The following is a 57,671-nucleotide window of genomic DNA, read 5'->3' as shown; positions in this document are numbered from 1 at the left end:
TATGAGGAATTATTATTAAATCGAAATCCGAATCCAAATGAAGACAATTCTATCTTATTAGTGTTCATCGACTATCAGTTAAAAGGTAAAGAAATTAAAGGTTATATATTTTTTATTCTAAATTTTGACAGCATTAAAAATTTATCCAGAGTATTAATTGAAAAGTTAAAGTAGTGAGTTCTTTAACCGAAAAACACTTATTAACAATTGTAAAAAAATCAGGAATAGGAATTCTGATTTTAAATCAAAACTATGAAATCGTAATTGCCAATCAATGGTTTCTAAAAGGTTCCAATCTTTTAGAACAAGACCTTCAAAATAAATTAATATACGACGTCTTCCCTGAGTTAGTTGGAACAAGGACACTTAAATCAATTGAACAATGCATTCAATTTTCACAGTATTCTATACTTACTCACACTTTAAATCCATACCCATTTCCATTATACGAAAATGAACAAAAGATGTTGAAAAATGATAGAATTTATCAATACTTACACATCATACCAATATCAATCGAGGATGAAACAAATTCATTTTGTATGATCCAAATCTCGGATGTTTCTCAACAAGTAACTAGGGAGAAATTATTACGCGAACAAATGGTAGTTGCAAAAGAAAGGGAAGTTGATGCAAAAAAAGCATCTCAAGCTAAGACAGATTTTTTAGCGTCCATGAGTCATGAAATTAGGACTCCACTCAATGCTATTTTAGGAATGGCTGATACCTTAGCCGAAACAAATCTTTCTGAAGAACAAGTTGAGTATTTGACAGTCCTACGTAATTCAGGAAAAGCATTATACAATATCATCAATGACATCCTTGATTTATCTAGAATTGAGTCAGGTAAATTAGAAATCGAATCCATAGAATTTTCAATTCGAGATTTATTAAAAGAAACTATATCCCTTTTCTTAATGAAAGCAAAAGCGAAAGGTATCAAAATCAATTATAGTGTGAGTGAAACTATTTCTGAAACTATAAAAGGTGATTCCACTCGCATCCAACAAATTTTGATTAATTTAATTGGAAATGCCATGAAATTTACTGAAACAGGAAGTATCAGCGTAAATGCTTCATTAGACAACAGTAATAAAGTATTAATCCTAGATGTAGAAGATACTGGAATCGGTATACCAAGCGAAAAATTACATTCTATATTTGAAAGTTTCACCCAAGTGGATAGTTCTACTACAAGAAAATATGGTGGAACAGGTCTTGGTCTCACAATTACAAAGAAATTAATCTTAATGATGAAAGGTGATATTTTTGTAGAAAGTAAACTTGGTAAGGGATCAAAATTTTCCATTCATATCCCGTATGAAGGTTTAGTAAATAGAGATTCGAATATCCATCAACATTGGTTAGACTTAGAACTGCCAGATCCAGACCATTTTCCTAAGTGTAAGATTCTTTTAGCAGAGGACTCTGAAGAGAATGTCTTCATCATTAAAACTTTCTTACGAAAATATCCAATTGAACTTGTGATTGCAAAAAATGGTATCGATGCATTACAAAAATTTCAAAATGAAAAGTTTGATATTGTATTAATGGATATGCAAATGCCTGAAATGGATGGGTTAGAAGCGACAAAAGAAATTAGAAATTATGAACAAAATCAAAATGTAGATCCACTTCTTATGGTTCCTATCATTGCAATTTCAGCAAACGTACAAAAAGAAGATATCAGCAAAAGTTTTTTAGCTGGAATTACTTCTTACTTATCCAAACCAGTTCGTAAATTAGAAATACTAAAACTCATATATTTTTATTTAGCACTTTGAGAATTTAAAATTCCAAATTTACTTTCTATTTTAAGACTTTTTCGACAGCAGTTTCAGGGTATGCTTCCGAAACAATCCCTTCATTTAACAATTCATTTGCGATTTCGACGGATGGATAACCTGGTTCCGTTTGGAAACTCACAATCCGAGGAGAAAATTGTTGTAAGAACACAATCTTATATTTTTGAGCTATTCTGGAAAGGGAATCGTTAGATTGGTCATTTTTGAATGTAACAATAATAATACCTGGCAAAACAATATTGGGGCCATAACCTGCTCCTGTATTGTAAACTTCAGTAACTTTAGCTGGAATATTTGATTTGCGTTGTTGTTGGCTGAGTAATGGTTTACCAACTTGCCTTAAATTCCAACCACCTTTTATTTTAAGGTTTCCCAAACCTTTGTTTTGCGAAGAATTTACATGGTTTGGTTCAATGAATTCTGCTTCCAAATTGGAATTTCTATAAAATGTTTTTTGAACTCCACCTTCCGTAAACGTAATTTGGTTTGGTGGTTCTTTCGCGTTTAAAGGTTCCCATAAAAAAAATGTAATGTAACCAAAACAAATCAATGTTAACGCCAATGAATTTTGGAATCGATTGAAGGAATTAAGATGTCTGGTTTTCATTGTTTACCTGCCATAAATTTTCAATCGTACAGACTGGATGGTTCCAGTATCACCGACCGATCCATCATAAACTCTAATTGTCCAACTTCCATTTGGATTTTCACCAAGCAAACGAGTTAAGCCAAAACGATAGGTGGAGGAACCAGTCATATTGGCTATGGATGTACTACCAGAAGTACAAAGGCTGTTATTAGATGGATTACGACATGCATGTACTTCCGAAAGAACACTCACAGTTCCGCTGGGTGAAGTAATTGTAATTTTTAATTCCGGAAAATATGTATGATTCGTTGTAAATTCAACATCAACAAACTCAATATAGGAAATGGATGAGGAAACTGAATATGATGCATTGGCACCTGTTACCAAGTCATTGTCTGGAATCGATGTACCTGGTGTAATTGAACTCATTGTTTCCGTTTTAAGTGCCGCACCGATCGGAGACCAAGAATTTGAACGGACTAGCAACTGTTGGGCATCAATGGCACCAAATCCATATTTATGGTTGATATTTAGACCAGCTGCATTGGTAGTCCAATCTGTATCTGATGCATCATTTTTTCTGGCCGAATAAGCAACTAACTCGCGTACGTCTCTCCATGTTAGATTGGGATTTTTGCTTAGGAGTAAGGCAACCACTCCTGCAGCTAACGGAGTCGCAGAAGATGTTCCATTGAATTTTTTCGTATAACTTGAATTGGTATAATCACCGGATGTGCCACCTGCATTTAATCCATTCACCCCAGTGGCATCCGTTGTTGAAATTGCTGTTGTATAAGCAGTTGTATTGTTCCCTTGAGTATGGGCAACGACCCAAAGATTGGCACCTGACTCAGAATAGGCTGCCTTTTTTCCATTCTCCCCAATTCCACCTATGGCCATAACTCCATAATAATTTGCCTGCCCATCATAATTCGCATTATCAACTAATACAGGTGATGCGACAGTTCCACCATTGGCACCATTCCCTGCTGCCCAAAGGTAAACGGTTCCTTTTCCCCCACGTCCGAGAGTTACACCTTCATTAATTCCTTGTTGCCATAAACTGCTAGATGGCCATAACCAACCATAGACGTCTGGGGATCCCCAACTATTGTTTGAGATATACACTCTCCCTGATTCATTGACCATTGCGCGGTATTCATCGGAAGTATAGATGGTTGATTTTTCTAAGATATTGACACCAACCAATTTCGAACATGGAGCGGCACCACGAAGACCAATTGCATTGCCACCTCTTGCACCAATCACTCCTCCAACTGCAGATCCATGAAAACTATTGGAGTAAGAATGGGAGGGATTGAAGGTATTGTTAAACATATTTAAGCCACGGGCTGTGACAGAGATATTTGCACTTAAATCTTCATGTCGAATGTCCAAACCATCATCGACAACACTAACGATCACTTGGTTTCCAGAATAACCTTGGTCCCAAACAGATTTGACACGTGCATCTTCGCCAACGGTGCCACCGAACTGTCCAAGATTTTGCAGATGCCATTGGTCGGAATAAAAAGGATCAGTATCAGAAGAAGAGAAAGTACAATCCACTTCCCTTGCATTGAGAAGAGAATTGATCAGAAGCAGTAAAATTAAATTATCACTGAAGGGATCATTCTTTTTGACAGGATTACAATTCCCAAAAATCAAACTGAAAATCAGGAATGTAACCAATCCAAACTGTCCAAATTTCATGAAACCATTACCTTACCATTAGGAATAACAACCAAGGCAGATCATTCAATCGAAATCTGTGAGAAAAAAACTTTTTTTATGCCTTGGCTTCCGCTAATCTTTTAGACCGATCTTCTTGGATTAACGCATCGATTAATTCATCCAAATCCCCTTCCATAATGGCAGGGAGATTATGACTCGTAAATCCAATCCTATGGTCTGTACAACGTCCTTGTGGAAAATTATATGTCCGAATGCGTTCAGACCTATCACCCGATCCAACCTGTGCTTTTTTTAAAGCATCTGCACTTTGTTTGGCGGTCTCAGCCATTTGATCGACAATCCTTGCACGTAAAACACGCATTGCTTTATCACGGTTTTTAATTTGAGAACGTTCTTCTTGTGAAGCGACAACAATTCCAGTTGGTATGTGTGTGATCCTAACAGCAGAATCTGTTGTGTTAACGTGCTGACCACCTGCACCTGACGAACGATAAACGTCGATTCGAAGGTCACTTTCTCTAATCTCAACTTCTTTCTCTTCTGCTTCGGGAAGAATGGCAACAGTTACAGCAGAAGTATGGATCCTTCCGCCTGATTCTGTTTCAGGAATTCGTTGCACACGGTGTGTTCCCGATTCAAATTTAAATAAATCATATGCCCTATCATCATCCAATGAAAATACGATTTCTTTATAACCACCAATACCAGTCGGGCTCATATCAATGATTTCTGCACGAAGGCCTTTTTTATCTGCATATTTGTTGTACATACGAAACAAATCTGCACAAAATAATCCTGATTCTTCCCCACCCGTTCCAGCACGGATTTCGACAAGGATACTTTTTCCAGAGTTTGGATCGGGAGGTAATAACATAATTTCGAGTTCTTTTGCAAGTTCCTCTAATTTTTTTTCCCCTTCCTCAATCTCTGATTTTAGCATAGAATGCATATCTGGATCATTTTCGGATTCTAATAATGATTTTGCATCTTGGCAGTCTTTTGTAATTCTTAAATATTCATCTGCTTTTGTATATACAGGCGTTAGGCGAGATCTTTCTTTCGATAGATTCTTCAAAGTATCCGAAGCGGTGGCCTTGGCGAGCTCATCCTCGATACGCAGGTATTTTTCTTGAATTTTTTTCAATCTATCTATCATGTCTATGGAAAGGATACAGAATGCCTGTTTTTGATAAACCAAAATCTAACGAGGATTTAAGAAACCCGTGAACGAACTACCATCTCAGGGCAAATCCAATGGATTTTTAGAAGGCCTCATCGAATTATTCGCAGGTTTTGAGGATTATCGTAGTCCCTATGCTCCCACAATCCAACCTCCCGAGGAATTATTGAATGAGCTTGTTCAGAATGCTTCTTTTAAATCGGGACTCATTAGTGCTACTTGTTCCCTACCCCCAGGCCCTCTTGGAATACTCAGCATTCTACCAGAACTCTTAATGGTCTACCGGATCCAAGGCCATCTCATCATGGACATTGCAGCTCTGTATGGAAAGGAAGTTCAGGTGACAAAAGAACTTCTTCTTTATTGTTTATTCAAACATGGAGGAGCTCACGTTTTTCGCAAAATTATCGAGGAATCAAGTTTTAAAATTTTGATTCGCCCAACAACCGTTAGAGTATTTCAAACAGTACTCGAAAAGTTAGGAATCATGATTTCTAAATCGATCATCCGAAAACAGTTTGCTCGTTGGGTGCCAATCGGTGGAGCCGTAGTCACTGGAACATTTGCCTATTATGATACAAAAAGAGTTGGGAAAACAGCGATGGAACTTTTCTCAAAGGAAATTCACTCGGATGAAATCCGAGAAATGTTGGAGTCTCAGTGAAATTTTATTTCATCATAATTCTTACTTTTTTTAATTTCAGTTATTGCCAATCAAAACACGAATCGTTAGTCTCGGAAATTGAAGACTTAATCTCAAAAGAAAAATACGAAAAAGCTTTAGTGTTATTACAAGATCGTTTGTCAGCCAATCGATCCAACGCAGAAATTCTTTCTAAAAATAAACCAAACCAACCCCGCCTCTTTGCATTATCAGAAGATCGAACCAAAATCGTATGGACCGAAAACAAAACGCTTTATTTCAAAGATTTGGTGAATGATAATCGGAATTCAATTGAACTAAAACTTCGACCAGATTCCATTCAACTATCAGCTAACGGAAATTATGTTGTTGTTCAATATCCATTAAAACAATATGGTGGTTGTGCTTTGTTTGGATATTCAACTTTGGATTCTTCATTAGAACATGAATCAATCGTTCATATTCCATGTAAAACAGGTATGGCAATTTCGAATTCGGGAGATTTAATATTTTATTTTTTTGAAAATCAGCTCTTTGTAGAAAAAACTGGGAAAAATTCAAAACCCGAAAAATTCCTTTCCAGTGATTTGTTTCCTTCTCCTTATCCAAAATTAAAAATACAATATCATATATCTCCTATTGGAAATGAATACTTAGTTTGGTCAGGTGTAGGTGGAGCTTATCATCTTTTCTTTCTAAACATCGAATCAAAAAAAGTTTCTTTACTCTCAAAGGACATCGTCCTACCAAAATTTTATTATAACAATGGTAATTCAGGATATGTAGTTGGTGGGAAAATTGGAGACTTGTATTTAAAGGAAGTGAACTACCAACAAGGTAGATCACCTTCTATCAATCGTGGAATTGCAATTGTAACTAGAGAAGCTTATTCATGGCGACTTACAGGTAAGGATGAATTCATTACTACCAACCAAAATGAACCGAACCAACCGATGAAATGGAAAGTAACTGGTAAAAAGGAACATTTCCCATTTTTTTTAGATCGGTTATGGGGAGTTGCTGGGGATAAAATCGTATACGAAAGTATACGTGGTGAACTTGTGTTAGATGATTTAACGTTTAGCGAAGAAGACTGGAAAGTTTATGAATATTTTAAAAAGGTGAGGAAACTGAACGACGGTTAAGCCGCTTGGTCTTTCTCTTTTTTAGCTGAAAAAATATCACAAGCCTTATATAGATCCTGAACACAATGAGATGTCAAACGACTCAGATCTTCCGATTGTAAACGATCCTTCGAACTTGGACATACAGAAAGGCCTTTCGCATACAATGGGCATTTTACGTAGAATTCGTTTTTCGGAAGGGACTTCTGTGGCATAACTCTGAAAATTTTTTGTGAATTCGGTGCCCTGTCAAACGGATTTTAATGGAAAAGCTAAAATTAAAATCTCAAATTTTATCGATTGTGAATCTATTTTTAAAAGTACAAATTTAAGATTGTAGGGCTTTCTACCGAAATCGCTTGGTCTTCAAAAGTAAAATCTCTCAAATTGAATGTTTTTCCATTCCAGTGATTTTCAAATAAATGCCCAGATAGAAACACTTGGACCAAATCTTGCGCGCGTGTCGATTTGATGTACTTAGGCATCCCCTCTTGTTTCCAAATATTCGAATCTGATAAATCTTTATCTGACCACTTCATATTCGGAAACACAGCTGATGGAGAAATTAATCCATCAATAGCTTTTCCACTTAGCCGACTATACAAACTAGATTCGAAAACATCTTGTCCAATAAAGATAGCCACCTTCCAACCTGGAACAATCCAAATGCGCTCTTGGTTAGTTTCTCCAGCAGAATATACTTTGAGTTCCTCTTCTGTAAGAATGGATTTTTTCACAATCGGTTCCATCAATTTTCCATCTGCCGAAAATGGAATAGCAACATTGTAAAGAGGGCCATTTGGATCTAATACTAAGTTACCTTTTACAATTTTTGGATTTGGAAGGACAATCGTTCCGCCTAGAATAGGGACATTAAATTCTTTTGCTAAGTTCGAAAATGTTCTGACATACACTTCTGACATCAATTCAGCTTTGGATAATAGTAAGTCTTTTATCGTAAAATTTTCACCTTTTGTTTTAAGAGCTTCTTCCAAAGTGTCAGAACTAAGGAACTTAGATTTTTCGTTTAGAAAAACTAGGCCCGATCCCAAATGTTCAGGAAAGATAACGATAGTTTTGCGATCAAAAATCCCAGAAGATTTCCCTTTGATTAACGTTTCTTCGATTCTTTCACGCCACCATTCTTCTTTTACATAGTCTTCTGGTTTTAATACTAACTGTATTCCGACTAAATTACCATACTTTCGATCCGTTCCATTCGTTTGAATGGTTACATCATTCCATGATTTTTCTGGTTTTTGAATTTCTTCATCCACTTCAGGTTTGCTAAAGTTAAAATCAAATTTAAGATCAAAATTAAAACTAAAGTCTGTTTTAGGTGCTTCTAATTTTGGAATTGGAAGATTCGTATCATGTTCTTTTATGAAAGTTGCAGAAGCATATCCGATTCCAAAGAGAACGATAAATAATAATATTTTATAAGGAGGCACATAAAGATTATGCATATTGATTTAAATAAAGTTGGACAGCATCCAACATATACTCCGAAAAAAGTGTTTTGGGATCAAATGAGTGAATGTTTACCCATTCCATATAATCATGTTCGTCTGATAATTGAACGTTCCCTTGTATTAATTTAGCCTCATATGCAATAATGATACAAGGGAAATTTCCTTCATTAACCATATGTTTATGAACAAAAATTGGTCTTGGGTTTACTTCAATTTTTATACTTTCACCCAATTCTTCGTTAATTTCTCGGTATACACTTTCCATCCAGTCTTCGAAAAATTCGTCTTCATTCATCCTTCCGCCAGGGAGGTCACCGTGACCAGATTTCTGATCTCGTAATACTAATAACGAATTTCCGTCTCTTAAAAAGAGCTTTTGGGTAATTTGAAAAAAACCGTGTTTACTCACAATAAATTTCCCCAAATATCAATTTGATGATCAACTGCATATAACTCCGGAGATGGAAGTTTTTTTGTTTTGTATTGGTTAACCATTCCTAAGGATACACTTGCTAATTGCGAAATAATCGGATCCATAGATTCTGTTGGTACACCAAAAAATAAAAAGTTAACAGGACTTCCATCACTGATTAGGTATATTTCTTTTTCTAAGTTCATCTCAGGAATTTTAAAAACAATTTTTGAACCTAAATCCATTTGTGTTTGTGGATCCAATATACGTTGGAATGTAATAGAAAGATCTTTATCTTTTAATTTAGGTTTTTCAATCGTATTTAATTCATTTGTCCATTGAATGAAGTTTGCAAACTCAATTGTTTTTGTCGATCCTGAAGCTAAGAACAACTGTTTGTGTTCACTTTCCAATATCCAAGTTTCAAAGTCTTTAGGTTGTAAAATAGACTCACCAGTTACACCAATGACCAAATCGATTTTAGAAAATTCTGTCTCAGTAATTGCTTGAAATGATTTTTTAACATATGTTGATTCAATTTCAAATTTTCTATCAACTTCCAAAACATTTAAGTTTGATTCATGTAATGAACCACCAATTAGATATTTCTTTAAAAATCCGCCAATATTACCTTTTGCTCCAAGGATGAGTATTTTTCTTTTTGATAATACTTTACCGATTCCATGTAAAGTATTTTCAATTGCGTTAATAATGGAACGTGCTACTTCTTTGGATTCTTCCAAAGTTTTTTCTTTAGAAACTGCAATTGAATAAGCAGGTAAAACAAGTGATTTTCTCTCCTCTTTAATTTTAGTGAGTCTGTCGAAACCATTTCTGGTATGCTCCACTGATCCAATCACATGTTCTTTTAAAATTTCCGAAAATTTTCTATCAAGTAATGATTTGTTTTTTCCTTCGACCCAAAATTCAGAAAGAACTTCTCCTAATGTAACATCATTTAATGCAAATTCATTAAGAACTGGAGCAACATAACCACCATCTTCAATCAAAATGATTTTTTCTTTCTTCTCAACAAGTTGTAATAATTGATTTAGAAACAAATAAGTAGACAATCTTCGCATAGCATCGAAAAAACCTAACTTCGCCTCTTCCAATTTATGCCGAAAATTTGCATGAATCTCAAAATCACTGTAAAGAGGTGAGACACCATAATAAGGTGTATTATTTTTCGTGAGCTTAAATTCTAATCCCGCCATGTAAAACGTTTCAGTCGGAATATCTAATAAAATATCTAAGTAAACTGGAGGAATATTTCCACCATACTTTACAAACGCAACATTTAACGAATTCGCCTTCAATCTTCTGAAGGTTTCAATTAAGGAAATGATTTCAGACGTTATGTGGTGAATGAGAAAAATATGTATGCCTTCAAATGAAAATTTGTGACCTTTGTTATTTGCAATGGTTTCAAGTATAGGCATTCTCTTTAAATAGAAATTAGGATCTACTAATGTCCTTTTTTGATTAAAGCTAAAGTTTAATACTCTATCGAGTCTAGAGAGATCGACATAGATAGATGTTTTGCCGATGATTGCTCTTAAGGTATTTCCTTCTTTTATTTTTTTTGAAGCTGATGAATCTTCTAAAAGTAAAAAGAGTTTTTTCAGGATAGATAATGAAACACTTGGATCAGAACTTAAAATGAAATTACGATATTGTTCTTCCCAATAAAAATTAATATTGGATAATTTTCCAAGAGGTGTTTTTTCGATTTGCGAAAAGACCTTACTAAAATGGCTATTTTCTTCTTCGTAAAAAGTTTCTCCTTTCTGAGCAACATTGATAATTCCATTACTCAGAGATTCACTTATCTTCGATGCACCAGCTATATACGTCCTAGAATGTACGTCACTTACCACTTCGTGAGGGATATTTTTCAAATTTAAACACCCATCTTCTCGTGAATCAATTGTTATGCGAAGAAAGAAATCTCCGATCCTATTTTGACTTTGTACTCTTTCCATCAATATATAGTATCCAGATGGATGAACAAAATCAGTATCAAATGGGAATAATAACGCTATAGTAGAATTTCTATTTGGATCTTCACCGTAAAACTCTGGGTGTATTTTTTTCGCGATCGATTGTTGTTGGAATGACCCAAATACAAATCGTAAATTTTCTTCAAATTCTTCTCTGAATAATACCCAGTCTTTTAAAATTCCAGCTCTTGCAAATACTTGAACATGTTGGATATGCATATCCACTAATTCATGATTGATATTTGGATTAATTTTATAAGTGAATGCTAAATCACCTGGTAACGATTGTAATAAGTTTCCAATTTCCTCGCCAATCGTCCGTGACAGAATGGAAAGTCCAAAAAAAATCCGAAGATTGGTTAAGTCAATTTCCCATAACCCTTCATCGACTTGATGAAGGGTTGGCCCGAGAGATGTTTTTATATTTTTTTCTGAAGTCATATGGTTATTGGAAATCAACAACTACCTTTACACTCGATGGATCTTTTGCTTTGTTATATGCTTCTTCCAATTTGTCAGCTGGGTATCGATGTGAAATTAAGTTTGTCTCTAATGATTTGGTAATTTCTGGATTCTCTCGTAATAATGATATCGCCATATGGAAATCACCACAACGCGAACTATGAATCTCTTTTCCCTCTTTAAAAAATTCACCTACCAAACTTTGATCGGCAGGCCATAGTTTGGTATTGGTAGTATCTACAAGGATCACTCCTCTTGGTCGTACCAAAGAATTTTCATGATTTGGGTTTGGTCGAATGGCAAATCCAATTTCGTTCGGGTTTGATACTACTACCACATCGAATCTTGGCAAATGGCCAGAAAAATCATTAGATGATAAAATTGTTTCAGCCGTTTTTTCATTCCCTATATAGACAGTAAAATCTTGTTTCAGTTTGGTTTTAATTTCTTCCGCAACGTTCTCGAAAACAAAAATATTTTTGTTGGTTCTTGTTTCTTTTTGCCAATGGAATTTTGTATTCTGTTCTGAAAATGGGAGAATGGACAATTCATCTACCACAAGTTCTGTTAAATGATTTATCCCTGCCATTTGTTGCCCATTTGTCGTTTTTAAGTGGACTTCTCTTTTAGCAATTTGGATGGCAGATTCAAATCCAGAAGGTGTAGATGTAGTATCATATACAATGTCAAATTTGTTTTTTAAATTTTCAACATTTGTTATGCGAAGATCAATCACATCATCTGCACCCATTTCTTTTGATAATTTGACCAAATGGTCATGGCGCGTAATTGCCGTTATGCGAAAATCTGATTGATTGGATTTGCGGTAAGATGAAAGTGCTGCAAGGATCAAACTCCCCAAACGTCTAGGGCCTAAAACGGCAACCTGGTCTCCTTTTTTCGGAGGAGAAGCTATGATGGCTTGTAAGGCAGCAGCAAAAGGTTCCATTAGGACAGCCGCTTTTGGAGAAACTCCTTCTAAATTGATGGCTGCATTTACAGGAGCGAGGATATAAGGTCCAAATCCACCAGGCAATCGATCGATTCCTAAAACCCTTCGTTCTGGTGAGTGTGTTGGAATTCCTTCCTTACAAAATAAATCTGGCTCTTTATCACCACGGGCTTCGTAAGTGTCATTGATCTCAACTACGAATTGTTTGCCTTGGTTTTCTTCGAGACCTTCTGCTAAGACCTCGTGACCGATGATTTGTGGGAGAGGAAACGGTAAAAATCTCCGATCGATATCGGTGGAACAAACACCACATGAGATAGTTTTTAATGGAATGTAACCTGGACCTAATTGAAGGTAGGGTTCACCATTTCGTTTGATTTCCCATCCGTCTTTTTGATTGCCTATGTATTCGTATTCAGCTGATTCAAAGGAGTCACTGGAGAGATAATCCTTTGCTCTAAATTTTAGATTCATTACCTATTGTTGATAAAAAATAGAAGAATGATAGTCAATGTAAAAAAGGTAAAGTTGAGAAGAAAGCCTTGTCTGATTTCTTGCCTTTCTTTTTCCCCTAATAAATAACTTGTCACAAATACTGAGAAAAAACCACCTAAGTGTGCCCAATGAGCCACATTATCTCTTGCAAAAACATTGGTCACATCGGAGTAAACCATCATCCAACCAAATAAAAATACTGGAAATGGAATCGACTTGGTTTTGGAAATTGGAAATCGAAATGGCGATAACAATGTTGCCGCAGAAGCAAGCCCAGAAATCGAACCACTTGCACCAACAATCGGTGTTTTATCTCCTAAAATAATCCCTCGCACAAATCCATCGCCTAACACTGAAAGGAGTCCTGCCATAAAATAAAACAATAACCATCTTGTTTTACCAACTCGTTTCTCTACCACCCTTCCCAGTAATAATAAGAAAAATAAATTAGATAATAGATGGGCTCCAGATCCATGAAAAAAAGTGGATAATATCCAATTAATAGGTTCGAATTCACCTGGGGTAGCTATGAAATATTCCGTAACCAAGTTTGGCGTAAAAATGGAAACAATTGGATACAATAAGAATAAAAATAATGCGAAACTAGCGGTTAATGGAAATTCCCAAATGAATGATCGCATAACTATTTGAAGGTTGGAATTTTTGCTTCTTCTGGGTTACGAAAGTAAGCTGGATCAAAATTGGGAATTCCTGATGCTAATTCGTGTAAATCGGGTTGTTTCCAAATTTGTTCGTAATAATTCAGAGATCCATATGAATCAAAATGGCTATCGTACAATAATCGTAGATATTTCTCTTTGTCACTCACAATGATTCGAATTACTTCATTGGCCATTGCTTCGAAAGATCGACTTTCCTTATCAAATTCATCAACAGAGTCATGTAATAATCCAAGCAAAACAATATATTTCTCTGCTTGTTTTAAAGATTTTAAGGAAAAAGCCAACTCCTGTAATTTCATCAAATACAAATAAGGACGTATGTTTTTTCCAATGATTAATTTTTGTTTGGCAACTGCAATTTCACGATAACCTAATCTCAAATACAATTTGGTTTCTGTTTTTTCTTTTCCATTGGCAAGCCGAGCCAGTCTGCCTAACTCAATTTCTAACTCTTCAATTTCATCTTCCAAAACATTGATGTACAATTGGATGAGTAAACCTTGCGTTCTACGTAGTTCTGCGTATGATTTTCCCAAATCCATTTGTAAATGAAGGATTTCAGATTCTATATGGTGTTGTACACATCGTTTGAAGTATTTTTTTTGGTCTTCAGTCCCACGATTACTTATAGTTGAATTTAAAATGCGAAGAAACTCGTAGTTATCCTTAAGTCCGTAGCTAACACGAATTAACTGAGTTGCTTTAGAACTGGATTGGTCCGGCGTCGTCTCTCCCATTGCAGTGAAGAGAAGCAGTAGTATTACCGAAAAACGTTTCATCTATGCAACTAGTTTCGGCCGTACAGAGAAAACATTAGCATGATAAAAAAGAAAAGACATATACGTCTCATATTCTAGAATTATGTCGAGAGGAAACTGTGCAAAAGTTAGGATCATTACCCAATTCTCCCTTAGAAGCCATTGACCAATTAAAAATGGAGATGGACCAACCAATCTGGGAAAATCGCCTCTTAGAATTGATGAAATTGGCAGCAAATAACGATAAAAACGTTTGGGCGATGATTTACCAAATTATCCGTGAAGCGGACTCAGGAAGGCTTACTTGGGGTTACCATAAGGTTTTACTATCTGGTATGGTTTATCTGTTATCTTATGTTGGAGATTCAAAAAGTTACCGTGTCTTATTGAATTATGTCAAATCTTTGGACCGTACCATCCCTATTGGTGCTATGGAATTAATTTCCGATTTACTCCCTACCTTTGCCGAACTTGACATCAGAGAATTGTTTTCCATCGCATCAAACCAAGATGAACTCAAATCTGCATTCGGAGTTTTGGCTCTTTGTAAATTGAATATGGAAAATCGTCTCACTGATGAAGAAAAAACAAATTTAAAACTGTTTTTGTTGGAATATAAGAATTTGAAATATTATTTAAACGATATGATTGAACTTACGTTGGAACAATTGAACGAATCCGATACGAGTGAACTCTTATCTGAACTTGATGGAATTATGTTATGAAAGCAGCTGTTTTACCACAAGGATCTAAATCCTTAGAAATCCGAGAATTAGAATTACCACCATTATTACCAAACCAAGTGAAAGTGAAGGTAAAAGCTTGTGGGATCTGTGGGTCAGACATTCATCTCATCTTACATGGAAAAATGAAGGCAACATATACTCCCTGTGTTCCTGGTCATGAAACTTCAGGTGTGATCACTGAGATTGGTGAACAAATCACAAAATTAAAAGTGGGTGACCGAGTTGTTGTGAGTGCAGGAACCTCTTGTGGAAAATGTAAGCATTGTTTGGCGGGGAGAGAAAATCTTTGTGAACACATTGGAGTGATTGGTTTTAACCAAAGAGGTGGTTTTGCAGAATACATCCAAACAGAAGAAAGATACTTACATATTTTGCCTGATCAAATTCCTTTTGCCGAAGGGGCGATCCTAGCTGATGCTGTCTCCACTCCTTACCATGCAATCAAATACCAAGGAGAACTGAAAGCAGGTGAATCTGTTGCAATTATTGGTTGTGGAGGACTTGGAATCCATGCTGTTGCAATAGCCAAAGCTTTGGGGGCAGGTAAAATTTTTGCGATTGATATTGATAGTGGAAGTTTAGAAAATGCAAAATCATATGGTGCCGACGAACTGATATTAGTCGAAAAAAACATGCAGGTAGGAAAAGTCCTTAAAGAAAAGTCGGGAGGGATTGACCTATTATGTGATTTTACAGGTTTTATGCCAAATATCGAAAGTTCTGTTCGTGCGATGAATCGTGGAGGAAGGATTGTCCTAGTCGGTATTGGTAGAAACAAACTCGAAATTCCTATGCCATTTTTTCTCATTGAAAGACAAATCCGAATCACAGGATCCTATGGATCAGATAGAAGGGCCATCCCTGAACTCATCCAACTTTATAAAGATAAAAAACTTAATTTAACAAAGTCCATCAGCGGAATTCACAAATTGGAAGATACAAATGAGTACCTACATGCTTTGGAAGAAAAAAAAGGAAATCCAATTCGTTTCATCATCAATCCAGAACTATAGTTTGTAAAAAATCTAAGGTATCTGTTATTTAACTTCCACGAGTAAAAAACTTAAATCATCCATTTGGTGTTTCCAACCATTGGAAAAACGAAATAGGCAATCTTGTAGGATACTCGATAAATCCTGGATGTTGTAGTAACGATATTCCCATAACAATGATTTGAGCCTATCTTCTCCAAAACTTTCTCCATGTTCATTTAATAAGTCAAATATCCCATCTGTATAGAGTAATATTTTATCCTTTGGTTGGATCCCAACAGTTTCTTCTGCATATGATTGTTGGGAAAAAAGACCCAATGGTTTTCCCTTTGCAGTCAGTTGTATCACATCTTTCTCAGTGTTTCGAATTAGGTAAAAACAAGGATGTCCTGCATTACTAAATGTAGCTGTATAAGATTCTGTATCGATAAAAAGATAAGAAGCGGTAATGAAGAGATTTTTTGTTTTTCCAACCAAGTGGCGATTCATCAGGTGAAATACCCTTGCTGGAAATTGTAAATAGGGACCTGCACCTACGAATGCCATTTTTGACATGGCAGCTACCATTGCGGAAGAAATTCCATGACCAGACACATCTGCAATTAAAAAAGCCCAATTACCCATACTATCTTTTGTATGGTCAAAATAATCTCCCCCAACAGATTCCAAATTCTGAGAAAATCCAATGATACGAATTTTATCGTCCTCATTGTATTTAGAAGACAATAATGATTTTTGTAAGGCATGTGCTAATGCTAAATCTTTATCAATTTGAATCAATCGTTGGAGTTCTTTATTTTTTGTTCGCAGTTCGGTGTTCATTCGATTGATTGAATGCAACAATTCCCAATAATGTTTGAACACATAATATCCAAAAAATCCCAACATTAGAAAAAAACCATAGTGAATGAATCGAATTTTGTAGTTCAAAATTTCTAAATCCACAAGTGTATCATGGAGTCCTGCAAAGACGATGACAAGGATGCCTAAGATAATTTCTCTAATTTGCCGATTCCCTTTCAAAAATACATAGATAGAAGATAAGATGGCTACGATTGCTTCCAATACAACAATCCAATTATAATCTTCCTCACTATTTAAAAAAGAAATTCCTAAATCATAATTACGAATGATAGACGTTAAAAAAACAAAGATGTGTAAAATCGCGATGAACTTAAAAACTTTCTTAAAGAAAGGAGGAAATACTGAGATCAAAAATAACAAAAAAGCAAAAGGGAAAAAAGTGAAATTGAGAAATGTTATTGGAATGATATACGAAGCATACTGACGTAATGAAAATCCAACAAATCCATTTAACACTTCGATGAGCGAAGCGGACAATAGCAGAATTGAAAAATTTAAAAAAATCAATTCTTTTCTGCGCAAAAAATAAAATCCCATGAATATAAAAGATAACACTAACAATATCGGGGAAAAAAAAGTTTTAGAAAGATTTTCCATAAACAAATCAATCAATGCTTTTGTATGATTTTTAAGAATAATGTCACGATCTAATCCAATGAAATTTTTATATCGAGATTGGAATTGAATGTATATAAATCCTTTTGGTTCAGGACTAAGAGGAATCAAGTGTGGAAATATAAAATCAAAATCCTTTGAAATATAAACATTCTCTTTTCCTTGGAAAACTTTAAATGTTTCCAAGGCAATTTCCGTAAATAGAATTGGGCTTTGAAGTTGTCGTATGAATTGATCACTAAATTTGATATATAAATATTCTTTTTCCTTTTTCTTAAAGCCTAATGATTTATCAGAAATTGGTAACCATTTTGATTCTTGGATCATTTCTGGGTCTAAAATTTCTTCAGAAGACCAATAATAGTACCTGTCAATCAGATAAATAGATTGTTGTAATTGGATTTCTTGTTTGCTTTCGGAATGAAGGTCAAAGCAGTTTTGGATAAAAAAAATCAAAAGGAAAAAAAGAACAAATTGAATTGGAACCAGAAAGGATTTATAAGGTTTGACTTCTTTCAATTTTCAGTTCCTATAGGAAAAGCAGGATTACGTTCAATGAATCGCACACGATTCCAATCATTTTTTTATCTACTCCCTCTACTCTTATTGTCTCTTACTGCTCTATTGGCACAAGAGAACAAAACACCCCAACAACTCTTCATGGAAGACAAAATGGAATGTTATTCGATAGCCACAGAGATTGATGGCTTGGAATACCAGAAATCTCTTAAGTGCATTTCGCAAGATTCAATTTGTTACATCATCCAGGGATTTGCAATGAGTTGCATACCAAGATCTGGTCGGTATCCATCAGATCTTCCCAACCTAACGCCAAAACCAACCCAACCATAATCGTATAACAGGAGATTTATGAAAATCAAAACAAAAATTAGCGAAATGCTAAAAATTGATCTGCCGATCATTGCCGCACCCATGTTCCTTGTCTCCTATCCGGAGTTAGTAGTTGCCGTTTCAGAAGCAGGAGGTATTGGGTGTTTCCCTTCTCTCAATTACAGAACTCCAGAACAGTTACGCGAAGGGATTCTGGAAATTCGTTCAAAAACAAAAAAACCAATTGGAGTGAATCTAATTTTACATAAGGAACATAATCCTAATTGGGCAAAACAATTTGAAGTGGTGATGGATTTAAAAGTAGAATTAATCATCACAAGCTTAGGAACACCAAGGACAATCGCCAAAGAAATCAAAGCAAATGGTTCCGCATTGTTTTGTGATGTGACAACCCTCAAACACGCTAACATTGTCGCAAAATCTGGCGCAGATGCACTCATCGCAGTTTCTCAAGGTGCAGGTGGACACGCAGGTGCAATCACCCCATTTGCTCTCATTCCTTATCTTAAAAAAGAAACAGGACTTCCAGTAATTGCCGCAGGAGCCATTTCCAATGGTTCACAAATGGCTGCAGCACTCTCTCTTGGGGCAGATGCTGTTTATATTGGTACACGATTTATTGCAACTCCAGAATCGAGAGCACAAAATGAATACAAACAAATGTTAATTGATTCAAGTCCAGATGAGATTGTATATACTGAAAAAATATCAGGGATCCCTGCTAATTGGTTGGCCAAATCAGTGGAACGATCACCAGATATTCTGGAAGACGGACCTAAAAAAATTGCAGCGGGACATGCTGGTGGAGAAAAAGCAATCGAACAAGAATACAAACGTTGGAGAGACATTTGGTCTGCTGGACAAGGTGTTGCCCAAATTGAAGAAGTGAAACCGGCTGGTGAGATTGTAAAAGAAATTGCAAATGAATATTTGCAAACTGTTAGCTCACTCCCTCGATAAATTCACAAAACAAATATTATGCGAATCATCCACAAAATGGTTGATTCGCTTTGAATAAATTACTTAGAATTATTGTAGAAATTACGGATCGTAGAAATCATTCCTTTTGTATCCAGATAGTCATTGGATTTATACAAACGTTTTCCATCTGGACTGAGAATCAAAAAGAAAGGTAATCCAATTTTTAATTCGGGATATTCTAGATTTGAGGCAAATGTTTCAAATATAGGATCTGTATCATAAACTTTCCATAATATCACATCCTTCTGAAGGGTTTCGTTCCACTCTTTGTTTGTCAGTGTAAGTTTCTGAAATTCCTTACAGTTAGTACACCAATCGGCATAAAAATCAATAAATATTGGCTTATTCTTTTCTTTTGCTAATGAAAGTACATCACTTTCATTTCGGTACCAAACCAAATTTCCATGTTCTTCCTTTAATTCAAAATTTGAAGTATTTGAATTGGAAACTGCATTTCCAAAGTTTTGTTTCCATAAGGATAGATTCAAAAATAAGAACAAAATGAGTAAAGCAGTGATGGATACAATTTGATAGAGAGATTGTTTCATCTTTTCGGTAGTTGTTCCCTCTTTTTTTTGAAGGTACAAAAACGAAAGAGCCACTGTCCAAAGGAGAAAAACTTTCGAGCTTAAGCCTTTCTCCAGTCCCCATAAATCAAATGCCTTTTCAAGGTATGTATAAGAAAAATAGAAAATGAGAATGGCTAATGCCCATTGAATGTATTTCATCCACTTTCCCGATTTAGGAAGTGACAATCCAAATACACCAATCATCAAAAATGGAATTCCAAGTCCCATTCCAAATAAAAACATTTTAAAAGAAGTAAAAAGGATCGGTAAAATTTTGAATCCTTCTGTTTGGTAATTGATGAGTTGGACTAGTATGGAAACAACAACAGGGCCAACACAAGGTGACGACAACAAACCTGCTCCCATTCCTAAAAAGAATGTATTCGCATAATTTACATTAACCGAATTTTTTAGATCACCTGAAAAAAAAGGAAAATATAAAAATTCAGCAACACTCAGTCCCAATACAAATAACAAAATTGCTAAAACCAATTGAGTTTCTGGAAATCGTAAAAATGAATTAAAAACTCCCCCACTGACTCCTGCAATCAATCCAAAGATTGCATACATCAACGCTAAACCAAAATAATACACGAGTGGATGAGACCATTTGTGTTTGGCGACTCTAGTTTTTAAAATTCCAGCCGTGATTGGATACAATGGATATACACAAGGAAGTAACCCGGCAAATAAACCACCTAAGGCTAAAAATAACGCTGTGGAATAAGAAAAATTGCCAGAAGACAATTGTGACTCAATGAAGGTTTGGATTTCAGAAAACATATATTTTATCTTAGAACGAAGTTGTCGCTTTCAATATAATACTACGATCCAATCTACCATATTCGGAGATTGGAAACGTTGTAGGTTTTGAAAACTGTCCTATATATTCGACACGATTTGATGATTCCCCGGTACTGTCTACATACCATTTATTGGGTTCCCCTTTTGTATCATACGATCGGACTTCCATATACCCAATCGCAAACCGAGTTGTCGGGGAAAACAACCATTCTCCAAAAATCTGTTTTCCTATATAATAGGACTGGTCAGAATACCTTGGTTCTGTGGCACCAGGTTGGAACCTTACCCAAGGTTCCCGTTCTACGGTTTCTGTTGCCCTAAGTCCAGGGTTTGGACCTCCAGTTGCGATCTCACCCCTTGTTACCAACCGAAGGGTACCATTCCCAATCCCTAACCAGAGGTAAGCCCCTTTGCCTGTTGATTCGGGAATGATCGTTCCTTGTTGGTAGGGTGCCATACGATCAACAATCTTTCCACCCAAATGTTTTTTGAACATCCCGCCAAGTCCCAAATTGATGGTATCCTTCCAAAGGAGATGCGATTCTATTGCGATGACTTGTTCTTGGTTTAATGAAACAGGTCCTTGTCGTTTTGTATTTGGATTTCCATCATCTAAAAGGCATTTGGTTCGTCCTTCCCTACATTCATCATTCGCATAACCAAATGCATTCGATGCTCGACCAAGTAGGTGGATACCTGTTTTTAAATTTTCAGTCCAGGAAGGATCCCAACCTATTTTTCCGATTACATCATAACCAGTATTGGTTGTGTTTTGTACATCTCGGTAACCTTCTCCATTGACAATTGCAGTCTGCAAAGAAAATGATCTCCATTTTCCAATATAATTAATTCCTAAATCAACAGGGTCTTTTGCAAATCCAAGAGATTCCAAAGGTGATTTATCAAAATACCGCCAATCATAATTTCCTGACCAAACAGAAAACATATGTGGAAGTTCAAACATTCCAAACTGGATTTGGTGTTTAGTTGTTCCAAGTTCAAATGTTTTTGCAAGATTTGCTCGCCGAACTAAAAATACATACGGATTCGATTTATTTCCGGTTCCGACAGATGTATCATTTGTGAGTGCGTCATTTCTTAAAATTTCGCCCCAAAATTCTGCTTTAATTCCCAAATCTTCCCATTCTTTTGAAATCGAAAACATTGTCCATGGCATGGAAAATCCAGTTTTATCGGAGGGAGAAAGTTCGTTAGCACCTGAAGCTTTGTCACGGATTCGAATCGAGGCAGTGGGAGTGATGATGGCACCTAATTTTAAGCCATAGTAGCCATCGGGTTCTTCTTTTTTGGTTGTAACCACTTCTTCACCTAATATTGGATAGATGAAGAAGGAAAACACAATGATAAACCTAGAAATAAATTTCACTTTTTGCCGTAGGTTTCATCCGGTGTAAAACTTTTATCTTCCCAACCAATAGGTTTGTGGCATGGTAGACAACGATTTAACATTGGCATTTGTTTTCTTTTTTCATTGAGTAAAACGGTTGCTCCGTCTTTTGTGATCATGTCTTTGTACTCATTTTTTTCAAGTTCGGTTGCACCTTCTTTTTTAGCACCACCAGTACCTTTTACAAAATCGATTCCATTGATGTTAACTTGTCCTTCACAAACACAAGTATAACCCTTTTTCTCTTTTTCTTCGAAAAACACTCCAAATGCAGTTCCGCGAACTCCTGCTGTTGTAGTTGGTGTGGACACTTCAAAACTTCCTTTTTTGAAACCGTTCACACGAAACCAGGCAGCGCCGTTTTGGACATAGGCTTTTGCTACTTTTTTATCGGAGTTCCATTCCTTTAAAGTAAAATCTGTGTTAGGTTGGATTCTGATTTCTGTCTCTTGGTACAAAAAGTCCACTTTGGATCCATTTCCAGTTTTGATCCGATCTCCAGGTTTTAACACATCGTTTACTTTGAGAGTTTTCCAGAGTTTAGAAGTGTCAGAGGCTGGTAAAAAACTTACCTTTCCACGTGTAAAAGTTGCGACTGCAAACTCCTCAGCAGAAAGGGAAATCGATGTTAGGAGGAACAAAAGGAGTGTTAGAGAGATTTTGAGGCTCATAATCACTCTAACAAACACAAGGAAATAAATTATCAATCAAATTCTCAAAAATAACGGTTTTAGAACCTGATTACCAAGGGATGGCAAAACCCAATTGTGATAATTTATACTCTAATTCCTCACGTTCACGGCTCTTTTTAGCAGTAGAACCTTGTTCGTCTAACATTCCTAGTTCGATCGCCTTTTGACGGGCTCCTTCTTTTCCTGAACGGTTTAGAGCGGCGATGATCTCGGAATCATATTTTGTCAAATGAAGGGCACTCAATCGATAATCCACAAATGCTTCCCAAGTATGTGGTACCCATTTTTGAACAATCTGTTCACCGATGGTTTTAGCAAATAAACGAATTTCTAGTTGGGCATGGTCATCCATTCGAAGGGCTAAAAAATGGAGTAGATTATGCAGGTCTATTTTCCAATAAGCTTCTGTATATGTTGCGAGTGGGAGGTCTTTTCTTGCTTGTTCACGTGCAACACCCAATTCCAATCTTTCATTGTAAATATCATTTGCAAATTTTTGGAATTCCGTTTCTCGTTTTGTTAGGTGGTCACCTTTGGATAATTCTAAAAATCCATCACTTCCTTGTTTATTCCCTACGGATTGTACTCTCCACTCACCAGGCAAAGTTGTTTGAGCAGAATCGATTGCTACGGAATAACGCGTAGAGTATTCATTGACATTTGCCATTCTATGACGGATCCATTGGCGCCAGGTGTCCATGGGAACTCTCACATGTAGCTTGAGTTCGCACATTTCAAATGGAGTGCTATGGCGATGGCGCATTAAATACCGAATGAGCCCACGGTCTTCATTTACCTTTTTTGTCCCTTTTCCGTACGAAACGCGTGCTGCCTGAACGATGGATTCATCTGAACCCATATAATCAACGAGTCTGACAAACCCATCATCCAAAATTGGGAATGGTTTTCCTAAAATGGAGTCTAAATCGGGAACGGATACTCTTGAAATGGATTCGAAATCAGATTGTTGCATATTAGCTTTATTTTTTAGTTCACAGGCATATGAAAAGTCGAAAATAGAGTTATAGCGTACCGCACAGGCACATAAATAGAAAGGATGCTAAATGGCACTTGAAGAAAATACGTTGGAAGATCGTTTGATCAAAATTTCCTCCAGAGAAAGTAACAAAAATCTCATGGTTAGCCCGGACAAAATTTACATTTTTCCGGTGCCAAAAACAACCTTCCAATTTTTGGAAAATATTTGGCAATCCTTCACCAATAAAATGGTTTCCCTCGTTGATTTTAACGATGATCCGATTTTTAATTTCTCCATTTTTGAAGTCATCGACCAAGACGAGATGAAAATTGTGGCCACAGCCACTCACTTCAAACTGAAAGAAATTGCAGAACGAAGGAAAATTCCTGGCATAGAAGAATACATCAAAAAGTCGAGACCCATTCATTTAGCAGATCCAAGGAACGAATCCGCACGTTTTATCCGAAAAGCAATTATTGATTTCAATAAAGGACTTCGTCCTGAAGTCACTTTTGTAAACCTAAAAGAAGAAGAAATCCATCCTGAAAAAAAGGTACTTCTTTCTGAAACGATGAACCATGCCATTGGGATTCCACTTTTTGTGAATGAAAATCCAATTGGAATTTTGTGGGGGATCACAAAAGATCCAATCGCAGAAGAACAAATTAGACCTCTCACTTTACAACTGTATTCACTATTTGATGTCATCGAATTTGTTGTGGCAAAGGAAATGGAATCCGGAAACGACCATTACATAGCCCAAAAAAATATCGAAAAAGCTGATACAGTTTCTAACTCTAGAAATCTTTTTTATACAACGACTAAAGACCAAAAAGAACCAGTAACCTCCATTATATTCAAATCCCATCAATATAATATTGAATATAGGATGGATGCTTCTTTTATAATACCAACTACTGATGGTTATGCGGTATCATTAAAAAGTTTTACTCCTGAAAAATTAAACAATACAGGAAAAAACCTACTTTTAATTCCAGGTTTTTTTTGTAGGCGATCCGTGATGGATAAACTTGCAAAAGAGTTAGCTTTAAAGTATGGATACCGGGTTTTCCTAATGGATATGAGAGGAAGATCCAGGCAAACCATGCCAAAACATGGGAAAAAAGAAGGATGGACAGTAGACAATTACATCCAAGACGATTTTCCAGAAGTGTTACGATGGATTCGTTGGCATTATCCAAGTGAAAGAACTGTCGTTGTTGGACACAGTATGGGAGGAATGATCCCAAGATTTTATGTTTCTTCCTATGAAAAGATCAAAGAACTCAAAGAGGAGTTCAATTTACCTCAACCAGAAGAATACATTGCAGGAATTGTTTCGATTACTTCGCCCAATTATATTAGTTTAAAATCCAATTTTATTGGATTGGACACTTTGAAACGTGGGTTTAGTATGCTCCCTCATAAAATGATTTCGGATATGATTCTCAGTATGGCAAGTTTTTCCATGCAAGCAACCATCCAAACCATTGATTTGAAAAAATTCTTTAAACTGATATTAAATCTACATTCCAGTTTACGTAGTTTTAGTTATAATATTGGAACAAAAGTATTAACGATTAAAGACTTTGTGGGATATAAAGAAATTACTCCACCTGAATGGTACTTTCTAATGGAAGACGTGTTTTGCGAAGAATCAGTATCTGTGATCATGCAATTTTTCCAAAGCCAAATCTCAAATGAACAAAGTTTTTGGTCTAATGATGGTAGAATCAATTACACAGAAAATTTTCTAAACAACTTTACTATGCCAATTTATAGTGTGGTAGGAACTGTTGATAAAATTGTTCCAGAAGAAAGTTTAACGGAACTAAAAGATCTAAAATCAGAAAATAAGGTGACCACTTATTATGAGCAAGGACACCTTGGAATCATTTTCCATGGGGAAACTGTTAGAAAAATTTGCAAAGGAATGGATGAATGGATCCAAGGATTAAAATAATCTTTGTTTCCCCTAACGTCCGCTAAATCGGTTTCGGATGAGCTCCATTTCTTTTAATAAGGTTGCGTCACGACCAGCTAGCACATAAGCCCCTCTTACAGGAACACTTGTGATTTCAGAATCTTCAATCACAGTCACAAGAGTTCCAGGAGTTTTCGGTTCTAGAATATAAGTCCACGATCCACGCATCTTAAAACTAGCATCCGTTAGCTCAATCTTCCACTTACGATTAGGAATCATCTCTTTTAATTCAAAAATCATGTACCCACCCATATCAGGAGTTTCTAGCCATTTTGTGGGAGTACCGTCTGGTTTTGATTCTAAAATTTTGATCGCTACGACTTCCTTCCTGCGATTAGGAAGGTCTTTTATATCAGTGATATAATTCCAAATGTCTTCTGGTTCTGCTTTCAGCCACTCACTTGTTTCTTTGTGGAATTTTGGTTCTTGGAAATATCCAACAGCAAGGAATAAAACAACAAGCCCAATCAGCAAAAAACTTGTTCCAAAAGCAAAAAGAAGAATCCGTTTCATGACTTTTTTTCTTGCTAAGTGGCAATCAAATCAATCATAATCTTTTCCACAATGAACGCAAATGAAGAGTTAATCCAAAAGTTTTACACAGCCTTCCAAAACAAAGATGGACAGACCATGATCTCCCTATACCATCCAGAGATTCAATTTGAAGACCCTGCCTTTGGAAAATTAACGGGAAAAGAAGCAGGAGCTATGTGGCTCATGTTACTCGAAAGAAGTCAAAATTTAACCATCCGATTCTCAAATATCAAAGCAAATGATAAAGAGGGTTCTGCTAATTGGGAAGCTGATTATAGTTTTAGCAAAACAGGTAGACTCGTTCAAAACAAAATCCAAGCAAAATTTACCTTTCAAGATGGTAAGATCATCCAACACAAAGACCAATTTTCTATGTGGAAGTGGTTAGGAATGGCGATGGGTCCTATTGGTTATTTACTCGGTTGGTGGCCTGCTCTCGGCAACAAAGTAAAAAAAGAAGCCGTCACCGGCTTACAATTGTATATGAAACGAAAACGTATGTAGTTTGGTTCTAAGAATGGGATTGGAAAAAACCAAATCCCATTTATCGACTTGGCATATTGGAGAGTCCACCAGCATTGATGACTTGTTTGTATCCAATCGATTCTAAATAGGATTTAGCACTTCCACTTCTACCACCTGACGCACAATAAACGATAATTGTTTGGTTTTTATCACCGAACTCATCCACTCGTCTGGATACTTCATCGATTGGAATATTTTTGGCTGTAGGGTAATGGCCGGAATTAAATTCTGCGACAGTTCGCACATCAACAACAAGTGCACCCGCATCAATTTTTTCTTTGAGTTGTGATTGGTCCATTCCAGAAGTTTTCTTCAATTGGAAAATGATGAATAGTACGGCGACGGTTACGATAACAATGAGGATCATTCGATTCAAAATTACTCTCCTACTTTATTAGAATAGACGAATGAAACCGAATCATTCTGACCAAGTTCTCTAAAAAAACAAGAATAATAGCCTGTATGACAGGCCGCGCCAACTTGATCGGCTACATACTGCACAAAAAAAGGATTTGTATGTAGGTAAATCTGTTTGAGATTTTGCAAATGGCCTGACTCTTCCCCTTTCACCCATTTTCCATTCCTTGAGCGACTAAAATATGTACCAGAACCTGATTCAATTGCACTAAGCAAACTTTCTTTTTTCCCCCAAGCCAACATCAAATCTTTTCCTGTCAAATCTTGGGCTAAAAAAGGGGAGAGTGGTGGCATTGAATTTACTAATGTTTCCAATTCATTCTGACTGAGTAATAATTTACCATTTTCCCATAACAATTGCTTGGTGGAAGAATTTACAGAAGGATCAATTTCTAAAAAACTATCTTCGTCACAATCGACAAACAATTGATTTTTTTCGAAATCAAAATCATGCATCATAGACACAGTTTGTTTTGAATTCAAAACTTTCACTGATACATCGTGGGATAAAAAATTAGGTTTTGTTAGGATCACAATATCTTTGTCACTTGGAATTTGGATCATGTTTAGACCTCAATTGCTAGGATTTCAGTAGTTTTTGACTTACCACGTAAAGAAAGAGTACCCATTGTTTTAATTTTTAATGTCTGCCTGAATTCTAAAGAAGTATGGTCATACAATTCTCTTGAGATTAAAAAATTACGTTTTAATTCCTTACCCAAAGCTTCAAGTCGACTAGCTGCATTGACTGTGTCACCAATCACTGTATATTCTAGCCGTTTTTCAACCCCTACATTTCCAACAATTACTAAACCATAGTGAATCCCTATTCGTATGGCGATAGATTTTTCTCCATTGGATTCTCTCTTTTGATTCCAGGCAGCTAATGCTTGTATCATGGCGATTCCAGCTTTTATTGAGTTGGTTGCATCTTCTTTGGAAGGTATCGGAGTTCCAAAAGTAACCATCATCCCATCACCAATGAATTTATCTAGTGTTCCATGATTTTGGAATACTATCTCTAACATAAAACTATGGTATTCGGATAAAAGTGACATGGTTTTTTCAGGACCTAAAGTTTCTGAAATTTGTGTAAAATTGGCAATATCACAAAATAAAACTGCAACCGTGGATTCCTTTCCACCAGGTTTGAAAAATTCTTCCCCTGCTTGGTCTAATTCTGCGACAACATTGGGAGAAAAATAACGAGTGAGTTGTGTCATCTTTACTTCATTTGTAACTGCAGAAAGCACAGTTCGCCTAACACGGTAAGTAAGGTAAGCCAAAAAGAATCCCAATACTCCGATAATTCCCATGGACATGATGTAGTTGTTAACATGGGCAGCTGGACCAAGGAATGCTTCCTTAAAACTTTCTGTACTGATAAACCTCGGGTCCTGTTGCGCATAAACTAAAATCCCAGCTTGGCTTATCACCACTCCCAATGCATATAACATTGGATATATGGGTTGTATACTAAATGCATTGATGATTAGTGTTCCTGCAATGATAAAGTGCAGATAAGTTTTAATGAGATAGGTTCTTGGAACTTGGGATTCTCCACCCACAGCATTGTACCAAATAAAAGGTAAAATTGTGATGATCACCAAATCGATCACCACACAAAACAAACCAACAAATGAAACGAATTTACCTTTCTTCAAGAATTTTGAAAGTATATACAAAACTACATTAAGCCCTACAGAAATTAATGTAATCGTAAACAATTCGGAAAGGGATTGAGCAACAAAGAAAGTACCGACAGTAAGGAGACTAAATATAATCATTTTTCCATAGAGACTAAATTTAATCCCTTGGATTTCTTTTTCCCTTAATATTTGTTCTGACTTTGTTGGCATTTTTTTATTTCAAAAGATCACCAGGATTTGCATCTCGATCTGGAACAAATAAAGATAAAGTTTTTTCTTTACCTGATGCAAGTAACATCGCTTCTGATAATCCAAACTTCATTTGGCGTGGTTTTAAATTAGCAACAACGACTACTTTTTTACCAACTAACTCTTCGGCTGTATAACTTGCTTTGATTCCTGCAAATACGTTTTTGATCCCTTTTTCTCCTAGATCTACTTTTACAAACAAAAGTTTGTCGGCACCTTCCACAGGATTTGCTTCTTTGATAAGGCCTACTCGTAGTTCCACTTTGGACAATTCATCGATGGTAATAAATCCATCCTCGGAAACTGTACCTACTTTTGTTTCGTTTGTATTGGACTTATTTGTTTCCTGTTTTGATGGACTAGGATTTGATTTTTCAAAGGCTTCTTTTGTTTCTGAGATCATAAGTGAAATATTTTTTTCCTCAACTCGTTTGGATAACATTTGGTATGGGCCAAGAGTTTTGTTTTCAATGGTTTCCGACAGATTTAAAAAATTTAAATCCGGAACTTGGAATAATTCCTTGATTGCAACTGCAATTTTTGGAGTCACGGGTGCCAAGTAGGTGAACAGGATTTTTGCACAATTGAGAGAAGTTGTGACAACCTCCCTTGCTTTTTCCACATCCGTTTTGATTAAGTTCCATGGTGCATAATCATTTACATATTTGTTAACTTTATCACCTAGACCTGTAATTTCACGCATCACCTTAGAATAGTTACGTGATTCATAGGCATCCCTGATTTCAGTTTCTTTACTGAGCAATTCAGAGACTAAGGTTTTTCCTTCGACTGATAATGTTCCAAGTTTACGATCCATCTTGTCCAAAATTGATGTAGAAACTCTAGATACTAGATTTACTAAATTTCCAATTAGGTCGGAATTCACACGGGAAACAAAATCATCAAAGGAGATGTCAACATCTTCCATACCAGAGCCAAGTCGACATGCCATATAAAAACGGAAATGTTCAATATCCAAATGTTTCGCAAACGTGGAAGCATTGATAAATGTTCCACGAGACTTGGACATCTTTTCACCATTCACAGTTAAGAATCCATGTACATTCAATTGATTCGGAGCTTTGTAACCAGATCCCATAAGCATCGCTGGCCAAAACAAACCATGGAAATACAAAATATCTTTTCCAATGAAGTGGACAATTTCTCCTTTTCCTTCTTTCCAAAACTCATTGAATTTTTTCTCATCTTTCAGGTGATTTAAAGAGGAAGCCATATATCCAATAGGTGCATCTAACCAAACATAAAAGTATTTGTTTTCTTCCTCTGGGATCGCAAAACCAAAGTAAGGACCATCTCGGCTAATGTCCCACTCTTGTAAACCAGAGGTAAACCATTCTTGTAATTTCTTTTGGGCACCTTCGTTCAATCGGTTCCCTTCTTCCATCCAAGTTTTTAATTGGTTTTGGAAGTCTTGTAATTTAAAAAACAAATGTTTTGATTCTTTTAAGACAGGCGTGGTTCCACAAATAGAACAATAGGAATCTTTTAAGTCTTTTGGAGAGTAACTGGTCCCACAAACTTCACAAGAATCCCCGTATTGGTCTTTTGCTCCACATTTTGGACAAGTCCCTTTGATGAAACGGTCAGGCAAAAACATTTTGTCATGTTCGCAGTACGACTGTTCGATGTTCCGAGAAACAATATGTCCATTTTTTTTGAGGGTTAGATAAATCGATTCCGAGAACTTTCGGTTTTCTTCTGAATTAGTTGTGTAATAATTATCATACTCTACTCCAAACGAAGTGAGATCTTTATAATGTTCCTTCTGTACTTCTTCAATCATAGACTCAGGTGTTTTTCCTGCTTTTTTAGCGGCAATCATGATCGGAGTTCCATGTGTATCATCCGCACAGAAAAAATAACATTCATTTCCAATTAACTTTTGGAATCGCACCCAAATGTCAGTTTGGACTGCTTCTAATATATGACCTAGGTGGATAGAGCCGTTTGCATAAGGCAAAGCACTTGTAACTAAAATGTGTTTCGACATAGATTAATTCCAGTTTCCTGACGGGATTTTCCAATTCAGCCTATTTTTGAGAAAAATCAAGAAAAGCGGAAAAAAATGAAGTTGAAGGAAGGGAGATTCACCATAAACTTCCTGTTTGTTATGGCTAAGAAAATCGTTCAAAATTTGAAACAAGTCAAGGGCAATAAAAAGAGTCACCCTGAATCCATTCACAAAACCCTCGATATCGAAAGTGACCTACATATCGAATATGCAAAAGTACTTTTAAGTTTGTGGTCCTACGCCTGTAATGCGGATGGCCAGTTCAAAAAGAAGGAAGGCGAAATCGTTGGTGAACTTGTGAATGTATTGTTTGAACCTGATTGTCTACTCAGTGGATTCCAATCACAGAAAAAACAAGTTTTAGAGATTCTTTCCAAAACATTTGATAACCCCCTACCAATGAAAACCATTTCAAAGGTAGTAGCAGATAGTGATGAATACGCTCTTAATTTTTTCGAAGATGCAGTATGTATTGTGGCATCTGATGGTTCACTGAACCAAGCAGAAATCCAATTCTTAGAAGACTTAGCAAAAGAATTTAAAATTAGTTCTATGGATAAAGTAAGAGTCGAAAAAAAATACCTTGCGTAAGCTGATTACGATACTTTACCTCTCTGTTTTTTGGATTCCATCCTTTGATGCAAGGCCAGGGATGGGAAATTCCTATCGATCCTCAAGTTCGAGTAGTAGTAGTCGATCTTCCTATTCGAGTTATAAACCTTCTTATAACTCCAGTTCTTCCTCATCAAAATCTAACCATTCAAGTACTTCCTATCCTAGTTCCAGTGGGCCAGAACCAACCTCTTATTTTGAATCTTCGAACCACAAAATTTCAATTCACTTCCATGCAGATGGTAGTGCGGATGTAAATGAATCCTTTCGAATCAAAAAAGACCAATCCAAAATTGGGATCAAAAGACCTTCATTTTTAATCAAAAAAGATGCTGAAATAACAAATTTAGAAGTTTTTCCACAAACAGTTTATCCTTCGCATAACGCTGGGATGATTACTATTTTTTGGTCAAACAACGAACAAAATCCAGAAATGGATATTTCCATCCATTACCAAATCGAAGACGCAACCATCACGATGGGAAAATTGTCCCTAGTGAACTGGAAATTCACAAAAACAAATCTCTCTTCTCAACCGATTCAGTTTGATTTAAAATGGGATCCCAATTCCTTTTCTAAAAATTTTAAAATACAAAATGAAGTTTTTAATGAATCACTTTCAGAATACGAACGTTTTGAAGTACCTGTTAGGGTAGAAGAGTTTCATATCAATAGTGACTCATGGAAAAATGTAGAACTAAATACATTTCACGTGATCGACATACCTCAATTGTCTGAAAGAAAGATAGACCCTCAAAAGGAAATCCAAACAAATTCGCATAAGATAAGTTATACATTAGATGAAACAGTAACTTTGAATGAAAACGGATCCCACCATTACCAATCTAGAATTTTAATACCAAAGGACAATCCAATTCAAAATTCCTTACAATTACAGTTGGGATTACATCGATTTCGCGAATATGGCGAAACATTTTGGAATCATTTTTGGACACCTGCCTATCAAATAACCTACGGATTTAAGGGAGTTTCCACTTACTTTTGGCATCTATTTTCCGTAAGTATTGCAGATGGGATTACTACAGCAAACAACCTAGAACAATATGATTTTTCATTTTCTACATTGGGAGAATCTTCCAACCGTCAAAACAAAGGTTTGGATCATTGGATACGAATCACAAATTTAGAAAATCGAGAAAATGTAGAATTAGAGTCTTTTCATATACGGTTGTTAAGCGAATCTAACATCGATCAAAACTCATGTAAAATTGAAATGATCGTATCTGATTGTGAATATTGCTCAGACGTTTTTGACCAAACTTCTTTGATTGTTCCTATCGAACCAAAATGGGAAGCAGATGGATTTTCATTTGATTGGAACAATCCGATTCCAACTAATTACAAAGTTTACTTAAGACTCCAAGAGACAAATAAACAAATCACTTATAATCCAATTCTCATTTTCTATGCAGTATTGAATGCGTTTCTATACTCACCAGGCTCTGGGAATCATATGGGACATTTGGTTATTATAGGAATCTTCTTTTTAGGATTTACCATCCTAGGATTTTTTTATTGCAATCAATGGAAATACAAAGCAGAGAAAAAACAAAAAGAGAAGTTTAACCTTTTACAAATCCAAAAAATTGATCCCAATTTTGACTTGGATCTCTTTGAAAAAAAGGTGATTTTGATTACTGAAAAAACTGTTTTTGCCTGGGACAAAGGAGATATGGAATCTGTAAGGAATTTTCTCTCTGCTTCTGTATTCCAAAGATTTTCCATCCAATTACAATTGATGAATACGATTGATGGTGAAATCAATCGAATGAAAGGATTCAGCGTTGTTTCTGTAAAAATCATCGGAATGTCGATGGAGTCTGATTATTTAACATTACATTTAAGAATAAAATGCAAAACCAAAGATAAAACCTTTCCAAAACAAACTTCCGAGTTAGAAATTCAAAACCAATTGAACAAAGAAAAAGTAAGTGTTTATGAAGAGATACATTCCTATACAAGAAAGATAACAACACAAACAAAACCAAATATTGATTTAATCCATAATTTGTGTCCTAATTGCGGAGCGACTGCTACGTTTTCACATTCTACAAATAAGTGTGAATATTGTGGAGGTATCTACAATTCTGGCGAAGCGGATTGGGTGTTAACTGAAATGACTCAATTGGTGGAATGGGAAGAAACAAAATCAAAACAAGGATTGGATTTACAGGATGGTATCGCAAAACAGTTATTAGAAGATAGAGCCAGTGCAGTTTTTTGGAAATACTTACACTACCAATCATTACCAAATAGCGAGATTTTAAAAAGAGATTCAGTTGAAGAATCAAACAATCGATTGTCAGGTCCAGGAAACGCACCAATTCACTCTCCCGTGATTGGATCTTGCCATTTGGTTCATTTGGATTTAAAGTCCAAACCTCAAAAAATGACATGTGAAATCCGTTGGAGTGGCGCAAGGAAAAAAGGATTCATACCAGAACACCGACGTTCAAAGATCCATTTAGTTTTACTTAATGAAAGGACAAAAACACTGGGATTTTCTGAGGAATCTTGCAATCACTGTGGTGCACCTTTGCCAGAAATTGATTCTAGTATATGTTCCCATTGTAAAGGAACCATTCCCGGAAAAGTAAATGATTGGTTATTTGAGTCAACTGAACTGATTTCCCTTTAATCAGATCATCTTGGTTTTGAATAACAAATCCAATGTCTATCTGAAATCATTTCTACATTTAACTTATGGCTCATTCGTATGGAAACTAACATATCGGTTACTTCTTCAATTCGAAAAGCAGCAAACAAACTATTTAAAAAATCTGTTTTTAAAACTTCAGGTTCATTTTTCGCATAACGTTCTACTAGTTGGTATGCTTCTGATCTTGAGTTGGGACGTAACAAATCGCAAACAAAGATAAAACTATCGTCATCAATCGACCTCTGGATCGCAGACCAAAACTCAAAAGGATTGTGAATGTGATGGAGAAGTGAGTTTGAGAACACTAGTTCAAAACTGGATTCGGGAACAAAGTCTTGAATAAGTTCGTTTTTAAAAAACATTTTATTGTTTCTTTTTTCACCGATTAACGTAAAAAGACGCTTCTGACAATAATTTAACATTAATTTGGAACCATCTAAGTAAGTGAAGTCGGCATTTGGAAATAATGGGAACAGACGAGATGACATATCTCCAGACCCACATCCTAAATCTAACACCGAACGTGGGGAAAATTTAAGAGGAAGTCTGTTTTGAAAATGTTTAATGATCATCGAATGCGCTGTTTCAAATCCAGCATTCGCATACGAATCTACCTGAATTGGTTCGACCATGAGTTCAGGTTCCGGAATGCGAACCATAGTCTGAAGGTTAGTTTGTTCCCATCTTTTCATTTTGGTATGAGGTACCCTTTTCTATGAAACAAATCATTCTTTCCATTCTTTTCTTTGTCTTTTTGACAAATTGTATGTTAACAGAAGGGATTGGTATCCCCACTTATGGAGCCGTAAAAGGATCAGAAGCCAAAAAAAGAATATCTGATGCGATTTTTGAAGCAGAATCAACTGCTTCCTCATTTTGGTTAGCCCAATCAGGGATGAAAGGCGGACAAGGACCAATTTCACCACTCCTCATCGTAAACGGTTTCTTAGCAAAAATTTTGTACTCATACATCTCCAAAATTGAGGATAAAGAATCCTTTATGGAATCGTCGGTTCTACAGTGTGAATCAGACATTCGAACCAAAGGCGCATTAGTTTTGGGAAGTATATATGATGGCCTAACAACTGCTGGGGGAGTGATAAGAGATGCTTACTTACTTCCTGAGTTTGCATCCTGTGATTTGGAAAAAACAGGAAAAATAATCACAATCGAGCCAATTCGATTTTAAAGAGGTATCAATATGAATCACAAAAAATTAATTGGAATCACCTTCGCAAGTTTATCATTGTTTTTGTTTCAATGCCAAAAGCCTGTATCAACTGACAAAGACACACAAGCAACATTAATCGCTGGAATTTTTGGATCTTGTTTTAGTTTGGATTCTTGTTTCGACCAATACGCAAGAACAACAGATGAAGGTGCAAGTTTCCAAGTATTTGATCAAAATGGATCTCGGATTTATGCAAGACAATCTGTGATCGATTATAGTACTTATAAACCGATTGCTTCCGGATCCAAGTGGGTCACCGCAATTACAGCAATGAGAGTTATAGATTGTAACACAAATAGTGGTACTTATGCACAATGCGGGACTGTAACAACTGGAACTTGTAATAATGGAGCTGTTGGAGGGGCAATTTCCTTATCTCGTACAACAGCACAAGTGTTGGGTTGGACAGGAACATATGCAAATGTCACCTTACGCCAATTACTTTCCTTTACTTCAGGATTGAATGCAGGAGGTGGGAATGGATCTGGTCAAGCTACTTGTATCTCTACTTTACCACTCGGTGCAACATCCACCCAAAAAGATACCTGTGTAGGCGAGATTCGAGACCAATCGACTGGAACGCCTGGAGCCTTATACCAATACAACTCCAACCATATGGCTGTCGCACAACGTATGTTAGAAGTTTCTTGCAACAAAACTTGGGACACAATTTACACTCAGTTAATCCTAACTCCTCTTGGATGGGATGCAAGCCAAGCAATTTGGCGAGGGAATTCAAGAGGTGGTACCGATACAGATGGAAGTTTGTCCGGGGCATATGGATTATCCATTTCTCCAGAACATTATGCGCGAATGTTGAATGCACTTTTGACCAATGGTACTGCTAAAAATTCCTCAGGTGGAAATATTACAAATTTTCTATCAACAACATCCGTTACAGAAATTTTGTCTGACCAATACAATGGCGCAAAGATTGGATATTCACAATTTTCTGCATTTGGATACCGATGGCAATATGGTTTGGGAAATTGGAGATTTTGTACGGTTACGGATGTACCCGCAGAATGTGACAAGGACTTGATTTCCCATAGTATCGGGATTAATGGTTTTTACCCTTGGTTGGATCGAAATCGAAATTACATGGCGATCTTAGCAGTAAATAATATCGGTAGAAAAAATGGATTGAGTTTGTTACCAGCTTCTTCAACCTCATTATTCTTTGCTGAAACAGTTAGACCAATCATTCATTCACAAATAGGCAGGTAACCATGATCCAAAAACAAACAGTTTTCAAATTCATACTAGGATGTTTCCTATTCGCTCAATTGATTCCATTATTGGCACAGACACCAGAGTGGTCGGAATCAAAACGTAAAAAAGGTATCCAAGTTCTAACAAGGCAAGTCGCTGGCTCCAATATCGAAGAGTTTTTAGGTAAAACAGAAGTTGATGCTTCGATTTCTCAAGTGATTGCCTTACTTGTGGATCCACAATCTTGTAAAAACTTATACCACCAATGCAAAGAGCTGACAGTTCTTTCTGGATCCGAAAAAAAATCATCTGTATATCTAAGGAATGGAGCACCATGGCCTGTCAATGACCGAGATGTCATTATGGATCGTAGTTTTGATCAAAATGATAAAACGCTCACAACTACAATGAAGATGAAACGATTGGATTCAAATGCAAAATCTGCACCTTCTGGTGTGACACGAATGCCGGCGTTTGAAGGGTATTGGAAACTCACTCCCTTAGCCAATGGGAAACTCAAAATTGAGTACCAAGCACATTTTGAGCCAGGTGGATCTGTACCACAATCAGTCATCAACCTAGTACTGACTGACACTCCCTACGAAACTCTGTTAAACTTAAAATCATTGGTCGAACAGGGAAAACACAAAGAAGCAAAATATGATTGGATTAAGGAACCAACAGTAACAAACCCATCTAATTAGTTTTAGATAAAAACCAATATTGAACCCTATGAATTCATGGATGATGAATGGATTCGTAGGTTAAAAAGCAGTCCGAAGCCCATACGAAACAAAATTAGAACCACAGTTTGGATCGGGTGGACAGTACAATCCAAATACTCCAGAACGATGGTGAATCCTTAAAAATACTTCTGTCTTTCGATCAATGGGTAAGTAAGTACTGATTTCCACCATCATATAATTGAGAAGTGCCCTCGATTCAATCGCATCCTTTTGTAAACCTGATTCCCAATAATATCCCTTAGCCTTATTCTCTAATTTTGGATTTTCAGATGCTAACGATAAACCTTCTCCTAAGGATAAACTGATCGGAGAATCATAGATACGATTGATTTTAACAATGTAGAATGTATTTGTTTCCCAATGGTTCATGCCATTAAAATGTTTAGTTATGTTTGTTTCCCATAAAAAATCAAACCAACGAATTCGATAATCCAAGGGCCGACTCACACCGACTGTACCAATATAAGATTCTTTATAGTCTGTTTTTTGCCGAAAAACAATTGGGATCAGGTCTGTGGTTGTAAAAATCCCACCATACAAAACAATATTCCAATTTTCTTTCGGAATGGATACTGAACCAAGGAATTGAAATGGAAGAAAGAAAATACTAAGCAAAAAAGTTTGGACTGTAATTTTTGAGAGTCTCATTTGTATCAATTGAACTTACATGATTATGGTTGGAACCAATCTTGGTTTCTTTTTTCCCATTCTGTCAGTTGTAAATGAATCACTTCGTAATTCTGTAAAAACAGCCTCCTTAAAAACAATTCATACTCTTTACAATTTTCCGAATGAGTTTGCTCCATAGACTCACGGAGTTTGGAAGGTTTTTCTTGGATACAGTATTTTTGTAAATTGGAAGGATATCGATTTGCGTTTAACATGGGAGCGATGACACTTGAGCCAGTTCCAATATAAAATGGCATAGGTGCCCAAATCGTTTCATAGGTAGATAAAAAAGAAATTCGATGTAAATTCGTTTCCCCAGATGTCCAGACCAACTCCGCTTCTGTTTCCATTGTTCCATAGTAGACCATCGTAAGCGCTAATAAACTAATCCCTATACTTTTGAATGGCCTTTGGCTTTCATTACGAATAACAAGAGTTAAATTATCGATATTGGTTAATTCAAATCCTCGATCCCATCGAGGAAGTTCATTGGGATTATGTGGTTTTTTTTGGGGAATTTTAGGCAACTGGTTTGGATCAGGAGGTGGTAGTGTAACAGTTGTTAAATCAGCAACATTCACTTGGTCATCAATGAGAATAGCAGGTGGAACAGGAAAAACCTCAGGAAATACTTTTGCAAGGATGGGATCCGTTGTTGTCCAACGAATGGAAATTGGTTGATTTTTCGAAAGTTTTGCTTCCGAACTGAGTTCTGGCATTGGTGTTTTGCACGTTACATTCAATACCGATAAAATTAAAATATAAAATACAAAATGTAACTTCATATAACAGAAATAATATTCTGGTAATACCTTAGACTTCTTTTTAATGAAGAGAAAGTTTTTTATCCATTTGGTTTTTGTAATAGGTATAAAAAAAGCCTGAAAGTTCAGGCCTTTTAACAGTAGATGTCGTATGTTTTATGACATTTCGACAAATGTTGGAATGATTCTTTACCGAAGAGAAATTCCTTTCGGTAAAGAAGTTTGTCTTTTTAAGAAGCGAGTGCTTGGTCAAGAAGGTCTTTCGCTACAACGCGAAGAGCCATTACTTCTTCCGCACCTTCAAAGATAGAGAACACACGAGCATCCACGAAATAACGTGAAACTGGATATTCTTCCGCATAACCCATACCACCATGAATTTGCATTGCTTCACGAGTCACCCACTCAGCTATTTTGGATGCATACAATTTTACAAGTGTTGCTTCCATTTGGCCTTTGTGGTCATCGAGTAACGTTGCTACATAGTTTGTGTATTGGCGAGTTGCTTGCGTGATCATTGCCATCTTCGCAATTTTAAACTTAGTTAAAGTATAATCGTAAATTGGTTTTGCGAATACTTTACGTTCTTGGGAATAACGAAGTGCTGCTTCAAGAGCTGCTTGCATCACACCATTGGCACGTGCTGCAGTTTGGATCCTTCCACCAGCAAATCCTTCCATTTGGAAGTAAAAACCTTTTCCACGACCAGCATCTCCACCAAGTAGGTTTTCCTTTGGAACAAAGTAGTCTTCAAAAGATACTTCGTAAGAGTGCATACCACGGTAACCAATTGTTCCAATTGCTTTTCCTTGGATGGAACCACCACCTTCTTGTTTGTAGCTGAACTCATGTCCTTCAAAGGATGGTTTTTCAGCAAGAAGGATCGAAAGACCTCTGTGTTTGAGGCTTGGATCAGACTCTGTGCGGCAAAGGATGAGAAGTAAGTTTGCATACCCAGCAAATGTACACCAAGTTTTGACACCGTTGATGACAAATCCACCTTCTACTTCTTTTGCTGTTACAGAAACTCCGGCAACATCAGAACCGTAGTTAGGTTCTGTTACCATGATCCCTGCAAATTTTTCACCAGATGCAAGAAGTGGTAACCATTTGTTTTTTTGTTCTTCGGTTCCCCCTTTGAGGAGAGCCTTGGACATGATTTCTGGACGAGTGATGAGGGAACCTGCTGCTCCGAGTGATCCTCGGGAAAGTTCTTCCGTTACCACTAACATGGAGATGTTGTCAGGGCGATCGTTTGGTTGGATTCCACCAAACTGTTCTGGAATACAAAGACCAAAACATCCCATGTCACGAAGGCCATTGATGATCTCTTGTGGGATCAAATCATCATGTCTATGAACATGTTCTGCGTGAGGAACAACTACGTTCTCAGCAAAGTCTTTGAAAATTCCACGGAAGTTTTCGTGGTCTTCCGAAAGTCCATAAGCACCAAAATGTCCAAGATCAACGATCTTATCCACAATGGCTTCGTAGTTTTCCATTTTCGATGCGGCTTCAACAAACGCATTGATTTCATCGGAAAACAATTTGGAGAATAATTCCTGATACGTTAATTCATATTCTGCAGGACGCGCTGCGAGTTCAGAACGAATGTTCGAAACAGTTTCCGCCACAAATGTGAGCGCCATTTTCTGTTCCAATTCACCAGTTCCTTTGGAAGCGTCCCAAGCATATACGATGAAGTTTTCAGCTACACGTTGTTGTGCTGTCATCCAAGCAAGTTGGTAAAACACATGTTGCGTTTTGTCCATTTTGCTAATGGAAACTTTACCGTTGTCGGAATTTTTCTGTGCGAGTCGTTTCGTAACTTCATTGAGGAGGGCGGCTTGGGCGTTCAATGCCTTCTCCGCCTGGGATTTTTCGAGTTTCACTGCCGTTGCGGTCATGTGTTTAACGTTCCTGCGGGTGGTTTTCTTCCACTATACGGAAGGAAAGTACCCTGTCATTTTCATTTTTAGACTAGGTTTTGGGTTTGAGTCGTTGAAAACTGTCCCGAAGATAGATTTTAGGAAAGAAATAATTGAAAATTATCGGAATTGATCCAGGGTCCCACCGAGTGGGCTATGCCATCTTGTCCTTTCCAGAGGGACTACGCCGGAACCCTACACTTTTGGGCTACGGGACAATTGAAGTGGCACCCAAAACTCCTTCTCCTGATAATTTACTCCAGATCAGAAGGGAACTCCAAGAGATTCTCGCCGAACACAAACCGGAATGGGCAGCTGTGGAAGAACTGTTTTTCGTACAAAACACAACTACAGGAATGAAAGTTTCTGAATCTCGTGGTGTGATTTTACTCACCTTAGGCGAAAATCAAATTCCCATGGTGTCATTAACAGCCACTCAAATCAAAAAAGGAATTTCTGCCAAAGGCAACGCCACCAAAAAAGAAGTTAGGGCGGCGATCCAAATGATTTTAGGTTTTAAAGACCTAAAAGGCCACGACGACTCTTGGGACGCCATCGCTTGTGCCTTTGTAGGTCGTTCTTTAGTTCGAAGTACTCCGAGCCAAATTCATTGATAAAAAGATTTCATTCTTTTGTTCACGACTTGCATTCGCTGTCACTGTTGAAAAACCAGTTGTGATTTCGAGTTCCCCTTTTTTTAGTCCCTCAATCACACTATCCGCGTAATCATCCAAATTGAGTCCCGCCGTATGTGTGTTAGGGATTCCCAAATCGGTATCAACCATCGGTGGAGAAACTTCAATGACTTCAATGGGTTGGTTACGAAATTGAAATCGTAACGTCAATGTGAAGGAATGTAATGCCGCTTTTGTGGCACTATACACTGGTGTATACGCCAAAGGTATATGAGATAAACCAGAAGTAGTATTTAAAATGACCGCATTCTTCTTTGCAAACAAGTGTTTAGCGAACAACATCGAAAGATGAATTGGTGCACCTAAATTTACATCAATTTCTTTGCCAAGAAGACTCCATGGCTCTTGTTCATTTAATTTTGGATACCTTTGGATCCCTGCATTATTAAATAAAACATTCAGTTCTGGAAAGTCTTTCGTAGTTTCATAGAACAATCTTTCTCTTTCTTCCGGACGGGAAATATCGATACAATATGTTCCCCAATTTGGGAATGATCGTTTGATCTCTTCCAATTTTGTTTCGTTTGTACCACAAACGATCATTTGATTTCCAAGGTCTGAGAATCGTTTTGCGAGCGCGAGGCCGATTCCACTCGTTCCGCCTGTTATCAAGATTGTATTTCCATTCAATTGCATTGGTTTGTACCACCCTTTACTTACATTAATAATATTTTGTAAGTTACAAAAAGTCAAGTCCGTAAGTTTGCAAACTGACATTTTTTTCATTTTGTAATTTGAGATTGACCCTCCCGATTTTCCTCACAAACTTTCCGTATGCCAAGAACCGGTTTAACAACCACAGAAATCAAAGACAAGGCAGTGGAAATTGCGATCGACCAAATGCGTGCCAAAGGATTTGAAAAAGTTCGATTGGTGGATGTAGCCAAAGAAATGGGGATTAGCCATGCGGCACTCTACTCCCATTTCCAAGACAAAACTGCACTTTTTGATGCTGTTTCGGAACGATGGCTAACAAAATTGGATGAGAAACAAGATTTGCTTGTAACAGAAAAAAGAGACCCCATCCAAAAGATTCTGACATGGTTTCTAAATTTACACCGAATGAAATTGGAAAAAGTAAAACTGGATCCTGAATTGTACAAAGCATTTGATATGGCAGCAGAAGAGTCAAAACCCTTCATTCAAACCCACTTGGCCAATATGCAAAACCAGATGGCAAAACTTGTCACAGAAGCCATAAACCAAAAAAAAATCAAAAAGAGAGATGTGAAGTTAGTCACTGACATCCTGATTTCTGCTGGGACAGCTTTTACCCACCCAAAACTTGTTGCTCAACATTGTGAGGTAGATCGTGAAACTTTATTAGTGGATACGATTGAGGCAGTTTTAAAAGGATTAGGTTAAAACAAATTGAAATCATGAAATCGATATGATCCGGTTTCCAAATTTTAACTTTGAAAACCTGAAACAAAAGTTTCGCAATTACTTTCGTTCTCCAGCAAGAAACCTAGCAGTGTTTACATTTCGGATTGTCATTGATTGATACAATTTGTGACTGATTAGTTTGGCGAGTTGGCTTTTATTTACATTTTCTCTTTTGATATTCCAGAAAATGGCACCTTTTACATATCTGATCTCTAAAAATTCTTTCTTGATCGGTAGTTCATCGATCAACCTTTTTGAATCAAATTCTGGAAACAAATACGCAACATCCGTTCTTTGTGTTGGATCATTTAACCAATCTTCTGGAATAGCCTTTGCGATTTTCTTCATTTCATTTTCCGTCTTAACGATGGTTGGGATTTCAAAATCAAAGGTATTTTGAAAACACTTTTGAATTTTCATTAAAACGGATTTGGTATCTAACTCTGATTCAAAAAGAATATTACCAGAGTTAATATATGTCGAAACCTGAATGAAGCCTAAGGATTCAAAGAGGGTTCTTAATCGTTTCATATCAACTTTTCGATTCCCTCCTACATTGATTCCTCTAAATAGTGCGATGTATTTCATCCTGAATTAAAAGCCAATCTCTACTTTTGATCAAATTCCCACATCATTTCGTTAAGGTTTTGGACAAACCAAAAGGAAATCTTCGAATACCTGTGAAATGAGTAGTTTGTCTTTATAAACAAGACCCGTACTTCCAGCAGAAATTTCAGAACCTTCGTTTGCATAAACTTCTGTGACTTCTTTCGTTTCTGGGTTAATTTTAAACACACGAGTGGGAGCTAAATTGTTTCGGTTCATCACGTGCCGAATGAATTTATATGGTGAATCATGCGCTGCAAGCCATAACATACCATTATCATCTTCCAAAATATTATCAGGACCCGCACCTATCGGAATGGATTCTAAATACTTCAAATTAATTTTGCCATCCTCACGATTTACTTCATACAATCGAATCTGTTTTTCCGAAAATACAGATCGATACAATAACTCTTGTTTGCCTTGTTTACGAATGTATATTCCATTTCCTAACATCACAGGAACTCCCAATGATTGGAATTTTTTTCCATCGTAATAGGAAACATCAGCTCGACCACTTCGAATGATCATATCCCAATACTTACGAAATGTTTGGCTTGTTCCATTGTCATTGGATGTAAAAATTTCACCTGATTCATTCATGAATAAATCATTTGGACTTGTAAGAGATGGATCACTTAATGTTTTTGTATGAGTCCATTTTCCGGCCTTTGTACGTTCAAAGATTTCAATTGTATGTGGGATATCGTCTTGGAGTGTGTGCGAAATCACAGCAAGTGTATCCACTCCTTTGACTTTCGCATAACTAATTCCATGTGGCCTGAAATTCTCTGGGTAATTCGTTTCTACTTTTTTAGCTAACAATTTCTGTTTGGGATCCGAGAATGAAATTTCGAACAATGCACCAATATCTTTGAGTCCATTCCTCCGTTCGTGTGAGGAAACAATGATGGTTGAGGACTCTCGGATGATATCGAAGTCTTCTGGGCCTGGTGTACCTGTGATTCGTTCACAACCAACGATTGGTTTTTCTTGGATTTGGCCTCCACAGTGAGAAAGGGAGACCAAAATGGAAAAAATGAGGAAAAAGTGCCGAAATGGGGTCAAACGCATGTGGGTAGTTTACCGTAAGAATTCAGATTCCACTATCAATTTCTTTCTCGACATTATTGTGCAGTGCAAAATAATGGAATCCAGAAGGAGTCCCTTCCGATGAGCAACGTGGAAAACAAACTACAAGATATCGTGAACGCTGGAATTGGTGCTGTTAAAACTTCCAAAGAAGTTTGGGAGAAACTCGTTGTGGATCTTAACGAGAAAAAAAGCCAATTCGAAACCAACTTTCAAAAATTGAAAGAACAAGGGGAAAGTGACACAAGTGATAAAGCCCTAAAAGTGAAAATGGGAGTTGCTTGGGGAATTGTTCGATTCGAAGAACTCAAAGACAATGTTGTGAAGTATCTAGACAAGGTAAAAGAAACAAACGATCAAAAACCTTCTTAAGTTTTATTTTTTCATCTCACCATCCTGAATTTTCTACCGGCAGGTTTGTGCTCAAACCTGCTGGGTTTTTTGCACAAACACTAACCAAACATCGGAGTGACCGGATTTGAACCGGCGACCCCTTGCCCCCCAGACAAGTGCGCTACCGCTGCGCTACACCCCGTGTTATGAAATCCAAAAACCTGAACAGATCCTCTTGGTCAAGCCTTACAAACGGAAGACTTAACTTAGGATTCCGTACCTAAATTATCAGGAGAAATCGCCCAAATGATTTGGCCATGGTTAAATTTTTCTCGCGCAACATTGATGGCAATTGTGGATCCAGGTTGGAAAACTAAATTTTCTGCTACACTAGAATTCCCTAATAATTTGGCTGCGAAGTAAGTGATATCTGGATTATGACCAACTAACAAAACAGTGTCGGAATTACTAAAATTCACCAAACAAGATATAATGTCAGTGCAACCTCTACCGGCTGCTAAATCGTCAGATGCGACCATTTCTCCATTGTATTTTAGTTCTTCGGAAAGAATTTCGGCCGTGTGTTTGGTTCTGGTATATGGGCTATAATAAACTTGTTTAACGGATAAAGATGAATTTTTAATAAATTTACCGATTTTGTGAATGTCACTTCTTCCTTTATCGGTTAGTTCTCGTTGTGAATCGGAAATGGTAGGGGTGGAGTTTTCTGCCTCACCGTGACGAACCAAAATGATCTTCATACTATCTCCTAATCCCAAGATTGAAACTAAGGATTTACCAAGAAACAAAAAATTAAGGAAATTCTTGCGAAAATGGATGAAAGGGGCATTCTAACATTTATGACAAACAAACCCTACCGAAAAAATGTAGGAATGGTAGTATTTAACTCTTTGGGAAAAGTAATTGTGGGAGAACGGATTCAATTTCCTGGTTCTTGGCAATTTCCTCAAGGAGGAATCGACGAAGAAGAAGATTATTTAGAAGCCGCAAAACGTGAATTATATGAAGAGCTTGGAATCAAAAAAGCTATTTATGTAACTGAATACCCTGATTGGATTCCATATGATTTTCCAAACTCTTTAGGACTCAATTCTCATTTACAAAAGTTTCGTGGCCAATTACAACGATGGATTTTGTTTTATTGGGATGGGGAATTAGAAGAATGTGATTTGGTTCACCATGAACAAGAGTTTCTGACTGTTATCCATATGGAAATAGAGGATACAATCCAAGCCGTTGTTGATTTTAAACGACCTGTTTATGAAAAGTTTGTTCCTATTTTTAAATCTGCGATCCAAAATTACATTGCAGAGAATATTAAATCAAAGTAAGGTAATTGTAGGAGACAATCTTTGGGAAAATCAGAAGAAGCAAGAGCAAGAATTTTAATACGGGGAACCGTACAGGGTGTTGGATTTCGTTATTATATCCTACAAAAGGCCCAAGAAATGAGACTCAAAGGTTATACTCAAAACTTACCAAATGGGGAAGTGGAAGCAGTAGTGGAAGGTGATAAACTTTTTATCGAAGATTTATACCGTGCAATGCAACGAGGACCTACAAAAGCAAAGGTAAAGGATCATGTCATAGAATGGAGTGATCCCAAAAACCAATTTAAAACTTTTTTAATTAAGAAATAACATGAAAAAAAGAAGACTTGGCAAAACAGGTATGGTGGTTTCTGAAATTTGTATGGGAACCATGACATTTGGTTCCTCATGTAACGAAGATGAGGCGTTTCGAATTTTAGACAAAGCTTATGATTCTGGGATTGATTTTTACGATACGGCAGAAATTTATCCAGTACCACCTCAAAAGTCTTGGGTTCACCGAACAGAAGAGATTTTTGGAAAATGGCTAAAAACAAAACCGAGAGATGGAGTCATCATAGCAACAAAGGTTGCTGGACCTGGTCATGGTTGGTTTAGTCCACCATTACGAGAAGGAAAAACTGCTCTCGATAAATATCACATTCGACGTGCCATTGAAGGTTCCTTACAAAGGTTAGGTGTCGAAACTATCGATTTGTACCAAACTCATTGGCCTGATCATGATGTTGCTTATGACGAAACGATGGAAGCACTCACCGAATTGAAAGAAGAAGGCAAAATTCGATATGCTGGCTGTTCCAATGAAACTTCTTTTGGTCTCATGAAAAGTCTTTGGACATCAGATAAATACAATTTAATTCGATATGATTCCATCCAAAATAATTTTTCAATTCTCAATCGTCGTTTTGAAGATGAATTAGCGCAAGTTTGTCGTAAAGAAGGTGTTTCCCTGTTACCTTATTCTCCATTGGCCGGAGGAGTGTTAACTGGAAAATACAATGGTACTTCAAAACCAGAAGGAGCTCGTTTTGTTCGTTATATGGCAGAAGGGGAAAGACAAAAAAGAATGTCGAACCGATTCTTAAATGAACAAACGTTAGCTTCCACTAAAGAATTGATGGAAATCGCAAATAAATATGGGATGAGTGTCACTGTGATGTCTGTCGCCTGGAGTAAACAACATGATTACGTTGCATCTACAATTATTGGTGCAAATACCGTGGAACAACTTGAAGAATCGTTAAAGGCTACAGATGTCATTTTATCTGATGAAATATTATCCGAAATTAATGCTGTATCCAAAAAAATTCAATACCCAATGGGCTAAGGACCTATTTTGATATGAGCTCAAACTCGGATAATACAAATCCATCTGATCGTAATTCTGAAAACGATTTAATCTCGGATAAAAAACAAATCTCCAAATGGGAATCGTTTTCTTCGGGAATTCTTCGTAAGTTCTTAATATTACTTTTGGTAACTTATTTGTTTCCCGAGTGTTCTAGTTTTGGTCCAAAAAATTCTCAAAGTAGTTTGATTATCGTCCATATGACGATTGTTAAGGATGAAATGATACTAGATGAGTTGATTGATCCAAGGTTCCAAAAAGTAACCTTAAGAAAAGGTGAAAAATCCATAGAATACAGTGAAAGTTCAGAACATTATTATTACTTTCAAAACCTAAAAGAAGGCCAATACGAAATTTTTGATGCAGTCCACTTACTCAATCGTGGTGCCTCAGATTTTGCATTCAGCAGTACAAAACAACCGAATAAAATCGATATTGATTTTGATCCAGAAGAGATTCGGAAATCGCGAGTGGATTTGCTACCAGGCACTGTTGTGTTTTTGGGAAGTTTTCATGTGACTGTTGATTTTAAGTTCCAAGAAGAGCCTAAAATTTCAGTTCGTTATAGCAAAACAAATGAAGAAGAACTAGCAGCGATGGATCATTTGTACAAAAATTATCCAAGATCCGGTTGGGGACAAAAAGCAAAAAATCGAGTTAAGTTATTGTCTTCCTTTACACAACCATAAATCTAATCTGATTTTTAAACAATCGTAATTAGATCCGGGTTTTGTAAGTGGGGAGTTCCATTCCAACTAACAGGTTCCCAATGATTGTTTTCATGACGAAACACACTTAAAGACGAATTTAAAATTGATTTCATAAATATAGGAAACTCTTTATAATTCATTTTGCAAGATAGACCCATCATAATTGCGATGGGTGTGCTCGAAGAAACAACAAGGGTACTTTTTACATCAACAGGGATTTGGAGTGGACCTTTTGATACCTTTTCAACATATTCTTCAAACGTGTATGGTTCGATTGAACCCCAAACTCCATTTACCCAATCGGCTAATACAAGTTGTATGAGCTCTTGAAAATAATGCCTAGTTTCTTCTTTTCCTTCTTCCCATGCAGTTTTATATGCTTCGTATAATTTTGCAAATGATGGATTCGCATTTCGGATTTTGGCCGCAATGCCTAACCACATTCTAGAATCAAATTCATCCCAAGCTGAATTTTCTATCGGATCTGGTATACAAAATTGATCGTTGGTAAAACTTTTAATGATTCCTTCTGCGGTTTGTTTTTGCCTGTTTAAGGTTCCTGTATATACGGAATCAAATTCAATTCTTTGGTGTTTAAAATATTCGCCTAAAAGATTAGCCTGTTTCCAACCTAATTCTGTTAGTTGATCATAATTTTTTCCAAGTCGATCCGCTTGGCCATGACGAACTAAATATAAATAGGACATCTATACTTGGAACCTCGGATTAGAAACAGAAAGGTTTTCTTTTAATTGTAATTTGACCAAATTCCATACTTTTCCCTTTGGGGATGTATCAATTTTAGAGGAATTAGTTTTTGAATTCGTTTGGTTTGATTGGTTACGAATGGTTTGGGCTAAACTTTGATTCCAATGATATAAAACTTGGTATTTCTCTTTTTTGGATAATTTTTGAAAACTTTCTAAATCGTATTTGGATTCCAAATCTGAGATTCGTAATTTCTGATTTAAAATTTCCGACCAAAGATTGGTATATTCTGAATTGTCAATTTCCCTTGCTATGACACCTAACATATTCCAAGAAACTAGTGTTTTATATGATAATAAATCATCACCTTCTAGTTTGGGTAATAATTCTTTCATCATAAAATCTTGAATGGCAGAGAGTAGTTCTTTTGTATCAGGTCTATATTGCATTTTCTAATTCCTCTATGAGACGCATTGCTTCCCATTCCATTTCTGCTGTCCTTCTTCCGATGGAAGCAAGTTCGATTCCTTTATCTTTGCCTGACAAATGCCTCTCAGCTTGTTGTGCACTTCCAATTGCCCATCGAACGTTTCCCATGATCTCCCAATAGGAAACTTTATATGGATCAACCTTGATACCAGAAGTAAGTTCGTATTCTTTATAAAAATCCTTTCTCTCGCCGAATCCACCTACTTCTTTATTGAGACGACCAAATCTCCAATCTCGCATACACAACCAAGCAATGTCTTCGTGTCGATCTCCAAAATGGGCAAATTCAAAATCCAAGATTCCTTGAAGACCATCTGCATTCATCATAAAGTTACCAGTGCGAAAATCTCCATGTACTAAAACAATTTTATCAATGTTTGGTGCATGTGACTCCATCCAATTGAGGCATAATTCAATCGCTGGGTGAGCTTCTGGTAAATCGTCTAAAGACTGTCTTAAATCGGCAATCGCTTGGCTTATGTAATTTTCAATCGTGACTAATTTGAGTTTTTGTTTTAGGTCTTCTTCCTTAACAGTTTCTGGAGTTACTGTATGAAGTTTTGCAAGATTTGATGCTAAATCAGAAACCATTTTTGTTTTACGATAGGAATCTAATTCTTTATCTTTAGTGATGAAACGACCTGTTGCTTTTCCTGCAATTTTTTCCATTAGAAAAAAAGGGGTACCTATAATAGAAGTTTGTTCTTCTAAATAAACTGGCGTTGGAGTTTTGACTCCTGCATTGTATACAAGTTCTGCTACCTTAAATTCATCCCGTTTTGATAAGGAAGAAAGTAAACTTCCACCCTTATCTGTACGAAGAACTAGTGATTTTTTGGACGTATTGGATTGTATTTCCAAAGCATAATTATCTTGGCAAGCTCCTCCACTTAAATGGAAAATTTCAGTTATTTTAACTGGCTCTTTCCATACAGAAGTTAGGTGGACTTCAACCTTCTCTTGCAGTTCTTTAATATCCATGAATCTTTAAAAATCCCATTTTTCCGATACATAATTGCGACCAATGACCATTTTATGAACTTCGGATGGCCCATCTGCAATTCTTGCTGCACGTGCATCTCGGTAAAATAATTCGAGTGGTAAGTCTCTTGAATATCCTTTTCCACCACATATTTGGATCGCCATATCAATTGTATTACACAACGATTCACTGACTTTCCATTTTGCCATGGAAGTTTCCTGTCTTGCATCCTTACCCATTTTTAATAACCAAGCTGCCTTCAATGTTAATAAGAATGCCATCTCGATCTCAGTAGCACGTTCAGCAAACATCCACTGAATTCCTTGGTGATCGGCAATCCGTGCACTAAAAACTTCTCTTTCTTTCGCATAACTTCGCGCAATCGAAAGGGCTCTTCTTGCCATCCCAGTCCATCTCATACAATGGGTGAGACGAGCAGGTCCTAATCTTTCCTGCGATAAACGAAAACCTTCGCCTACTCTACCTAAAACCATATCTTCAGGTACTTCTACATTTTCAAAATTGAGTTCACAATGCCCACCTGGTCCGTGTGAACCCATGAGTTCTATCTCACGTACCATCGTATAACCTTTCGCATCAGTTGGCACAAGAAACATCGTAGTTTTGCGAAAACTTCCATTCACCTTCGCCATTACGATGAGGTACTTTGCTCCATTTGCGCCAGTGCAATACCACTTACGTCCATTGAGAATGTATTTATCACCTTGTTTTTCTGCATTGGTTTGCAAAGAAGTGGGATCTGATCCTGCACCTGGAGAAGGTTCAGTCATAGCAAATCCAGTGCGAAGTTCACCTTTGATGAGTGGATGTAAAATTAATTCTTTTTGTTTTTCTGATGCTGCAAGAGACAACAAATGCATGTTTCCTTCATCTGGAGCATCACAATTAAAAATATAAGGAGCAATGGGAGAACGACCAAGCTCACTAAAAATAATACAGGTACCAATTAAATCTAAACCCAATCCACCTTCTGATTTGGGAAGGTGAGGTGTCCAAAACCCGGCCGATTTTACTTTAGCGCGTGCTTGTTGGTTGATGTCCTCTGGCATTCGACCTTTTTCATAATCATAATGTTTTTCCAGAGGAATGATTTCTTCTGTTATAAAAGATTGGATGTTTTTACGAAGTGTTTCAACTTCTTGGGGAATTTCAAAGTCCATTGAATCCAAGAAGTAACACAATCAAGATAGATCGTAAAATCTTTTTTTAATGAGATCGAAAAATAGGTCTTTCTCTTTTTGAATTTCTTCTAATTTCAAAATGCAAATGTGGACCGGTCGCTCTACCTGTTTGACCTACTTCCCCAATTTTTTCGCCTTTTTTGACTCTTTGTCCTTGTTTTACTGCAAAGTTCAATAGATGTCCGTATCTAGTTTCGTAACCTAAAATATGTTTAATAATAATTAGATTACCATATCCACCTTGTGCACCAACAAAACTAACTTCTCCGTCCATTGAAGAAAATACATCTGATCCTTGTTTGGCGGCCATATCCAAACCACCGTGAAACGTTTCCTTTTTAGTAAAAGGATCTAATCGTTTTCCAAAATTTGATGAGATGATAGCGGCTGTTAGTGGGAACTGAAATCCAAATCCGTAAAAGAAAGATTTTTCTGATTTTCCCATTGAGATACCAGGCAAAAACCATTTACCTCGTTCGGAATCATATTGTAATTTGTTTGCATCAATTTGGTATTTATCTGCTAAAAGCAATTTTGTTTTGTCACTACCATCCGTTTCTTCTGGATGGAATGTTCCACGCATATTTGGGATTTCAAGGATCATCCCTTGTGATAAATCATGAGGGGAACTGAGCTCGTTAACGGAGGACAAAGTTTCTAAATCCATACCAGTTCGTGCCATGATTTTGAAAAAGTTATCTTCCTTTTTCACCTTATATTCGTAATATTTGAGTGGGATGAGGATTTCTTTTTTAGTTCCAGATTTTGAAATTCTTAAGTTTTCTTTGATTTCGGATCGGAGGTTTTTTAAAGATGGATTCGAATATTCAAGGTTTGCCAATGTGAGAGGACTAGGAAATAGATTCGCCACGGCTCCAAAACCGATCCAAATCACAGTCCATTTCAGAAAAATAAGGCGATTAGACATAATCATCTAAAATGATTATCGGCCATTTCTCAAAAAAACGATGACGATTCTTGCCGAAATTGAGGAACTGTAAGGCAGATGCAGAATCGATTTTTTGAGATCTTTCGGCTCACTGCCTACTCTTTGGGTCTCGTTTATGTTTGTTCCTTTTTTTATTCCGTATTCTTTCTGGCGTTTGTAAACCATTCGGTCTTAAACCACAGGATCCCAGAAGAACAAATCCTTCCTCTCTATGAAGAATATTCTGAAGGTAAGTTAGATTTTTCGGGACTTTTGGCGGAATACCAAAAAGTTGTAAATCCTATCAAGGACCAATTTCAAAAAGAAATCACCGAAAATCCAAATACGTTACTGAGTGAATTCTATGAGATTGTGTTTTCTGAAAAACCATATTACTTATTAGGACACTCAGTTCCATGGTTTTTGTGTTATGTGGGGCTTGGTTATTTATTATACAAAAAAGTATTACAAATTCCTGTCACAAACTTACAAGATGAACTTTCAATTCCCATTTTATTACGAGGGATCACAAACGGCTTCATATGTTTTTTTGTAGTGGTAGTATTTGGTGTGATTCTTGAAAAATTATCGGTTCCATTGGAATCAGGTGTTTTTGCAAAAAAATTATACGAATCCATTCATGGAAATGGTTACCTTCTAGCTTGGGGTATTTATGTTGTAGGTATCATTACAGGAATTTTGGAAGAAATCTTTTTTAGAGGTTTTTTACTGAAAGCTTTCATTGATAAAGGATTAACCCAAGAAGGACTTCTCATTGTATCCTTATTATTTGGTTGGTTACATTATGGAGAAGGTACTTCCATTGCCATTCCTTTCATCATTTGTGGAGTTGGTATGTTCTTTGGTTATCTGTACATTAAAACAGGAAATCTTTGGATAGCCATGGCTTGCCATGCCACTTACAATTCATTAGGATTAATCAATGCTTATCTTCAATTACCAGTGGTCCAATCATGAATTTTTCAAAATCGAAATTAAATATTCGCATAACAGAAGTATTGTTACTTTTTTTTCTTTTATGCTTCTCTCCTAAATCAATTTTTGCAGGAGAAACGGTTGAAGTATTGGGTGGACCGGATGATGTAAATATTCGGCTGCTTGCACTTCTCAACAAGTTAGATCCAGATTTTTACGCCGACGAAAAAACCCAAGGATTTATGTATCGATATAGAAATCGTTGGAGTAATCCATATGACTTTAACATCTATGTTGGAAAAGTCGGGAAGACTTCACCCGATTCCATTATCCGAATCGAATCTCCAAGAAGGGGTCAGGAAAAAATGTGGAAACAAATTTTGGAACAGGAATTGTTACAAAAACCTCCTCACGAATCAGCGGTTCCCTTAACTGAAAAATATCATATTGTTTCCCAAGGTTTAAATTTAATTACACCTATGGCCTCTGTTGGTTATAATTCTTGGAATTCTCCACTATTCACAAATCGTGATACATTTGTTAGTATGAGTATTTATTTCTTATGTGATTTAATTTTGGTAGGTGGTGCATACTTATATGCACAGGAGAATTTACCAAAAAAGAATATTTATGATCATATGCTGAATACAAAAGGACCAGGAAATGTTTGGGAATCACCAAACGCTGTTGGAATTTTTGCAGCAATGGCTGTAACGAGAGTTGTGCGAGCATTTGATGCATGGGAAGATACAGCTGCTCACAATAAAACAGCTCAATTTGGTTGGTCTTTTAAGTTTTAGCTAAAAAAATTTATGATTTAAAAAGATCACGTGCTGCATCCGAGGCACTTGATCTTTCAAAATCTTCTCTTTCAATGAGAGTTAGTTCCAATCCTTCCTTTTCAATTCTACTCAAAATTTTGGCAATATCTGCCACCTTACTCAATTTAGTTGCCAGATACTTGAAAGTAATTCCACAATCTGGGCATTTTTTATCTTTGAGGTAATTGAGACCAAGTTTTTTGCAATTTCCACAAGTTCCGTAAAGATCATCGATGTAGAGTAATTGTTTTTTTACATCGTCTACATTGAGTTGTCGCCAAACTCGTACAAATTTAGTATTCTTTCCGGATACATCTGAAGTCATAGGCAATAGGAAGTATCGAATATGAAACTTGTCAAGAAGCAATCCGATTTAGTTTTAATCTTACTCATTTGTTTATCTGGTTTTTTAGCTGTGGCGATTGGTGCCTTTGGAGCACATGGTCTGAAAAAAATCATACCACCAGATCTTATGATCACTTTTGAAACTGGAAATAAATACCATTTTTATCATAGTATTACAGCTCTTATCGCATTTTTGATGTTAATCCTTTCCGAGCAATACGAGACCTCTGAGAAATCAAACAAATATCTTCGATTCTCCATTTGGATGTTTTTGGTAGGTATTTTGATTTTTTCTTTTAGTTTATATTTCTTAGCAATTACAGGAATTAAAATTCTTGGTGCCATCACTCCTTTTGGAGGAGTGAGTTTTCTGGCTGCTTGGTTTTTTCTAGGACTAGGAATGTATTATTTTTTTGTTCCGAAAAAATAGTGACCTTGTTTACTAATTAAATTTCTTGAAATAAGGCCGTCGGCAATGAGTAACAATCCTTCTGCGGCGGCTTTTTTTGACTCTTCTGAGCTATCTTTTTGTAATGCCATAAGTTCATGAACATATTTTCTTCTTTGCAAATCCAAAACACCTAACATTGATCCAGCGATCTTTTCATCCATCTGTAAAAAAGCCAATGCCAATGTTTGTGGAGGTGTTTCATTACACAAATAGTATAATGCTAAATTATCAAAATACGAAAGTTGACTGAGTTTTTCTAATACTTGTTCTGATCCAGACATAGTGATTCCTTTGATTCAATTAATTGGAAATTGAAACTTCCTTTACTTTTTCTTCTAAATATGAAATAAGATACTTCGCATTTGCTGGTTCGCCTGTAGCTTCCGAAACTAAATTTTCAATCGTTAAGATTTTTCCTTTGGAATGAATGTTTTTTCGTAACCAAAATAATAAATCTGAAAAATCACCTTTCGAAGCAAATTTGTTATGCGAATCAGGATATTCTTGTGTAAATTTTTTAAAAAATTGTGCACTGAATATATTTCCTAATGTATAAGTTGGAAAATATCCGAAGGCTCCCATAGACCAATGAATGTCTTGCAAAACTCCTTCTGCATCGTTTTCAATTATCATTCCAAAACTTTCTTTCATTTTAGAATTCCAAATTTCTGGTAATTCTTTGACTTTGATGTTGCCATTGATCAAATCTCTTTCGATCTCAAATCGCAATATAATATGGAGGTTATATGTGACCTGATCTGCTTCAACGCGGATCTTTGATTTTTCCGTGCTGTTTATATATTTATATAAATCTTGAAAAGGAAGTTCTGATTCAGACAATTCAAAGTCATCTAATAAAATCGGATACATAAATTCCCAAAAAGGTAAAGACCTTCCCACTTGGTTTTCCCACAGGCGACTTTGTGATTCGTGAATTCCTAAACTTAGATACTCCGTTAATGGATTTGGCCAATTTGGCATGGTTGACAATCCAGACTCATATAAAGAATGACCAGTCTCATGTAACACGCCGAAGATGGAAGATAATGGATCGGTTTCAGAATATCTAGTTGTGATTCGTTTGTCCCCTTTTCCTAAACTAGTGGAAAAAGGGTGGTTACTAATGTCTAATCTTGATTCTTTTTTTGTGAGTCCTAAAATGGAAGGAAGTCGATTACAGAATTTGTTTTGATTGGCAATTGGTATAGGTCTTTTGAATGGACTTTCGAACCTTGGAGCCTTTGATACAATCGGAATAAGTGATTTTTTTAAATCAGAAAATAAAATTTGGATTTGGTTTGCCTTGGCACCCTTCTCATAGGAATCCAATAAAGCATCATAAGGTTCTGTCGTATAACCAAAGTAATCCGCTTGTTTTTTGGATAATGTAACCAATTCCTCAAGTCTATCCGAAAATAATTTAAAGTTTTTTTCCTTTTTTGCCTCGGCCCATTCTGCATGTGCTAAATTGGTGAGTTTTGCAAATTCAGCAACGAATTCAGATGGCAATTTATCTGCTTTTTCTTTCTCCTCCATCAAAATTTCAAGCTCACGATTCCATAATGACCTTTCCGATTCTGGAAGTTCTTTTGTGGTTAGTTTCGCAGATTGAATGAGCTCCAAAAAAGATGGATCCGTCATCCATTCATGGGTGAGTTCCGCAACGGCAGCAATTTGAGTTGATCGATACTCTCTTCCCTCTTCTGGCATCATCACTTCTGAGTCCCAGTGGAGAACGGAAGAAATATCTTGGAAAAGTTTGATTTTTCGATATTGTTTTCGATAATTTTCGAGCGCTTGAGGGAGGGCCATAGACTCATTTTCTTCCACCCACACATTCTGGAACCAAAAATCATTGACCCTTAACCCTCAGACAAAACTATGTATTTACGTCGCGGGTGTGGTGTAACGGTAGCACAGCAGCCTTCCAAGCTTCTGGCGAGGGTTCGAGTCCCTTCGCCCGCATGACAACTTCTCCAACTAACCAATCACAATTTTCTAACCAATTGACTCGAACAGTGGCGCGAGCTGTTTTATGAGCGACCCATAGGGAGCGAACAAAACAGAAAGAAAGCCATGATGGCTTTCGACGAGCGTCGCCGTGCCTCGGAGCGCAGTGAGGACAGGACGTCCGAACAGCGGAGAGGTCTTTGTCCCTTCGCCCGCATGACAACTTCTCCAACTAACCAATCACAATTTTCTAACCAATTGACTCGAACAGTGGCGCGAGCTGTTTTATGAGCGACCCATAGGGAGCGAACAAAACAGAAAGAAAGCCAT

At 36.6% G+C, this 57,671-nt stretch carries 61 protein-coding genes and 2 tRNA genes (1 of these 63 only partly in view); 26 read left to right on the top strand and 37 right to left on the bottom strand.

From position 1 onward, the window contains the following. On the top strand, window positions 1-174 hold the final stretch of the coding sequence (locus ND855_RS00315) for a chemotaxis protein CheX (RefSeq protein WP_265356681.1). The gene continues 435 nt to the left of window position 1, outside the view; the window shows 174 of its 609 coding nt (coding positions 436-609); its start codon lies off the left edge, out of view; its stop codon occupies window positions 172-174. Continuing rightward, window positions 174-1,784, top strand: coding sequence for an ATP-binding protein (locus tag ND855_RS00310; protein ID WP_265356680.1), 1,611 nt, complete (start codon window positions 174-176; stop codon window positions 1,782-1,784). Before ND855_RS00315 ends, ND855_RS00310 begins: the two co-directional genes overlap by 1 nt. 25 nt (window positions 1,785-1,809) lie before the next feature. Here the strand turns inward: ND855_RS00310 and ND855_RS00305 are convergent, their stop codons facing one another. The 3 genes from ND855_RS00305 to prfA form a co-directional block, all read right to left on the bottom strand. Beyond that, window positions 1,810-2,412, bottom strand: coding sequence for a hypothetical protein (locus ND855_RS00305; RefSeq protein WP_265356679.1), 603 nt, complete (start codon window positions 2,410-2,412; stop codon window positions 1,810-1,812). A gap of 3 nt (window positions 2,413-2,415) precedes the next feature. Continuing rightward, entirely contained in the window at window positions 2,416-4,107 is a 1,692-nt protein-coding gene (locus ND855_RS00300; RefSeq protein WP_265356678.1) for a S8 family serine peptidase, read from the bottom strand. A 76-nt stretch (window positions 4,108-4,183) separates the two neighbouring features. Next, window positions 4,184-5,245 carry a peptide chain release factor 1 gene (prfA, locus tag ND855_RS00295; RefSeq protein WP_100725748.1) on the bottom strand — a complete coding sequence of 354 codons (1,062 nt, stop codon included), beginning with the start codon at window positions 5,243-5,245 and terminating at the stop codon, window positions 4,184-4,186. A 67-nt stretch (window positions 5,246-5,312) separates the two neighbouring features. On the opposite strand from prfA, the gene ND855_RS00290 reads away from it, so the two are divergent. Continuing rightward, complete coding sequence (locus tag ND855_RS00290) at window positions 5,313-5,933, top strand: hypothetical protein (RefSeq protein ID WP_108960508.1); 621 nt, start codon at window positions 5,313-5,315, stop codon at window positions 5,931-5,933. Next, window positions 5,930-7,057, top strand: a complete 1,128-nt coding sequence (locus tag ND855_RS00285) for a hypothetical protein (protein WP_265356677.1) — start codon at window positions 5,930-5,932, stop codon at window positions 7,055-7,057. Before ND855_RS00290 ends, ND855_RS00285 begins: the two co-directional genes overlap by 4 nt. Here the strand turns inward: ND855_RS00285 and ND855_RS00280 are convergent. The 7 genes from ND855_RS00280 to ND855_RS00250 all read right to left on the bottom strand — a co-directional run bounded on the left by ND855_RS00280 (window position 7,054) and on the right by ND855_RS00250 (window position 14,294). Next, window positions 7,054-7,251, bottom strand: a complete 198-nt coding sequence (locus ND855_RS00280) for a hypothetical protein (RefSeq protein WP_265356676.1) — start codon at window positions 7,249-7,251, stop codon at window positions 7,054-7,056. The genes ND855_RS00285 and ND855_RS00280 overlap by 4 nt on opposite strands. A 99-nt stretch (window positions 7,252-7,350) precedes the next feature. After that, window positions 7,351-8,502, bottom strand: a complete 1,152-nt coding sequence (locus ND855_RS00275) for a carbon-nitrogen hydrolase family protein (RefSeq protein WP_265356675.1) — start codon at window positions 8,500-8,502, stop codon at window positions 7,351-7,353. Further along, a complete protein-coding gene (locus ND855_RS00270) occupies window positions 8,495-8,917 on the bottom strand; it encodes an NUDIX domain-containing protein (RefSeq protein WP_265356674.1) in 423 nt (140 codons plus the stop codon). The genes ND855_RS00275 and ND855_RS00270 overlap by 8 nt, the downstream gene beginning before the upstream one ends. Next, a complete protein-coding gene (locus ND855_RS00265) occupies window positions 8,914-11,364 on the bottom strand; it encodes a hypothetical protein (protein WP_265356673.1) in 2,451 nt (816 codons plus the stop codon). Before ND855_RS00265 ends, ND855_RS00270 begins: the two co-directional genes overlap by 4 nt. Window positions 11,365-11,368: 4 nt before the next feature. Beyond that, entirely contained in the window at window positions 11,369-12,811 is a 1,443-nt protein-coding gene (locus tag ND855_RS00260) for an MDR/zinc-dependent alcohol dehydrogenase-like family protein (RefSeq protein WP_265356672.1), read from the bottom strand. Further along, complete coding sequence (locus ND855_RS00255; protein ID WP_265356671.1) at window positions 12,811-13,473, bottom strand: rhomboid family intramembrane serine protease; 663 nt, start codon at window positions 13,471-13,473, stop codon at window positions 12,811-12,813. Before ND855_RS00255 ends, ND855_RS00260 begins: the two co-directional genes overlap by 1 nt. A 2-nt stretch (window positions 13,474-13,475) precedes the next feature. Then, a complete protein-coding gene (locus ND855_RS00250; protein ID WP_265356670.1) occupies window positions 13,476-14,294 on the bottom strand; it encodes an adhesin OmpL37 family surface protein in 819 nt (272 codons plus the stop codon). A gap of 155 nt (window positions 14,295-14,449) precedes the next feature. Here ND855_RS00250 and ND855_RS00245 point away from each other — a divergent pair, with 155 nt between their 5' ends. Together ND855_RS00245 and ND855_RS00240 are read left to right on the top strand one after the other, a co-directional pair. Next, window positions 14,450-14,998, top strand: a complete 549-nt coding sequence (locus tag ND855_RS00245) for a hypothetical protein (protein WP_265359312.1) — start codon at window positions 14,450-14,452, stop codon at window positions 14,996-14,998. Continuing rightward, window positions 14,995-16,032 carry a zinc-binding dehydrogenase gene (locus ND855_RS00240; protein ID WP_265356669.1) on the top strand — a complete coding sequence of 346 codons (1,038 nt, stop codon included), beginning with the start codon at window positions 14,995-14,997 and terminating at the stop codon, window positions 16,030-16,032. The genes ND855_RS00245 and ND855_RS00240 overlap by 4 nt, the downstream gene beginning before the upstream one ends. 24 nt (window positions 16,033-16,056) lie before the next feature. On the opposite strand, the gene ND855_RS00235 is transcribed toward ND855_RS00240, so the two are convergent. Further along, window positions 16,057-18,009, bottom strand: coding sequence for a PP2C family protein-serine/threonine phosphatase (locus ND855_RS00235; RefSeq protein ID WP_265356668.1), 1,953 nt, complete (start codon window positions 18,007-18,009; stop codon window positions 16,057-16,059). Window positions 18,010-18,045: 36 nt separating this feature from the next. On the opposite strand from ND855_RS00235, the gene ND855_RS00230 reads away from it, so the two are divergent. Together ND855_RS00230 and ND855_RS00225 are read left to right on the top strand one after the other, a co-directional pair. Then, on the top strand, window positions 18,046-18,342 hold the full coding sequence (locus ND855_RS00230) for a hypothetical protein (protein ID WP_100725736.1): 297 nt from the start codon (window positions 18,046-18,048) through the stop codon (window positions 18,340-18,342). A gap of 18 nt (window positions 18,343-18,360) precedes the next feature. Next, window positions 18,361-19,302 carry an NAD(P)H-dependent flavin oxidoreductase gene (locus ND855_RS00225; protein ID WP_265356667.1) on the top strand — a complete coding sequence of 314 codons (942 nt, stop codon included), beginning with the start codon at window positions 18,361-18,363 and terminating at the stop codon, window positions 19,300-19,302. Window positions 19,303-19,361: 59 nt separating this feature from the next. Here the strand turns inward: ND855_RS00225 and ND855_RS00220 are convergent, their stop codons facing one another. The 4 genes from ND855_RS00220 to thyX form a co-directional block, all read right to left on the bottom strand. Then, a complete protein-coding gene (locus tag ND855_RS00220; protein ID WP_265356666.1) occupies window positions 19,362-20,675 on the bottom strand; it encodes a protein-disulfide reductase DsbD family protein in 1,314 nt (437 codons plus the stop codon). Between the two features lie 10 nt (window positions 20,676-20,685). Next, window positions 20,686-22,083 (bottom strand): hypothetical protein, encoded by a 1,398-nt coding sequence (locus tag ND855_RS00215; protein ID WP_265356665.1) that lies wholly within the window; start codon window positions 22,081-22,083, stop codon window positions 20,686-20,688. Further along, window positions 22,080-22,775 (bottom strand): FecR family protein, encoded by a 696-nt coding sequence (locus ND855_RS00210; protein ID WP_265356664.1) that lies wholly within the window; start codon window positions 22,773-22,775, stop codon window positions 22,080-22,082. Before ND855_RS00210 ends, ND855_RS00215 begins: the two co-directional genes overlap by 4 nt. A gap of 70 nt (window positions 22,776-22,845) precedes the next feature. Further along, window positions 22,846-23,769, bottom strand: coding sequence for an FAD-dependent thymidylate synthase (thyX, locus tag ND855_RS00205; protein WP_265356663.1), 924 nt, complete (start codon window positions 23,767-23,769; stop codon window positions 22,846-22,848). Window positions 23,770-23,860: 91 nt separating this feature from the next. Between thyX and ND855_RS00200 the strand changes: the two genes are divergently transcribed. Further along, the gene (locus tag ND855_RS00200) at window positions 23,861-25,738 is read left to right on the top strand and encodes an alpha/beta fold hydrolase (RefSeq protein ID WP_407658684.1); all 1,878 of its coding nucleotides are present in this window, start codon (window positions 23,861-23,863) and stop codon (window positions 25,736-25,738) included. Window positions 25,739-25,750: 12 nt separating this feature from the next. Here the strand turns inward: ND855_RS00200 and ND855_RS00195 are convergent, their stop codons facing one another. Then, window positions 25,751-26,272, bottom strand: coding sequence for an SRPBCC family protein (locus ND855_RS00195; RefSeq protein ID WP_265356662.1), 522 nt, complete (start codon window positions 26,270-26,272; stop codon window positions 25,751-25,753). 51 nt (window positions 26,273-26,323) lie between these two features. Between ND855_RS00195 and ND855_RS00190 the strand changes: the two genes are divergently transcribed. Continuing rightward, a complete protein-coding gene (locus ND855_RS00190) occupies window positions 26,324-26,797 on the top strand; it encodes a nuclear transport factor 2 family protein (RefSeq protein WP_265356661.1) in 474 nt (157 codons plus the stop codon). Between the two features lie 40 nt (window positions 26,798-26,837). On the opposite strand, the gene ND855_RS00185 is transcribed toward ND855_RS00190, so the two are convergent. From ND855_RS00185 to metG, 4 genes are read right to left on the bottom strand one after another with little or no spacing between them, the layout of a single operon-like run. Further along, a complete protein-coding gene (locus ND855_RS00185) occupies window positions 26,838-27,194 on the bottom strand; it encodes a rhodanese-like domain-containing protein (RefSeq protein WP_265356660.1) in 357 nt (118 codons plus the stop codon). A 2-nt stretch (window positions 27,195-27,196) separates the two neighbouring features. Further along, the gene (locus ND855_RS00180) at window positions 27,197-27,799 is read right to left on the bottom strand and encodes a phosphoribosyl-AMP cyclohydrolase (RefSeq protein WP_265356659.1); all 603 of its coding nucleotides are present in this window, start codon (window positions 27,797-27,799) and stop codon (window positions 27,197-27,199) included. 2 nt (window positions 27,800-27,801) lie between these two features. After that, the gene (locus ND855_RS00175; protein WP_265356658.1) at window positions 27,802-29,094 is read right to left on the bottom strand and encodes an adenylate/guanylate cyclase domain-containing protein; all 1,293 of its coding nucleotides are present in this window, start codon (window positions 29,092-29,094) and stop codon (window positions 27,802-27,804) included. A gap of 4 nt (window positions 29,095-29,098) precedes the next feature. Beyond that, on the bottom strand, window positions 29,099-31,144 hold the full coding sequence (metG, locus tag ND855_RS00170) for a methionine--tRNA ligase (protein WP_265356657.1): 2,046 nt from the start codon (window positions 31,142-31,144) through the stop codon (window positions 29,099-29,101). Between the two features lie 120 nt (window positions 31,145-31,264). Here metG and ND855_RS00165 point away from each other — a divergent pair, with 120 nt between their 5' ends. Next, window positions 31,265-31,756: a tellurite resistance TerB family protein gene (locus ND855_RS00165; protein WP_407658683.1), complete on the top strand. Its 492-nt coding sequence runs from the start codon at window positions 31,265-31,267 to the stop codon at window positions 31,754-31,756. Next, window positions 31,749-34,436 (top strand): TIM44-like domain-containing protein, encoded by a 2,688-nt coding sequence (locus ND855_RS00160; protein ID WP_265356656.1) that lies wholly within the window; start codon window positions 31,749-31,751, stop codon window positions 34,434-34,436. Before ND855_RS00165 ends, ND855_RS00160 begins: the two co-directional genes overlap by 8 nt. A 5-nt stretch (window positions 34,437-34,441) precedes the next feature. On the opposite strand, the gene ND855_RS00155 is transcribed toward ND855_RS00160, so the two are convergent. Continuing rightward, window positions 34,442-35,149, bottom strand: coding sequence for a class I SAM-dependent methyltransferase (locus tag ND855_RS00155; RefSeq protein ID WP_265356655.1), 708 nt, complete (start codon window positions 35,147-35,149; stop codon window positions 34,442-34,444). 23 nt (window positions 35,150-35,172) lie between these two features. On the opposite strand from ND855_RS00155, the gene ND855_RS00150 reads away from it, so the two are divergent. From ND855_RS00150 to ND855_RS00140, 3 genes are read left to right on the top strand one after another with little or no spacing between them, the layout of a single operon-like run. After that, window positions 35,173-35,646 (top strand): TIGR04452 family lipoprotein, encoded by a 474-nt coding sequence (locus tag ND855_RS00150; RefSeq protein ID WP_265356654.1) that lies wholly within the window; start codon window positions 35,173-35,175, stop codon window positions 35,644-35,646. A gap of 12 nt (window positions 35,647-35,658) precedes the next feature. After that, window positions 35,659-36,915, top strand: coding sequence for a serine hydrolase domain-containing protein (locus ND855_RS00145; protein WP_265356653.1), 1,257 nt, complete (start codon window positions 35,659-35,661; stop codon window positions 36,913-36,915). A 2-nt stretch (window positions 36,916-36,917) separates the two neighbouring features. Further along, entirely contained in the window at window positions 36,918-37,604 is a 687-nt protein-coding gene (locus ND855_RS00140; RefSeq protein WP_265356652.1) for an START domain-containing protein, read from the top strand. A gap of 60 nt (window positions 37,605-37,664) precedes the next feature. Here the strand turns inward: ND855_RS00140 and ND855_RS00135 are convergent, their stop codons facing one another. The 3 genes from ND855_RS00135 to ND855_RS00125 form a co-directional block, all read right to left on the bottom strand. Continuing rightward, window positions 37,665-38,294, bottom strand: coding sequence for a hypothetical protein (locus ND855_RS00135; protein ID WP_265356651.1), 630 nt, complete (start codon window positions 38,292-38,294; stop codon window positions 37,665-37,667). Between the two features lie 23 nt (window positions 38,295-38,317). Beyond that, on the bottom strand, window positions 38,318-39,100 hold the full coding sequence (locus tag ND855_RS00130) for a hypothetical protein (RefSeq protein WP_265356650.1): 783 nt from the start codon (window positions 39,098-39,100) through the stop codon (window positions 38,318-38,320). 209 nt (window positions 39,101-39,309) lie between these two features. Beyond that, window positions 39,310-40,986 carry an acyl-CoA dehydrogenase family protein gene (locus ND855_RS00125; protein ID WP_265356649.1) on the bottom strand — a complete coding sequence of 559 codons (1,677 nt, stop codon included), beginning with the start codon at window positions 40,984-40,986 and terminating at the stop codon, window positions 39,310-39,312. A gap of 134 nt (window positions 40,987-41,120) precedes the next feature. Between ND855_RS00125 and ND855_RS00120 the strand changes: the two genes are divergently transcribed. Further along, window positions 41,121-41,621, top strand: a complete 501-nt coding sequence (locus ND855_RS00120; protein ID WP_265356648.1) for a crossover junction endodeoxyribonuclease RuvC — start codon at window positions 41,121-41,123, stop codon at window positions 41,619-41,621. Here the strand turns inward: ND855_RS00120 and ND855_RS00115 are convergent. Further along, window positions 41,589-42,338 carry an SDR family oxidoreductase gene (locus tag ND855_RS00115; protein WP_265356647.1) on the bottom strand — a complete coding sequence of 250 codons (750 nt, stop codon included), beginning with the start codon at window positions 42,336-42,338 and terminating at the stop codon, window positions 41,589-41,591. The genes ND855_RS00120 and ND855_RS00115 overlap by 33 nt on opposite strands. Before the next feature lie 138 nt (window positions 42,339-42,476). Here ND855_RS00115 and ND855_RS00110 point away from each other — a divergent pair, with 138 nt between their 5' ends. After that, complete coding sequence (locus tag ND855_RS00110; protein WP_265356646.1) at window positions 42,477-43,067, top strand: TetR/AcrR family transcriptional regulator; 591 nt, start codon at window positions 42,477-42,479, stop codon at window positions 43,065-43,067. 78 nt (window positions 43,068-43,145) lie between these two features. Here the strand turns inward: ND855_RS00110 and ND855_RS00105 are convergent, their stop codons facing one another. Further along, window positions 43,146-43,676 carry a DUF1697 domain-containing protein gene (locus ND855_RS00105; RefSeq protein ID WP_265356645.1) on the bottom strand — a complete coding sequence of 177 codons (531 nt, stop codon included), beginning with the start codon at window positions 43,674-43,676 and terminating at the stop codon, window positions 43,146-43,148. 51 nt (window positions 43,677-43,727) lie between these two features. Further along, the gene (locus ND855_RS00100) at window positions 43,728-44,762 is read right to left on the bottom strand and encodes an arylesterase (protein WP_265356644.1); all 1,035 of its coding nucleotides are present in this window, start codon (window positions 44,760-44,762) and stop codon (window positions 43,728-43,730) included. Between the two features lie 105 nt (window positions 44,763-44,867). Here ND855_RS00100 and ND855_RS00095 point away from each other — a divergent pair, with 105 nt between their 5' ends. After that, window positions 44,868-45,158: an LIMLP_16025 family protein gene (locus ND855_RS00095; protein ID WP_407658435.1), complete on the top strand. Its 291-nt coding sequence runs from the start codon at window positions 44,868-44,870 to the stop codon at window positions 45,156-45,158. Window positions 45,159-45,249: 91 nt separating this feature from the next. Here ND855_RS00095 and ND855_RS00090 read toward each other — a convergent pair. Next, window positions 45,250-45,321: transfer RNA gene (locus ND855_RS00090), tRNA-Pro, on the bottom strand. A 64-nt stretch (window positions 45,322-45,385) separates the two neighbouring features. After that, window positions 45,386-45,880: a phosphohistidine phosphatase SixA gene (sixA, locus tag ND855_RS00085; protein WP_265356643.1), complete on the bottom strand. Its 495-nt coding sequence runs from the start codon at window positions 45,878-45,880 to the stop codon at window positions 45,386-45,388. 72 nt (window positions 45,881-45,952) lie between these two features. Here sixA and ND855_RS00080 point away from each other — a divergent pair, with 72 nt between their 5' ends. Genes ND855_RS00080 through ND855_RS00065 form a run of 4 tightly spaced genes read left to right on the top strand, consistent with a single transcriptional unit; the run spans window position 45,953 to window position 48,508 of the window. After that, window positions 45,953-46,471: an RNA pyrophosphohydrolase gene (locus ND855_RS00080; protein WP_265356642.1), complete on the top strand. Its 519-nt coding sequence runs from the start codon at window positions 45,953-45,955 to the stop codon at window positions 46,469-46,471. 21 nt (window positions 46,472-46,492) lie between these two features. Beyond that, window positions 46,493-46,780, top strand: a complete 288-nt coding sequence (locus tag ND855_RS00075; protein WP_100725711.1) for an acylphosphatase — start codon at window positions 46,493-46,495, stop codon at window positions 46,778-46,780. 1 nt (window position 46,781) lies between these two features. After that, window positions 46,782-47,798 (top strand): aldo/keto reductase, encoded by a 1,017-nt coding sequence (locus ND855_RS00070; RefSeq protein WP_265356641.1) that lies wholly within the window; start codon window positions 46,782-46,784, stop codon window positions 47,796-47,798. 14 nt (window positions 47,799-47,812) lie between these two features. Further along, window positions 47,813-48,508 carry a hypothetical protein gene (locus ND855_RS00065; RefSeq protein WP_265356640.1) on the top strand — a complete coding sequence of 232 codons (696 nt, stop codon included), beginning with the start codon at window positions 47,813-47,815 and terminating at the stop codon, window positions 48,506-48,508. A gap of 14 nt (window positions 48,509-48,522) precedes the next feature. Here ND855_RS00065 and ND855_RS00060 read toward each other — a convergent pair whose 3' ends face one another. The 5 genes from ND855_RS00060 to ND855_RS00040 are packed head-to-tail and all read right to left on the bottom strand — an operon-like array spanning window position 48,523 to window position 52,838. Beyond that, window positions 48,523-49,236, bottom strand: a complete 714-nt coding sequence (locus ND855_RS00060; protein WP_265356639.1) for a histidine phosphatase family protein — start codon at window positions 49,234-49,236, stop codon at window positions 48,523-48,525. Then, window positions 49,237-49,686 carry a hypothetical protein gene (locus ND855_RS00055; RefSeq protein WP_135605596.1) on the bottom strand — a complete coding sequence of 150 codons (450 nt, stop codon included), beginning with the start codon at window positions 49,684-49,686 and terminating at the stop codon, window positions 49,237-49,239. After that, window positions 49,676-50,707, bottom strand: coding sequence for a phosphotransferase family protein (locus tag ND855_RS00050; protein WP_265356638.1), 1,032 nt, complete (start codon window positions 50,705-50,707; stop codon window positions 49,676-49,678). Before ND855_RS00050 ends, ND855_RS00055 begins: the two co-directional genes overlap by 11 nt. Window positions 50,708-50,713: 6 nt before the next feature. Continuing rightward, window positions 50,714-51,889, bottom strand: a complete 1,176-nt coding sequence (locus tag ND855_RS00045; RefSeq protein WP_265356637.1) for an acyl-CoA dehydrogenase family protein — start codon at window positions 51,887-51,889, stop codon at window positions 50,714-50,716. A 46-nt stretch (window positions 51,890-51,935) separates the two neighbouring features. After that, window positions 51,936-52,838 (bottom strand): peptidoglycan DD-metalloendopeptidase family protein, encoded by a 903-nt coding sequence (locus tag ND855_RS00040; RefSeq protein WP_265356636.1) that lies wholly within the window; start codon window positions 52,836-52,838, stop codon window positions 51,936-51,938. A 78-nt stretch (window positions 52,839-52,916) separates the two neighbouring features. Here ND855_RS00040 and ND855_RS00035 point away from each other — a divergent pair, with 78 nt between their 5' ends. Together ND855_RS00035 and ND855_RS00030 are read left to right on the top strand one after the other, a co-directional pair. After that, entirely contained in the window at window positions 52,917-53,816 is a 900-nt protein-coding gene (locus ND855_RS00035; protein WP_265355747.1) for a CPBP family intramembrane glutamic endopeptidase, read from the top strand. Continuing rightward, window positions 53,813-54,574 carry a hypothetical protein gene (locus ND855_RS00030; RefSeq protein WP_265356635.1) on the top strand — a complete coding sequence of 254 codons (762 nt, stop codon included), beginning with the start codon at window positions 53,813-53,815 and terminating at the stop codon, window positions 54,572-54,574. Before ND855_RS00035 ends, ND855_RS00030 begins: the two co-directional genes overlap by 4 nt. 10 nt (window positions 54,575-54,584) lie before the next feature. Here ND855_RS00030 and ND855_RS00025 read toward each other — a convergent pair whose 3' ends face one another. Then, window positions 54,585-54,920 (bottom strand): hypothetical protein, encoded by a 336-nt coding sequence (locus ND855_RS00025; protein ID WP_265355745.1) that lies wholly within the window; start codon window positions 54,918-54,920, stop codon window positions 54,585-54,587. 21 nt (window positions 54,921-54,941) lie between these two features. On the opposite strand from ND855_RS00025, the gene ND855_RS00020 reads away from it, so the two are divergent. Continuing rightward, the gene (locus ND855_RS00020) at window positions 54,942-55,370 is read left to right on the top strand and encodes a DUF423 domain-containing protein (RefSeq protein WP_265356634.1); all 429 of its coding nucleotides are present in this window, start codon (window positions 54,942-54,944) and stop codon (window positions 55,368-55,370) included. On the opposite strand, the gene ND855_RS00015 is transcribed toward ND855_RS00020, so the two are convergent. Beyond that, a complete protein-coding gene (locus ND855_RS00015; RefSeq protein WP_265356633.1) occupies window positions 55,346-55,672 on the bottom strand; it encodes a hypothetical protein in 327 nt (108 codons plus the stop codon). The genes ND855_RS00020 and ND855_RS00015 overlap by 25 nt on opposite strands. Window positions 55,673-55,691: 19 nt before the next feature. Further along, window positions 55,692-57,203, bottom strand: coding sequence for a carboxypeptidase M32 (locus ND855_RS00010; protein ID WP_265356632.1), 1,512 nt, complete (start codon window positions 57,201-57,203; stop codon window positions 55,692-55,694). A gap of 82 nt (window positions 57,204-57,285) precedes the next feature. Here ND855_RS00010 and ND855_RS00005 point away from each other — a divergent pair. After that, window positions 57,286-57,356, top strand: a tRNA-Gly gene (locus tag ND855_RS00005). Window positions 57,357-57,671 lie beyond the last annotated feature (315 nt).

The organism is Leptospira paudalimensis (genome assembly GCF_026151345.1).
GTDB lineage: Bacteria > Spirochaetota > Leptospiria > Leptospirales > Leptospiraceae > Leptospira_A > Leptospira_A paudalimensis.
Note: the sequence above shows the minus strand (reverse complement) of the source record. Positions and strands in the feature narration are given on the sequence as shown.

Excerpts from the sequence above, each read along its gene's own strand:
- ND855_RS00115 (WP_265356647.1), bottom strand. The coding sequence starts at position 42,338 with ATGCAATTGAATGGAAATACAATCTTGATAACAGGCGGAACGAGTGGA.
- ND855_RS00125 (WP_265356649.1), bottom strand. The coding sequence starts at position 40,986 with ATGACCGCAACGGCAGTGAAACTCGAAAAATCCCAGGCGGAGAAGGCA.
- ND855_RS00055 (WP_135605596.1), bottom strand. The coding sequence starts at position 49,686 with ATGCAATATAGACCTGATACAAAAGAACTACTCTCTGCCATTCAAGAT.
- ND855_RS00130 (WP_265356650.1), bottom strand. The coding sequence starts at position 39,100 with ATGAAGTTACATTTTGTATTTTATATTTTAATTTTATCGGTATTGAAT.
- ND855_RS00060 (WP_265356639.1), bottom strand. The coding sequence starts at position 49,236 with ATGTCCTATTTATATTTAGTTCGTCATGGCCAAGCGGATCGACTTGGA.
- metG (WP_265356657.1), bottom strand. The coding sequence starts at position 31,144 with ATGTCGAAACACATTTTAGTTACAAGTGCTTTGCCTTATGCAAACGGC.
- ND855_RS00155 (WP_265356655.1), bottom strand. The coding sequence starts at position 35,149 with ATGAAAAGATGGGAACAAACTAACCTTCAGACTATGGTTCGCATTCCG.
- ND855_RS00190 (WP_265356661.1), top strand. The coding sequence starts at position 26,324 with ATGAACGCAAATGAAGAGTTAATCCAAAAGTTTTACACAGCCTTCCAA.
- ND855_RS00210 (WP_265356664.1), bottom strand. The coding sequence starts at position 22,775 with ATGAGCCTCAAAATCTCTCTAACACTCCTTTTGTTCCTCCTAACATCG.
- sixA (WP_265356643.1), bottom strand. The coding sequence starts at position 45,880 with ATGAAGATCATTTTGGTTCGTCACGGTGAGGCAGAAAACTCCACCCCT.
- ND855_RS00260 (WP_265356672.1), bottom strand. The coding sequence starts at position 12,811 with ATGAATCTAAAATTTAGAGCAAAGGATTATCTCTCCAGTGACTCCTTT.
- ND855_RS00110 (WP_265356646.1), top strand. The coding sequence starts at position 42,477 with ATGCCAAGAACCGGTTTAACAACCACAGAAATCAAAGACAAGGCAGTG.
- ND855_RS00045 (WP_265356637.1), bottom strand. The coding sequence starts at position 51,889 with ATGGACTTTGAAATTCCCCAAGAAGTTGAAACACTTCGTAAAAACATC.
- ND855_RS00030 (WP_265356635.1), top strand. The coding sequence starts at position 53,813 with ATGAATTTTTCAAAATCGAAATTAAATATTCGCATAACAGAAGTATTG.
- ND855_RS00300 (WP_265356678.1), bottom strand. The coding sequence starts at position 4,107 with ATGAAATTTGGACAGTTTGGATTGGTTACATTCCTGATTTTCAGTTTG.
- ND855_RS00025 (WP_265355745.1), bottom strand. The coding sequence starts at position 54,920 with ATGACTTCAGATGTATCCGGAAAGAATACTAAATTTGTACGAGTTTGG.
- ND855_RS00245 (WP_265359312.1), top strand. The coding sequence starts at position 14,450 with ATGGAGATGGACCAACCAATCTGGGAAAATCGCCTCTTAGAATTGATG.
- prfA (WP_100725748.1), bottom strand. The coding sequence starts at position 5,245 with ATGATAGATAGATTGAAAAAAATTCAAGAAAAATACCTGCGTATCGAG.
- ND855_RS00305 (WP_265356679.1), bottom strand. The coding sequence starts at position 2,412 with ATGAAAACCAGACATCTTAATTCCTTCAATCGATTCCAAAATTCATTG.
- ND855_RS00240 (WP_265356669.1), top strand. The coding sequence starts at position 14,995 with ATGAAAGCAGCTGTTTTACCACAAGGATCTAAATCCTTAGAAATCCGA.
- ND855_RS00230 (WP_100725736.1), top strand. The coding sequence starts at position 18,046 with ATGAATCGCACACGATTCCAATCATTTTTTTATCTACTCCCTCTACTC.
- ND855_RS00080 (WP_265356642.1), top strand. The coding sequence starts at position 45,953 with ATGGATGAAAGGGGCATTCTAACATTTATGACAAACAAACCCTACCGA.
- ND855_RS00200 (WP_407658684.1), top strand. The coding sequence starts at position 23,861 with ATGGCACTTGAAGAAAATACGTTGGAAGATCGTTTGATCAAAATTTCC.
- ND855_RS00010 (WP_265356632.1), bottom strand. The coding sequence starts at position 57,203 with ATGGCCCTCCCTCAAGCGCTCGAAAATTATCGAAAACAATATCGAAAA.
- ND855_RS00105 (WP_265356645.1), bottom strand. The coding sequence starts at position 43,676 with ATGAAATACATCGCACTATTTAGAGGAATCAATGTAGGAGGGAATCGA.
- ND855_RS00050 (WP_265356638.1), bottom strand. The coding sequence starts at position 50,707 with ATGGATATTAAAGAACTGCAAGAGAAGGTTGAAGTCCACCTAACTTCT.
- ND855_RS00220 (WP_265356666.1), bottom strand. The coding sequence starts at position 20,675 with ATGTTTTCTGAAATCCAAACCTTCATTGAGTCACAATTGTCTTCTGGC.
- ND855_RS00145 (WP_265356653.1), top strand. The coding sequence starts at position 35,659 with ATGAATCACAAAAAATTAATTGGAATCACCTTCGCAAGTTTATCATTG.
- ND855_RS00175 (WP_265356658.1), bottom strand. The coding sequence starts at position 29,094 with ATGCCAACAAAGTCAGAACAAATATTAAGGGAAAAAGAAATCCAAGGG.
- ND855_RS00020 (WP_265356634.1), top strand. The coding sequence starts at position 54,942 with ATGAAACTTGTCAAGAAGCAATCCGATTTAGTTTTAATCTTACTCATT.
- ND855_RS00280 (WP_265356676.1), bottom strand. The coding sequence starts at position 7,251 with ATGCCACAGAAGTCCCTTCCGAAAAACGAATTCTACGTAAAATGCCCA.
- ND855_RS00140 (WP_265356652.1), top strand. The coding sequence starts at position 36,918 with ATGATCCAAAAACAAACAGTTTTCAAATTCATACTAGGATGTTTCCTA.
- ND855_RS00040 (WP_265356636.1), bottom strand. The coding sequence starts at position 52,838 with ATGTCTAATCGCCTTATTTTTCTGAAATGGACTGTGATTTGGATCGGT.
- ND855_RS00225 (WP_265356667.1), top strand. The coding sequence starts at position 18,361 with ATGAAAATCAAAACAAAAATTAGCGAAATGCTAAAAATTGATCTGCCG.
- ND855_RS00015 (WP_265356633.1), bottom strand. The coding sequence starts at position 55,672 with ATGTCTGGATCAGAACAAGTATTAGAAAAACTCAGTCAACTTTCGTAT.
- ND855_RS00275 (WP_265356675.1), bottom strand. The coding sequence starts at position 8,502 with ATGCATAATCTTTATGTGCCTCCTTATAAAATATTATTATTTATCGTT.
- ND855_RS00255 (WP_265356671.1), bottom strand. The coding sequence starts at position 13,473 with ATGCGATCATTCATTTGGGAATTTCCATTAACCGCTAGTTTCGCATTA.
- ND855_RS00250 (WP_265356670.1), bottom strand. The coding sequence starts at position 14,294 with ATGAAACGTTTTTCGGTAATACTACTGCTTCTCTTCACTGCAATGGGA.
- thyX (WP_265356663.1), bottom strand. The coding sequence starts at position 23,769 with ATGCAACAATCTGATTTCGAATCCATTTCAAGAGTATCCGTTCCCGAT.
- ND855_RS00195 (WP_265356662.1), bottom strand. The coding sequence starts at position 26,272 with ATGAAACGGATTCTTCTTTTTGCTTTTGGAACAAGTTTTTTGCTGATT.
- ND855_RS00265 (WP_265356673.1), bottom strand. The coding sequence starts at position 11,364 with ATGACTTCAGAAAAAAATATAAAAACATCTCTCGGGCCAACCCTTCAT.
- ND855_RS00035 (WP_265355747.1), top strand. The coding sequence starts at position 52,917 with ATGCAGAATCGATTTTTTGAGATCTTTCGGCTCACTGCCTACTCTTTG.
- ND855_RS00180 (WP_265356659.1), bottom strand. The coding sequence starts at position 27,799 with ATGATCCAAATTCCAAGTGACAAAGATATTGTGATCCTAACAAAACCT.
- ND855_RS00150 (WP_265356654.1), top strand. The coding sequence starts at position 35,173 with ATGAAACAAATCATTCTTTCCATTCTTTTCTTTGTCTTTTTGACAAAT.
- ND855_RS00135 (WP_265356651.1), bottom strand. The coding sequence starts at position 38,294 with ATGAGACTCTCAAAAATTACAGTCCAAACTTTTTTGCTTAGTATTTTC.
- ND855_RS00165 (WP_407658683.1), top strand. The coding sequence starts at position 31,265 with ATGGCTAAGAAAATCGTTCAAAATTTGAAACAAGTCAAGGGCAATAAA.
- ND855_RS00095 (WP_407658435.1), top strand. The coding sequence starts at position 44,868 with ATGAGCAACGTGGAAAACAAACTACAAGATATCGTGAACGCTGGAATT.
- ND855_RS00065 (WP_265356640.1), top strand. The coding sequence starts at position 47,813 with ATGAGCTCAAACTCGGATAATACAAATCCATCTGATCGTAATTCTGAA.
- ND855_RS00070 (WP_265356641.1), top strand. The coding sequence starts at position 46,782 with ATGAAAAAAAGAAGACTTGGCAAAACAGGTATGGTGGTTTCTGAAATT.